The organism is Nocardioides luteus (assembly GCF_000960475.2).
GTDB classification, from domain to species: domain Bacteria; phylum Actinomycetota; class Actinomycetes; order Propionibacteriales; family Nocardioidaceae; genus Nocardioides; species Nocardioides luteus_A.
Window position 1 is genome coordinate 1 of sequence record NZ_JZDQ02000023.1, and the last position, 57,671, is coordinate 57,671.

At 69.6% G+C, this 57,671-nt stretch carries 49 protein-coding genes (1 of these 49 running past the window's edge); 38 read left to right on the plus strand and 11 right to left on the minus strand.

Features of this window, described 5'->3' with window-relative positions; all coding sequences use genetic code 11:
* Window positions 1-102: 102 nt before the first annotated feature.
* Entirely contained in the window at window positions 103-453 is a 351-nt protein-coding gene (locus tag UG56_RS16465) for a MarR family winged helix-turn-helix transcriptional regulator (protein WP_256206682.1), read from the minus strand.
* A 150-nt stretch (window positions 454-603) separates the two neighbouring features.
* On the opposite strand from UG56_RS16465, the gene UG56_RS16470 reads away from it, so the two are divergent.
* A complete protein-coding gene (locus UG56_RS16470) occupies window positions 604-1,134 on the plus strand; it encodes a hypothetical protein (RefSeq protein WP_045548918.1) in 531 nt (176 codons plus the stop codon).
* Here UG56_RS16470 and UG56_RS16475 read toward each other — a convergent pair.
* A complete protein-coding gene (locus tag UG56_RS16475) occupies window positions 1,131-2,573 on the minus strand; it encodes an amidase (protein ID WP_045548917.1) in 1,443 nt (480 codons plus the stop codon). The genes UG56_RS16470 and UG56_RS16475 overlap by 4 nt on opposite strands.
* A 188-nt stretch (window positions 2,574-2,761) precedes the next feature.
* On the opposite strand from UG56_RS16475, the gene UG56_RS16480 reads away from it, so the two are divergent.
* On the plus strand, window positions 2,762-4,309 hold the full coding sequence (locus UG56_RS16480) for an AbgT family transporter (RefSeq protein WP_045548916.1): 1,548 nt from the start codon (window positions 2,762-2,764) through the stop codon (window positions 4,307-4,309).
* Window positions 4,310-4,323: 14 nt separating this feature from the next.
* On the opposite strand, the gene UG56_RS16485 is transcribed toward UG56_RS16480, so the two are convergent.
* Complete coding sequence (locus UG56_RS16485; protein WP_084101158.1) at window positions 4,324-5,307, minus strand: Lrp/AsnC family transcriptional regulator; 984 nt, start codon at window positions 5,305-5,307, stop codon at window positions 4,324-4,326.
* Between the two features lie 71 nt (window positions 5,308-5,378).
* On the opposite strand from UG56_RS16485, the gene UG56_RS16490 reads away from it, so the two are divergent.
* On the plus strand, window positions 5,379-6,386 hold the full coding sequence (locus UG56_RS16490; RefSeq protein ID WP_045548915.1) for a 1-aminocyclopropane-1-carboxylate deaminase: 1,008 nt from the start codon (window positions 5,379-5,381) through the stop codon (window positions 6,384-6,386).
* Window positions 6,387-6,426: 40 nt separating this feature from the next.
* Window positions 6,427-8,775 (plus strand): transketolase-like TK C-terminal-containing protein, encoded by a 2,349-nt coding sequence (locus UG56_RS16495; protein ID WP_045548914.1) that lies wholly within the window; start codon window positions 6,427-6,429, stop codon window positions 8,773-8,775.
* A gap of 25 nt (window positions 8,776-8,800) precedes the next feature.
* On the opposite strand, the gene mftR is transcribed toward UG56_RS16495, so the two are convergent.
* Window positions 8,801-9,412 (minus strand): mycofactocin system transcriptional regulator, encoded by a 612-nt coding sequence (gene mftR / locus UG56_RS16500; RefSeq protein WP_045548913.1) that lies wholly within the window; start codon window positions 9,410-9,412, stop codon window positions 8,801-8,803.
* A gap of 127 nt (window positions 9,413-9,539) precedes the next feature.
* Here mftR and mftA point away from each other — a divergent pair, with 127 nt between their 5' ends.
* The 11 genes from mftA (at window position 9,540) to UG56_RS16555 (ending at window position 23,592) form a co-directional block, all read left to right on the plus strand.
* Window positions 9,540-9,638 carry a mycofactocin precursor MftA gene (gene mftA / locus UG56_RS16505; RefSeq protein ID WP_071327139.1) on the plus strand — a complete coding sequence of 33 codons (99 nt, stop codon included), beginning with the start codon at window positions 9,540-9,542 and terminating at the stop codon, window positions 9,636-9,638.
* 10 nt (window positions 9,639-9,648) lie between these two features.
* Window positions 9,649-9,927: a mycofactocin biosynthesis chaperone MftB gene (mftB, locus tag UG56_RS16510; protein ID WP_256206683.1), complete on the plus strand. Its 279-nt coding sequence runs from the start codon at window positions 9,649-9,651 to the stop codon at window positions 9,925-9,927.
* The gene (mftC, locus tag UG56_RS16515; RefSeq protein ID WP_045548911.1) at window positions 9,924-11,135 is read left to right on the plus strand and encodes a mycofactocin radical SAM maturase; all 1,212 of its coding nucleotides are present in this window, start codon (window positions 9,924-9,926) and stop codon (window positions 11,133-11,135) included. The genes mftB and mftC overlap by 4 nt, the downstream gene beginning before the upstream one ends.
* A 29-nt stretch (window positions 11,136-11,164) precedes the next feature.
* Window positions 11,165-12,391, plus strand: a complete 1,227-nt coding sequence (mftD, locus tag UG56_RS16520; protein ID WP_045548910.1) for a pre-mycofactocin synthase MftD — start codon at window positions 11,165-11,167, stop codon at window positions 12,389-12,391.
* Window positions 12,388-13,059: a mycofactocin biosynthesis peptidyl-dipeptidase MftE gene (gene mftE, locus UG56_RS16525; RefSeq protein WP_045548909.1), complete on the plus strand. Its 672-nt coding sequence runs from the start codon at window positions 12,388-12,390 to the stop codon at window positions 13,057-13,059. Before mftD ends, mftE begins: the two co-directional genes overlap by 4 nt.
* The gene (locus UG56_RS16530) at window positions 13,056-13,850 is read left to right on the plus strand and encodes a mycofactocin-coupled SDR family oxidoreductase (RefSeq protein ID WP_071327140.1); all 795 of its coding nucleotides are present in this window, start codon (window positions 13,056-13,058) and stop codon (window positions 13,848-13,850) included. The genes mftE and UG56_RS16530 overlap by 4 nt, the downstream gene beginning before the upstream one ends.
* Window positions 13,847-15,247: a mycofactocin biosynthesis glycosyltransferase MftF gene (gene mftF / locus UG56_RS16535; RefSeq protein WP_071327141.1), complete on the plus strand. Its 1,401-nt coding sequence runs from the start codon at window positions 13,847-13,849 to the stop codon at window positions 15,245-15,247. Before UG56_RS16530 ends, mftF begins: the two co-directional genes overlap by 4 nt.
* A 149-nt stretch (window positions 15,248-15,396) precedes the next feature.
* The gene (locus UG56_RS16540) at window positions 15,397-16,524 is read left to right on the plus strand and encodes a sugar phosphate isomerase/epimerase family protein (protein ID WP_045550073.1); all 1,128 of its coding nucleotides are present in this window, start codon (window positions 15,397-15,399) and stop codon (window positions 16,522-16,524) included.
* Between the two features lie 186 nt (window positions 16,525-16,710).
* Window positions 16,711-20,016: a PQQ-dependent sugar dehydrogenase gene (locus tag UG56_RS16545; protein ID WP_045550072.1), complete on the plus strand. Its 3,306-nt coding sequence runs from the start codon at window positions 16,711-16,713 to the stop codon at window positions 20,014-20,016.
* Window positions 20,017-20,168: 152 nt separating this feature from the next.
* Window positions 20,169-21,071 (plus strand): formyltetrahydrofolate deformylase, encoded by a 903-nt coding sequence (purU, locus tag UG56_RS16550; protein ID WP_143055072.1) that lies wholly within the window; start codon window positions 20,169-20,171, stop codon window positions 21,069-21,071.
* Window positions 21,072-21,102: 31 nt separating this feature from the next.
* On the plus strand, window positions 21,103-23,592 hold the full coding sequence (locus tag UG56_RS16555; protein WP_045550071.1) for a GcvT family protein: 2,490 nt from the start codon (window positions 21,103-21,105) through the stop codon (window positions 23,590-23,592).
* Between the two features lie 70 nt (window positions 23,593-23,662).
* On the opposite strand, the gene UG56_RS16560 is transcribed toward UG56_RS16555, so the two are convergent.
* Window positions 23,663-24,340, minus strand: a complete 678-nt coding sequence (locus UG56_RS16560) for a GntR family transcriptional regulator (RefSeq protein ID WP_045550070.1) — start codon at window positions 24,338-24,340, stop codon at window positions 23,663-23,665.
* A 127-nt stretch (window positions 24,341-24,467) separates the two neighbouring features.
* On the opposite strand from UG56_RS16560, the gene glyA reads away from it, so the two are divergent.
* The 10 genes from glyA to UG56_RS16610 are packed head-to-tail and all read left to right on the plus strand — an operon-like array spanning window position 24,468 to window position 36,145.
* Complete coding sequence (glyA, locus tag UG56_RS16565) at window positions 24,468-25,763, plus strand: serine hydroxymethyltransferase (protein WP_045550069.1); 1,296 nt, start codon at window positions 24,468-24,470, stop codon at window positions 25,761-25,763.
* A complete protein-coding gene (locus tag UG56_RS16570; RefSeq protein WP_045550068.1) occupies window positions 25,763-26,980 on the plus strand; it encodes a sarcosine oxidase subunit beta family protein in 1,218 nt (405 codons plus the stop codon). Before glyA ends, UG56_RS16570 begins: the two co-directional genes overlap by 1 nt.
* Window positions 26,981-26,992: 12 nt before the next feature.
* A complete protein-coding gene (locus UG56_RS16575) occupies window positions 26,993-27,283 on the plus strand; it encodes a sarcosine oxidase subunit delta (protein WP_045550067.1) in 291 nt (96 codons plus the stop codon).
* Entirely contained in the window at window positions 27,280-30,183 is a 2,904-nt protein-coding gene (locus tag UG56_RS16580; protein ID WP_071327142.1) for a sarcosine oxidase subunit alpha family protein, read from the plus strand. The genes UG56_RS16575 and UG56_RS16580 overlap by 4 nt, the downstream gene beginning before the upstream one ends.
* Window positions 30,176-30,808: a sarcosine oxidase subunit gamma gene (locus UG56_RS16585; RefSeq protein ID WP_045550065.1), complete on the plus strand. Its 633-nt coding sequence runs from the start codon at window positions 30,176-30,178 to the stop codon at window positions 30,806-30,808. Before UG56_RS16580 ends, UG56_RS16585 begins: the two co-directional genes overlap by 8 nt.
* The gene (locus tag UG56_RS16590) at window positions 30,808-32,181 is read left to right on the plus strand and encodes an L-serine ammonia-lyase (protein ID WP_045550064.1); all 1,374 of its coding nucleotides are present in this window, start codon (window positions 30,808-30,810) and stop codon (window positions 32,179-32,181) included. Before UG56_RS16585 ends, UG56_RS16590 begins: the two co-directional genes overlap by 1 nt.
* Window positions 32,182-32,206: 25 nt before the next feature.
* Window positions 32,207-33,094, plus strand: a complete 888-nt coding sequence (locus UG56_RS16595; protein WP_045550063.1) for a bifunctional methylenetetrahydrofolate dehydrogenase/methenyltetrahydrofolate cyclohydrolase — start codon at window positions 32,207-32,209, stop codon at window positions 33,092-33,094.
* Window positions 33,091-33,972 (plus strand): dihydropteroate synthase, encoded by an 882-nt coding sequence (gene folP, locus UG56_RS16600; protein WP_071327143.1) that lies wholly within the window; start codon window positions 33,091-33,093, stop codon window positions 33,970-33,972. Before UG56_RS16595 ends, folP begins: the two co-directional genes overlap by 4 nt.
* Entirely contained in the window at window positions 33,969-34,823 is an 855-nt protein-coding gene (locus UG56_RS16605; RefSeq protein ID WP_045548241.1) for a methylenetetrahydrofolate reductase, read from the plus strand. Before folP ends, UG56_RS16605 begins: the two co-directional genes overlap by 4 nt.
* The gene (locus UG56_RS16610) at window positions 34,820-36,145 is read left to right on the plus strand and encodes a bifunctional folylpolyglutamate synthase/dihydrofolate synthase (protein ID WP_045548240.1); all 1,326 of its coding nucleotides are present in this window, start codon (window positions 34,820-34,822) and stop codon (window positions 36,143-36,145) included. Before UG56_RS16605 ends, UG56_RS16610 begins: the two co-directional genes overlap by 4 nt.
* 86 nt (window positions 36,146-36,231) lie before the next feature.
* Here the strand turns inward: UG56_RS16610 and fdhA are convergent, their stop codons facing one another.
* Window positions 36,232-37,443, minus strand: a complete 1,212-nt coding sequence (gene fdhA, locus UG56_RS16615; protein WP_045548239.1) for a formaldehyde dehydrogenase, glutathione-independent — start codon at window positions 37,441-37,443, stop codon at window positions 36,232-36,234.
* Between the two features lie 270 nt (window positions 37,444-37,713).
* Between fdhA and UG56_RS16620 the strand changes: the two genes are divergently transcribed.
* The 3 genes from UG56_RS16620 to UG56_RS16630 all read left to right on the plus strand — a co-directional run bounded on the left by UG56_RS16620 (window position 37,714) and on the right by UG56_RS16630 (window position 41,155).
* Window positions 37,714-38,454, plus strand: a complete 741-nt coding sequence (locus tag UG56_RS16620) for an IclR family transcriptional regulator (RefSeq protein ID WP_218145230.1) — start codon at window positions 37,714-37,716, stop codon at window positions 38,452-38,454.
* A gap of 264 nt (window positions 38,455-38,718) precedes the next feature.
* Entirely contained in the window at window positions 38,719-39,969 is a 1,251-nt protein-coding gene (locus UG56_RS16625) for an aromatic ring-hydroxylating oxygenase subunit alpha (RefSeq protein WP_045548237.1), read from the plus strand.
* Window positions 39,970-39,988: 19 nt separating this feature from the next.
* Window positions 39,989-41,155: a hybrid-cluster NAD(P)-dependent oxidoreductase gene (locus UG56_RS16630; RefSeq protein WP_084101169.1), complete on the plus strand. Its 1,167-nt coding sequence runs from the start codon at window positions 39,989-39,991 to the stop codon at window positions 41,153-41,155.
* 60 nt (window positions 41,156-41,215) lie between these two features.
* Here UG56_RS16630 and UG56_RS16635 read toward each other — a convergent pair whose 3' ends face one another.
* Window positions 41,216-41,890 carry a GntR family transcriptional regulator gene (locus UG56_RS16635; RefSeq protein WP_084101171.1) on the minus strand — a complete coding sequence of 225 codons (675 nt, stop codon included), beginning with the start codon at window positions 41,888-41,890 and terminating at the stop codon, window positions 41,216-41,218.
* Between the two features lie 97 nt (window positions 41,891-41,987).
* Window positions 41,988-42,578 carry an anthranilate synthase component II gene (locus UG56_RS16640; protein ID WP_045548236.1) on the minus strand — a complete coding sequence of 197 codons (591 nt, stop codon included), beginning with the start codon at window positions 42,576-42,578 and terminating at the stop codon, window positions 41,988-41,990.
* Window positions 42,579-42,635: 57 nt separating this feature from the next.
* Between UG56_RS16640 and UG56_RS16645 the strand changes: the two genes are divergently transcribed.
* From UG56_RS16645 to UG56_RS16660, 4 genes are all read left to right on the plus strand, one after another.
* Window positions 42,636-43,154: a RidA family protein gene (locus UG56_RS16645; RefSeq protein ID WP_084101172.1), complete on the plus strand. Its 519-nt coding sequence runs from the start codon at window positions 42,636-42,638 to the stop codon at window positions 43,152-43,154.
* Between the two features lie 146 nt (window positions 43,155-43,300).
* Window positions 43,301-45,091, plus strand: coding sequence for a BCCT family transporter (locus UG56_RS16650; RefSeq protein WP_256206688.1), 1,791 nt, complete (start codon window positions 43,301-43,303; stop codon window positions 45,089-45,091).
* Window positions 45,092-45,134: 43 nt separating this feature from the next.
* Window positions 45,135-47,444, plus strand: a complete 2,310-nt coding sequence (locus UG56_RS16655) for an FdhF/YdeP family oxidoreductase (RefSeq protein ID WP_045548243.1) — start codon at window positions 45,135-45,137, stop codon at window positions 47,442-47,444.
* 90 nt (window positions 47,445-47,534) lie between these two features.
* Window positions 47,535-48,827, plus strand: coding sequence for a hemolysin family protein (locus UG56_RS16660; RefSeq protein WP_045548235.1), 1,293 nt, complete (start codon window positions 47,535-47,537; stop codon window positions 48,825-48,827).
* Here the strand turns inward: UG56_RS16660 and UG56_RS16665 are convergent.
* Together UG56_RS16665 and kdgD are read right to left on the minus strand one after the other, a co-directional pair.
* Window positions 48,778-49,752, minus strand: coding sequence for a 2-hydroxyacid dehydrogenase (locus UG56_RS16665; RefSeq protein WP_084101176.1), 975 nt, complete (start codon window positions 49,750-49,752; stop codon window positions 48,778-48,780). The two genes, UG56_RS16660 and UG56_RS16665, sit on opposite strands and share 50 nt — an antisense overlap.
* Before the next feature lie 26 nt (window positions 49,753-49,778).
* Window positions 49,779-50,693 carry a 5-dehydro-4-deoxyglucarate dehydratase gene (kdgD, locus tag UG56_RS16670; RefSeq protein ID WP_045548233.1) on the minus strand — a complete coding sequence of 305 codons (915 nt, stop codon included), beginning with the start codon at window positions 50,691-50,693 and terminating at the stop codon, window positions 49,779-49,781.
* Between the two features lie 265 nt (window positions 50,694-50,958).
* Between kdgD and UG56_RS16675 the strand changes: the two genes are divergently transcribed.
* From UG56_RS16675 to UG56_RS16700, 6 genes are read left to right on the plus strand one after another with little or no spacing between them, the layout of a single operon-like run.
* Complete coding sequence (locus UG56_RS16675; RefSeq protein WP_218145231.1) at window positions 50,959-52,458, plus strand: ABC transporter substrate-binding protein; 1,500 nt, start codon at window positions 50,959-50,961, stop codon at window positions 52,456-52,458.
* 31 nt (window positions 52,459-52,489) lie between these two features.
* On the plus strand, window positions 52,490-53,419 hold the full coding sequence (locus UG56_RS16680; RefSeq protein WP_045548232.1) for an ABC transporter permease: 930 nt from the start codon (window positions 52,490-52,492) through the stop codon (window positions 53,417-53,419).
* A 13-nt stretch (window positions 53,420-53,432) separates the two neighbouring features.
* On the plus strand, window positions 53,433-54,353 hold the full coding sequence (locus tag UG56_RS16685; protein WP_084101178.1) for an ABC transporter permease: 921 nt from the start codon (window positions 53,433-53,435) through the stop codon (window positions 54,351-54,353).
* 41 nt (window positions 54,354-54,394) lie between these two features.
* Window positions 54,395-55,354: an ABC transporter ATP-binding protein gene (locus UG56_RS16690; RefSeq protein WP_084101182.1), complete on the plus strand. Its 960-nt coding sequence runs from the start codon at window positions 54,395-54,397 to the stop codon at window positions 55,352-55,354.
* Entirely contained in the window at window positions 55,351-56,364 is a 1,014-nt protein-coding gene (locus UG56_RS16695; RefSeq protein ID WP_045548229.1) for an ABC transporter ATP-binding protein, read from the plus strand. Before UG56_RS16690 ends, UG56_RS16695 begins: the two co-directional genes overlap by 4 nt.
* Window positions 56,364-57,089, plus strand: coding sequence for a TSUP family transporter (locus UG56_RS16700; RefSeq protein ID WP_045548228.1), 726 nt, complete (start codon window positions 56,364-56,366; stop codon window positions 57,087-57,089). Before UG56_RS16695 ends, UG56_RS16700 begins: the two co-directional genes overlap by 1 nt.
* Here UG56_RS16700 and UG56_RS16705 read toward each other — a convergent pair.
* A protein-coding gene (locus UG56_RS16705; RefSeq protein WP_218145232.1) for a 2-hydroxyacid dehydrogenase crosses the window boundary here: on the minus strand, window positions 57,086-57,671 show its 3' portion. It continues 431 nt past the right edge of the window; only the last 586 of its 1,017 coding nucleotides appear in the window; its start codon lies beyond the right edge, outside the window — the gene reads right to left on this strand; it ends in the stop codon at window positions 57,086-57,088. The genes UG56_RS16700 and UG56_RS16705 overlap by 4 nt on opposite strands.

The window sequence follows — 57,671 nt, forward strand, 5'->3', positions numbered from 1 at the left end:
GAAACACCGCCCTGATCCTATTTGCGCAGCCCCTTGGTCGAGCCACCACGCGCCTAGCCGTTCTCCGAAATCAGGTGTCTCCGAGGCGGACCTGGTGGGCGTTCAGCGACTGCTGTCACTGGACAGCAAACGCTCGACGATCGCCTTGAGCGCTGCCGCGTCGTCAGGCCCGAGCCGGTCCAGCAGGTGTCGACGGGTCGAGGCGTCCAGGGACGGCCCTGCCGCCTCGATCGTGCGTCGGCCCTCCGGTCGCAACGCGACTTCGACGCCGTTGGCGACCTTGTCCCGCGTCACGTAGTCACGTTTCTCCATCCTGGTCAGCTGGTGCGAGAGCCGGGTCCGATCCCAGCCCAGATCGGCGGCGATGGCGTTCTGCCGGAGGACGCCACCAGATTCGTACAGGCACACCAGGACGCTCAGTTCGGCCTCCGAGAGACCGGACGCTGCGGTCATGTCAGCGACGACCGCGGAGCGAACCGTCTCGTGCGCGCGCTTCCACAGCAGCCACAGCTCGGTCGCCTCACTCGAGTCCTCTGTTGACATATCAACACCGCCCTTCTAGGTTTGCCCGTACAACCCGACCTGCGAGTAAGGACTTCCGCAATGCTCGATTCCCGACGGCCTTACCTCAGCCTGCGCGCTGTGGCGCTTCTTCCCCTCGTGCTGTTCTTCCCGATCGCCATCGCCTTCTTCGTGAATCCGGACGTGGCGTGGGGAGAATACCTGGGGGTCTTCTTCCACCTTTCCATCCTCTTCCTCGTCGCGCGCCTGGAGGCGGCACCGTGGGCCAAGGCCGCCGGCTACGGATGGGTGGCCCTGGACGTGCTCGCCGGCATTCTGATGATCAACAACGTCCCGTACGACACGGCCTGGGCGGTCCGGCTCGGCGGCCATGTGCTCGCCGGTGTGTGGATCGTGTCGAGTTCGCTGGTCAGCAGGGCTTGGCCGGTCACCGTGATCGGCACGGTCACGGGGCTCTGGCTCGCCGCGTACTCCTTCGTGGGGGGCGTGCTTCCCGAGTCGTACCTGAGCCCGGCCGGCATCTGCATCTTGATCTGGTTCGCCCTCGTGGCGATCTTTCACCGGCCGACGGAGGAGCGATCGGCGGCGTCGGTGAGCCCGGCAGTGGTCTAGAGGGCGCTCGCTGGCCGCGTAGCTCTTCGGTCCGGACGGATGTGGTGCTGCGGGTTGACCTGCTCGAAGGCTTCGGCCACCGCCATCAGGAGATCGTCGGATCCGTCCGCGCCCACCATCTGAAGACCTACGGGCAAACCATCGATGTCGAAGCCGGCCGGCACCGACATGGCGGGCAGGCCCGTCGCCGAGATGAGCGTTGCCGCCCGCATCCAGTCCAGGTAGGTCTCCATGCGGACACCGTCGATCTCGGTCGGGTACTCCAGCGAGGCATCGAAGGGCTGTACCTGGGTCGCCGGGGCGAGCAGCACGTCATAGCGGTCGAAGAACGCCGTCGTGGACCGATGCAGGCGGGAACGGGCACGGGTCGCGGAGCGGAGATCGTCGGAGGTCAGCGCCAAGCCACGCTCGATGTTCCACTGCAACGCAGGCTTCAGCTCGTCGCGATGCTCGAGGTAGATCTGTTCGTAGGTGGTGGAGAAGTCGAGGGCGCGTGTGGTGAAGAAGACCTCGTCGGCGTCCCGGAGATCCGGAGCGGCGACCTCGACCCGGGCGCCCAGCGTCTCGAAGTGACGAACCTGCTCGGCGAGCACGGAGAGCACCGGACCCGAGACCGGGATACCGAGGCCGAGGTCGGGGGTCCACGCCACGCGTAGGCCGGAGAGGTCGCCGGCCCGCACTCGGTCGCTCACCGGGTGCTGGCCCGGCGGGTGAATCGCGGAAGACGGGTGCGAGCGCCCGATGACCGACATCATCAACCGCAGGTCGGCGACGGTGCGGGCCAGTGCGCCCTTGCGGGATATCCAGGCCCACGGGTCGTTCGCGTTGCCGAGCGGAACCAGGCCGGCCGAAGGGCGGAGGCCGATCAGGTTGCAGAACGAAGCCGGCGTACGGATCGAGCCGCCCATGTCACTGGCATCACCGGCCGGCTGGATGCCCGCGGCCACCGCGGCGGCGACGCCACCGCTCGACCCTCCCGCGCTGCGGGTGGGGTCGTAGGGATTGGTCGTCGTCCCGAAGACCGGGTTGAAGGTGTGGGAACCCGCGGCGAGCTCGGGGACATTCGTCTTGCCTGTCGTGATCACGCCGGCAGCACGGAGCATCGCGACGATCGGTGCGTCGGTGGACGGGACCCTGTCGGCGTAGACCGCAGACCCGAGAGTGGTACGCATCCCCGCGGTGTCGTGGGTGTCCTTGTGGGTCATCGGGACACCGTGCAGCACCGGGAGCGGTTGGCCGGCCGCGGCCCTGCGGTCGGCCTCGGCGGCGGCCTCGAGTGCGCGGTCGGCATCGAGCGTGCACACCGCGTTGATGGCTCCGTTGACCTGGTCGATGCGTTCGAGATGGGCGGTCACCGCCTCCCGTGCGGACAACCGGCGTGCGCGAAGGAGACCGGTCATCTCGAGAAGGCCGAGGTCGCAGAGTTCGGTGCTTTCCATGGCCACATCGTCGGCGATGTTTGCGATCTCCGTCAGCAGGGGCGGTCGTGTACTGCTCAAGTGATGCAGATTCGCCACGGTTGTGGCCGATTCCGCCAAAGGACGGCAAGGCTGTCTGAGGTGATGTGACTGACATCCGACGTTGCTAGCGTCCCGGCCACTACCTGACCCGGCTGAGGGAGTCCATCATGAGCACGACCAGCCCAGACGAGATCAACGCCATGTCTCCTGCGATGCGACGGATCTTCTCTGTCCTCGCAGCAGTCGAACGAATCGGCAACAAGCTGCCGCACCCATTCTGGCTGTTCTGGATCCTCAGTGGAGTCCTCGCGGTGGCCAGCGCCGTCATGGCGGCCGCGAACGTGTCCGTGACCCTTCCCGGCACCGACGAGACCCAGCGAGTGCAGAACCTGCTGTCGCTGGACGGCCTCACCTACGCGCTCGACTCCGCGCTGGAGAACTTCGCCGGATTTCCACCGCTGCCCGTCGTGGTCACCGTGCTCATGGGCGTGGCGGTCGCCGAACGTAGCGGTCTGACCGAAGCGGTGCTGCGGGCAACCATCGTGCGGCTGCCGGCTCGATGGGTGACATTCGCCGTCGCGTTCGCCGGGACCGTGGCTCACGTGACGTTCGACGCCGCGTTCGTCATCTTGATCCCCATGGCGGCGCTGGCATTCAAGGCGGCGGGACGGAACCCGGTCATCGGGGTGGTCACGGCGTACGTATCGATCTCCGCCGGATACAACGCCAGCCCACTGGTCACCCCCTCGGACGCGATCATCGGATCCCTGACCACCAGCGCCGCCCAGATCGTCGACCCGAACTATGTGGTCACCCCGACGGCGAGCTACTTCTGGAACGCCGCCTCCTCCGTCCTGGTCGCGGTGGTGGTCACCGTGATGATCGAGTTCGTCCTCAACCGGCGCCCGGAGGCGGAGTCCGACGAACTGGCGGACGGCGAGCCGATGGATCTGACGCTGTCGTCCCGGGACCGGCGCGCGATGTGGCAGGCGCTCGCCGTCGGTGCCGCCATGCTGGCGGTCGCCTTCGCCATCACGTTGCCGCCCGGCTCGCCGCTGCGCGGGGAGTCCGGCACACTCTCGGAGTCGATCATCCTGCTCAACATGGCGGTCGTCGTCTCCCTGCTCTTCGCCACCATGGGGTTCGTCTACGGGCGGCAGACCGGATCGATCGCGTCGCTGGGTGACCTGCCGGGGCTGATGGCCGAAGGCGTACGTCTGATCGCGCCGATCGTCGTCCTGTTCTTCTCCATCTCCCAGTTCCTCGCCTACTTCTCCTGGACCGGTATCGGCTCGGTGGTCGCGGTCGACGGCGCAGCGCTGCTCGAGCGGCTGGATGCGCCGACGCTGGTGATCCTCGCGATCCTGGTGGTGGTGGTCAGTGCCGTGAACCTGATGGTCACGAGTGGATCGGCGATGTGGTCGCTGATCGCCCCGGTCGTGGTGCCGATGCTGATGTACGTCGACATCTCGCCGGAGGTGGCTCAGACGGTTTACCGCATCGGCGACTCGTGCACGAACGCCGTCACCCCGATGAGCGCCTACTTCATCCTCGCGCTGGGATACATGCAGCAGTACCGGCGCAGCGCGGGCATCGGCACCCTGGCTTCCTACACGTTGCCGATCGCGTTGGTGCTGCTGGTGGTCTGGACGCTCTTCTTCGCGCTCTGGTACGCAGCTGGGATCCCGCTGGGACCCGGAGTCCCGGTTCGATGACTCGGGTGACGGGATCAGGTCGCATGGGCGCCGAGAGGCAGACGCACCCCGGAGCGCTTCATCGCCTCGAGGATGACCGAGATCTGCCGACTCTGCACCATCTGACGCCATGGCGCGGTGTCGATCAGCTCGTAGAGGGAGGCCTGGTCCGCTACCGCGACGTTGATGGCCAGGTCGTACTCACCCGCCAGCGCACTCATCTGCCGCACTCGTGGCTCAGCGAGAACGTGCTTGACGAACGTGTCGAGGCGCCCCGGAAGGACACGTACCCAGATCATCGCCTCGAACGGGAAGCCCAGCAGGGCTGGTTCGACCACGGCCCGCGACCACACGCGACGGTTGACCAGGAGCCACTCCAGCCGTCGCCGGGCGGTCGACTCACTGATCCCGGCGCCTCGAGCGATCTCGGTGGTGCTCGCCCGACCATCTCGGCGCAGCACCTGGGTGATGGCGCGGTCGGTGGGCGTGAGGGGCTCCGGCTCGCTCCCATCGGGCTGCTGCAGACCGAAGGGTGGCGCCTCGAGCGCAGCGATCTGTGCCGGGGTCAGGATCGGCGGGCGCCATTGACGTACGGACCGGAGGATGCGCAGAACGGGGTCGGCGTGTGCCCTTGCCAGACCGACCGTGGCGGGCAGTTCGTCGAGTACGAGCCGGGGCAGGTTCGCAGTGCTCACCCTGATCTCGGCGACACAGTCGACCCGGCCGGTGAGGGCGTATGCGAACACGCAGTCGGGGCGCTGCGCCAACGCCGTCGCCGTGCTCCGCACGGCGCCGACCGCGCACTCGGCTCGCACCATCACGGCGGCGTTGTGACCATCGAGGCTGGATATCTGGATCACCCGCTTGGCGAGGAGGTCGGTGCCACGCCTCGTGATGGTCCGCTCGGGTTCGTCCAGCACCTCGGCGATCCGTCTCCAGCTCACCCGCCCGTCGACCTGCATCGCCGCCACGATCTTGCGATCCAGCTCATCGAGCGGGGTCGCAAAGGGCGCAGGCACAGGCCCATTGTTCCCCAAGAGTTATTTCCTTCGTATGACCTCAGCTCAATCACTCACCGAGAGGAACCATCATGTCGCTCGACGACTTCGACCGCTATCCGCTGCTGTTCGGCCCCAGCCCGATCCACCGGCTCGACCGGCTGACCAAGCACCTGGGCGGCGCACAGATCTGGGCCAAGCGCGAGGACTGCAACTCCGGGCTCGCCTACGGCGGTAACAAGACCCGCAAGCTGGAGTACATCGTCCCGGATGCTCTCGCCAGTGGGGCGGACACGCTGGTGTCGATCGGCGGGTACCAGTCCAACCACACCCGCCAGGTGGCCGCGGTAGCCGCGAAACTCGGGCTCAAGGCCCGGCTGGTTCAGGAGAAGTGGGTGGACTGGCCCGACGTCACGAACGACCGGGTCGGCAACATCATGCTCTCCCGGATCATGGGAGCCGACGTACGACTGGACGCGAGCGGCTTCGACATCGGCATCAGGGACTCCTGGGAACAGGCGATGAAGGACGTACGCGACGCCGGCGGTACGCCGTACGGCATCCCCGCCGGCGCCTCCGAGCACCCGCTCGGCGGTCTCGGCTTCGCCAACTGGGCACGCGAGGTCGAGGAGCAGGAGGCCGAGCTCGGCGTCTTCTTCGACACCATCGTCGTCTGCACCGTCACCGGGTCGACCCATGCCGGGATGATCGCCGGGTTCGCCGGGCAGGATCGCCCGCGGCGGATCATCGGCATCGACGCCTCGGCCACGCTCGAGAAGACCCGCGCCCAGGTCGAGCGGATCGCACGGCACACGGCCGAGCTGATCGGCCTCGGCCGCGACCTGCGCGACGACGAGATCACCGTCCTCGATGGCTGGGCCGGCGACCTCTACGGGATCCCGGTCGAGTCGACCATCGACGCGATCCGGCTCTCGGGGGAACTCGAGGGCATGATCATCGACCCCGTGTACGAGGGCAAGTCGATGGCCGGACTGATCGACCTCGTCACCCAGGGTGAGATCGGGTCCGATTCGACGGTGCTCTACGCCCACCTCGGTGGGCAGCCGGCCCTCAACGCCTACGCTGGACTCTTCTCGTGATCAGGCGGGGTAAACGCCAGGCCAGGCCCAGGGAGATCGCATGACCGATGCCGATGTCGTCCGCACGACCGTCCCGACGAGCTCGCCGGAGACGATCGCCGCGCTCCGAGCAGTGGCACAACGCGTCCGCTGGCTCGCCACCGCGATCGTGGACGCGGCGAACCGTGGCCGTCCCAACCGGACCGGCGTCAAGGTCGGCGGACACCCGGCCTCCTGTGCCTCGATCGTCGAGATCATGGTCGCGCTCTGGTTCCACGAGCTCACCCGTCACGATCGGGTGTCGGTCAAGCCTCATGCTTCTCCGGTGCTGCACGCGATCAACTATCTGCTGGGAGACCTCGACGAGACCTACCTGCCGACCCTGCGGGCCAAAGGCGGCTTGCAGAGCTACCCCAGCCGGCTGAAGGACCCGGACACCGTGGACTTCTCCACCGGCTCCGTGGGCATCGGCGCGACCGCAGCGCTGTGGGCGGCGATGTCGCATCGCTACCTTCGGTCGCACGTCGACACCGCGCCCGAGGCCGGTCGTTTCATCAGCCTGCTCGGTGACGCCGAGCTCGACGAGGGAGCGGTCTGGGAAGCGATCGCCGACCCCGCGGTCTCCCGCCTGGGCGAGCTGATGTGGGTGGTCGACCTGAACCGCCAGTCCCTCGACCGAGTGATCCCCGACATCCAGATCGAACGACTCCAGGGGATGTTCGCGGCTGCGGGATGGCAGGTCGTCACCCTCAAATGGGGACAGTCGATCTCGCGGCTGTTCGAGCAACCGGGCGGCGCCGACCTGCGTGCTCGTCTCGAACAGATGCCGAACGAGGAGTATCAGCGCATGCTGCGTGTGGACGGCTCCGAGGTCGGCGCACGCATCGTCGCCTCCGGGGCGAGCAGAGAGCTCCAGGACCTCGTCGATCGAACCGCTCCCGACGAACTCGCCGAGGCTGTTCGCGACCTGGGTGGCCACGACCTTCCGCAGCTGATCGAGACCTTCGGCTCCCTCGACACTCATCGGCCGAGCGTGGTGTTCGCGTACACGATCAAGGGGCGAGGGCTCCCGACGGAGGGACATCCCAACAACCACTCGGCGCTCCTCACCGAGTCCCAGATGTCTACGCTCGCGGAGAGCACGGGCAGCAGCGTCGAGGATCCGTGGCGACGCCTGGCGCCCGGATCAGAGGCAGCGGAGCTCTGTGCCCGGCGCGCCGCCGCGCTTCGCCGCAGCCCGCACCAGGCAGCGCCGGCCCTACCGGTCCCACCCTCGCTGGGTCACCCCTACCGCAAGCCGATCTCCACCCAGGCGGCGTTGGGAAGGTTGCTGGCCGATCTCCCACGCGATGCTCCTCTGGCGGCAGCACGGGTCGTGACCTGCAGCCCCGACGTCGCCTCCTCGACGAACCTCGGTGGATGGATCAACAAGACCGGCGTCTGGTCGGTCGAGGACCGGCGCGACTGGTTCGCCGATGATGCGGAGCGAGTCCTCAAATGGTCGGAGGTGACCAGCGGCCGCCACATCGAGCTCGGGATCGCGGAGGTCAATCTGGTCGGCCTCCTGGGTGAGCTCGGGACGACCTGGAGCCGTTGGGGCGAGCGCCTCATCCCGATCGCCACTCTCTACGACCCCTTCGTCTCCCGGGCCCTCGAACCCTGGTCCTACGGCATCTACGCCGGGGCGCAATCCATCCTGGTGGGTACGCCCTCGGGGGTCACGCTCGCTCCCGAAGGCGGAGCTCATCAGTCCATCACCACCCCGTCGATCGGCCTGGAGCAGCCTGGTTGTGTCGCCTGGGAGCCATGCTTTCCCCAGGATCTGGAGTGGACGTTCCTGCACGCAATGAGCCAGGTCGGCATCGCCGGCGGAACCTCAGCGTACTTCCGTCTCTCCACGCGTCCCATCGATCCGGCTGCAGCGTCGCTTCCTGACGACCCCGATCTGCTCGAACGCCGCCGCCGTCAGGCGATCGCCGGAGGCTACCGACTCTCCGGCCATGATCCCCGAATCGAGGACGTCACGCTCGTCGGTGTCGGGGCGATCATGCCTGAGGTCGTGCGCGCCGCTGAGATCCTGGCCGATCAGGGTGTGGTGGCAGGAGTCGTCTGCCTGACGAGTCCCGACCTGGTGTTCCGTTCTCTCCAGCAGCGCGCGCGTCGAAACCCTGGAGAGGGCGGCAACATCATCGACGACCTGTTTCCCGCGGCGGCGCCAGCGCCCTTGGTCACTGTCATGGACGGGCATCCCCACACGCTGTCGTTCTTGGCGGGAGCCCGCGGTGACCAGATCCGATGCCTGGGCGTCACCGAGTTCGGGCAGTCCTCCGACCTCGACGACGCCTATCGAATCCACGGGATCGACACAGCCTCGATCTTGGACGCGGCACTGTCGTTGGCGGGTCGATAGCGGCAGATGACGCCTCGAGCGGGCGTCAGGCCGAGACGTACGAGCGCAGGTGCGCCATCGTGGCGTCGAGCAGGTGGGGGAGCGAGGCGTCCTCGTCGGCGAGCCATGCCTGGTAGGAGGTCAGCGCCAGGGCCAGGGCGACCTGGCCGACGGTCTGGGGGAGCAGGTCGTCGGGCCGCGTGCCGGTGCGCTCGGCGACGTACTCGGCGATGACCTCGCGCCAGCTCGCGTAGCGGAGCACGGAGTGGGCCTGGAGTGCCGGCGTGGTCAGGATCAGCCGCATCCGGTCGCGGTGGCTGGGGCTGGCGTCGGCGGGGAAGTCGTTGAAGGCGAGTACGCCGCGGTGGACCGCCTCGTGGAGCGGGAGGCCTTCGGGCATGGCGCGCAGGATCTCGCGGAAGCCGTCGAGGGTGCGGTCGAACTGTCCCCAGGGGATGTCGTTCTTGGACGGGTAGTAGCGGGTGATGGTGCGTCGGCCCACCCCGATCGCCTCGCCGATGTCGTCGAGGGTGGTGGCCTCGAAGCCTTTGGTCACGAAGAGCCGGAAGGCCGCCTGCTCGATCTCCGCGTGGGATGTCACCGCCGGGCGGCCGCGGAGCGAGCTGCGCGGCTTCGCATGGGCGGGCGTGGTCGGCATCCGTCGCAATCTATCAGGAGCCGCTTCGGCAAAGAGTGCATTGTTTCTGACGTCCTTCTATCTTTTTGACCCCGAGTGTCATTAATGTGGTGTGAGTCACTTCGGAGCGGAATGAAGGAGAGCTGTCATGAACCCTGACGAGAACACCCAGGTCGTGGACGAGGCCCTGACCGAGGAGTCGCTGATCGAGGAGGTCTCGATCGACGGCATGTGCGGCGTCTACTGAGATGACTGCCGTGAGCCTGGACAGCGCGTGGGCGCTGTCGCCGTCGGTGGCGCTGCGTCCCGAGCCGTTCGGGGCGCTGGCCTACCACTTCGGGAACCGGAAGCTGACCTTCCTCAAGCGTCCCGAGCTGGTGGCGGTCGTGCGTGCTCTGGAGTCGCACCCGGACGTACGCGGTGCGCTCGTGGCATCGGGGGTGCCGGAGGGCCAGCACGCTGCGTACGTCGCTGCGCTCTCCGGCCTCGCCCGGACCGACATGATCCGACCCGTCGGGCAGGGAGCGAGACGATGAAGCTGGTGGAGCACTTCGAGCTCGGCCTGGATGCGCCGATCTGCCTGACCTGGGAGCTGACGTACGCGTGCAACCTGGAGTGTGCGCACTGCCTGTCGAGCAGCGGCCGGCGCGACCCGCGTGAGCTGAGCACCGAGCAGTGCGAGGCGGTGATCGACGAGCTGCAGCGGATGCAGGTCTTCTACGTGAACATCGGCGGTGGCGAGCCGACGGTGCGCCCCGACTTCTGGCACCTGGTCGAGTACGCCGTGGCCCACGACGTGGGGGTGAAGTTCTCCACCAACGGTGTCCGGCTGACTCCGGAGCGGGCGCGGTGGCTGGCCGCGAGCGACTACGTCGACGTCCAGATCTCCCTCGACGGTGCCACCGCCGAGGTCAACGACCGGGTGCGGGGGACCGGGTCGTACGACACCGCGATCACCGCGCTGCGCAACCTGCACGAGGCGGGGTTCCGCGACGCCAAGCTCAGCGTGGTCTGCACCCGGGAGAACATCGGGCAGCTGGATGAGTTCAAGGCGATCGCGGACCGGTTCGGGGCGACGCTGCGGTTGACCCGGCTGCGTCCCTCGGGCCGCGGTGCGGATGTGTGGGACGAGCTGCACCCGTTGCCGGAGCAGCAGCGGGAGCTCTACGACTGGCTGGTCGCGAACGGCGACAACGTGCTCACCGGGGACTCCTTCTTCCATCTGGCTGCCTTCGGTCCTGAGGACGGCAGCGGGGCGCTGCCCGGGCTGAATCTGTGTGGCGCTGGTCGGGTGGTGTGCCTGATCGACCCGGTCGGCGACGTCTACGCCTGTCCGTTCGCGATCCACGACCAGTTCCTGGCGGGCAACGTGCTCACCGACGGCGGCTTCGACAACGTCTGGAAGACCTCGAGCCTCTTCCAGGAGCTGCGCGAGCCGCAGACCGGTGGCGCCTGCTCGGGCTGTGCCCACTACGACTCCTGCCGGGGCGGCTGCATGGCGGCGAAGTTCTTCACCGGCCTGCCGCTGGACGGGCCCGACCCGGAGTGTGTCCAGGGCTACGGCGAGACCGCGCTGGCGGGTGCCCGGACCATCCCCGCGGTCGGCCAGGACCACTCGCGCAGCGCGCCGAGCCGCAACGCACCGGTGCTGCTCACCCTCTCCCGGCGCCGGCCCGATGCCGAGCTGGTCCCTCCGGTGAGTGCATGCGCCGAGTCGCCCCTGGCCGGCTTCGCCCCGAACTGAACGAACCCCTGACAGAAGCGAGAACGAAGATGCCCTGGAAGAACCCGTGGAAGCAGAATCCGTGGTTCGAGTCCGTCGCGGTGGCGCAGGAGCGTGCCCGCAAGCGACTCCCGAAGCCTGTGTACGCAGCGTTGCTGGCCGGCTCCGAGCGCGGCCAGACGATCGCGGACAACCAGCAGGCCTTCGCCGACCTCGGGCTCGCGCCGCATGTGGCCGGCCATCACGACAAGCGTGAGCTGTCGACCACGGTGCTGGGCCAGGAGATCGGGTTCCCGGTGATCATCTCGCCCACCGGCGTACAGGCCGTGCATCCGGACGGCGAGGTCGCGGTCGCGCGGGCGGCGGCGGCCCGGGGGACCGTGATGGGGTTGTCGAACTTCGCCTCGAAGCCGGTCGAGGAGGTCGTGGCGGCCAACCCGGCGACCTTCTTCCAGATGTACTGGACCGGTGACCGGGAGGTGATGATCCGCCGGATGCGCCGCGCGCACGCCGCCGGCGCGAAGGCGCTGATCGCGACCCTGGACTGGTCCTTCTCGATGGGTCGTGACTGGGGCAGCCCGGAGATCCCGGAGAAGGTCGATCTCTCCGCGATGCTCAGGTTCGCGCCGCAGGTGATGAGCCGGGGGAGATGGCTGGCGGCGTACGCCCGCAGCGGCGGCATCCCGGACCTGACCGCGCCCAACCTGGCCCCGATCGCCGACGACGGCAGCCTGGGGGAGCCGCCCACGTTCTTCGGCGCCTACTACGAGTGGATGACCACGCCGCCGCCGTCGTGGGACGACGTGGCCTGGATGGCGGCGACCTGGAAGGAGCTGAGCGGCGGTAAGCCGTTCATGCTCAAGGGCGTCTGTCGGGTCGACGACGCGCTGCGGGCGGTCGACGCGGGCGTGGACGCGATCTCGGTCTCCAACCACGGCGGCAACAACCTCGACGGCACCCCGGCCACGATCCGGGTGCTGCCCCCGATCGCCACCGCCGTGGGCGACCAGATCGAGGTCCTCCTCGACGGTGGCGTACGCCGCGGCTCCGACGTCGCCAAGGCACTCGCCCTGGGCGCCCGTGCCGTGATGATCGGCCGGGCCTACCTGTGGGGCCTGGGCGCCAACGGCCAGGCCGGCGTCGAGAACGTCCTCGACATCCTCCGCAACGGCCTCGACTCCGCCGTGCTCGGCATGGGCAAGGCCTCCGTCCACGAGCTCAGCCCCGAGGACCTGGTGATCCCAGACGGTTTCGAGCTGACCTTGGGCCGGCCGTGAGCCTCGTCGACCGTCCCTGGCCGGAGATCGTGCCGGGCGGCACGGTCCTGGTGCCGGTGGGCTCCACCGAGCAGCACGGCCCCCACCTGCCTCTCGACGTCGACACGGTGATCGCGACCGCGGTGGCCGACGAGCTCGCCCCGCTCATCGGCGCCTCCGTCGCACCGGCCGTGCCGATCGGCGCCAGCGGCGAGCATCAGTCGTTCCCCGGGACCATCTCGATCGGGACCGACGCCCTGACGACCGTGCTCGTCGAGCTCGGCCGCTCGCTGACCACCTGGGCCTCCCGGGTCGTCCTCGTCAACGGTCACGGCGGCAACCTGGACGCGCTGACCGCCGCCGTCACGATCCTCCGCGCCGAGGGTCGCGACGTCACTTGGGTGCCCTGCCAGGCTCCCGGCGCCGACCCGCACGCCGGCCGCACCGAGACCTCGCTCATGCTGCACCTGGCCCCCGAACGGGTACGCCTGCGGCGGGCCATCCCGGGCAACACCCGCCCGATCGCCGAGCTGCTGCCGCGGATGCGGGCCGGCGGCGTCGAGGCCGTCTCGGCCAACGGTGTGCTCGGTGACCCGACCGGCGCGAGCGCCGAGCACGGCAAGCACGTCCTCGAGGCGATGGTCGGCGGCGCCTACGACCGGCTCCGGATCGGCGCGGTGGCGCCATGAGTGCGGAGGCAGCGACCCGGGTCGCACTGGTGACCGGCGCGGCTCGCGGGATCGGCGCGGCCACCGTGCGCGGCCTGGTGGCCGAGGGCGTACGCGTCGTCGCGCTGGACTGGTGCGCCGGCGAGGACTCACTGGCGGGCTACGCCCAGGCCACGAAGGCCGACCTGGACACCCTGGTCGCCTCGCTCCCGGCCGGGTGGGTGGAACCGGTCGTGGGTGACGTACGCGACCCGGCGGCGCTGGCCACCGCGGTCGGTGCCGCGACCAACAGGTGGGGCCGGCTCGACATCGCCGTCGCCGCCGCCGCGGTGATCGCCGGAGGCCGCCCGCTGTGGGAGGACACCTCGCTCGACCTGCAGTGGCAGATCGACGTCGCCGGGGTCTGGAACACCGCCGCGGCCGTCGTCCCCGTGATGCTCGCCGGACCGGATCCCAGCGGCTGCCGGTTCGTCGCGCTGGCCTCCGCCGCGGGGTCACGCGGGCTGTTCCATCTCGCCGCCTACAACGCCGCCAAGCATGCCGTGGTCGGCCTGGTGAAGGGCCTGGCCGCCGACCTCGCCGGGACCGGGGTCACCGCCTGCGCCGTCTCACCGGGCTCCACCGACACCGCGATGCTGGCCGCGACCGCCGGCCTCTACGACGTCACCCCCGACGACCTCGCCGCCCACCAGCTCCTGCGTCGCCCGCTCACCCCCGAGGAGGTCGCCGCCACCGTCGTCCACGCCTGCTCCCGGGCGGGCGCCGTGCTCAACGGCTCGGACGTCGCCGCCGACGGAGGCTTCGGCGGATGACCGTGCTGCCCGACGGGTTCACGGTGCGGGTACGCGACGACGTACGCCTCCTCCCGACGCCCGACGGCGGCCTGTCGCTGATCGGCGGCTCCCCGCTGCGATCCATGCGCCTCACGCCGGCCGCCGCCGGCCACGTCAACGACCGGGAGGTGCGGGTCGGCGATGCGACCACCGACCTCATCGCCCGCCGCCTGCTCGACGGCAACCTCGCCGACCCCGTGGATCTGGCGCCGGTCGACCCGGCCGAGCTCACCGCCGTCGTCCCGGCCCACGACCGCCCCGAACACCTCGACCGCTGCCTGGCCGCCCTCGACGGCCTCAGCGTCATCGTCGTCGACGACGCCTCCCGCGACCCGGCCGCCATCACAGAGGTCGTACGCCGCCACCGCGCCACCCTCCTCACGCTGTCCGACAACCGCGGACCCGCCGGCGCCCGCAACGCCGGCCTCGCCAAGGTCACCACCCCCTACGTCGCCTTCGTCGACTCCGACGTCGCCGCCGACCCCACGATGCTCGCGCAGCTGGCCGGCCAGCTCGCCGACCCTCGGGTCGCGCTGGCGGGGCCGCTGGTCCGAGGACACACCGACAAGGCTCGACCGGCCTGGTTCGAGCGCCACGACGTGGCCGCCTCCTCGCTCTCGCTCGGCGCGAGGGCCTGCTCGGTCCGCCCCGGCGCAGCCGTCGGCTGGCTCCCGTCTGCCTGCCTCGTCGCCCGCAGCGCCACGCTGAGACAGGTCGGCGGCTTCGCCGACGACCTGCGCGTCGGCGAGGACGTCGACCTGGTCTGGCGACTGGTCGAGGCCGGACACGTGGTCCGCTACGAACCCGAGCTGGAGGCCGGACACGAGGTCCGCGGCACCGTCCGCGGCTGGCTCGGCCGCAAGCTCGTCTACGGCACCGGCGGCGCCGAGCTCGGCCGCCGCCACGGCGACGCGATCGCCCCGGCCGTACTCTCCCCGGCCATGGCCGCCGCCGGGGCCGCGATCCTCGCCGGCCGCTGGTGGTCGGCGCCCGCGGCGCTCGCCTCGCTGGTCTGGGGGAGTCGTGCCGTCGAGACGGCGCTCCCGGACGTACCCGGCCGCACCGGCCTCGCCCTCCGGCTCGCCACCCGAGGACTCGGCTGGTCACTGCGCCAGGAGTCAGCCCTCCTGCTGCGCCACTGGTGGCCGGTCACGCTGGTGGCCTGCATGCTCAGCCGCACCGTACGCCGCATGACCCTCGGCGCCCTCGTCGTCGACACGGCCGTCGCGTTCCAGGAGACCGAGGTCCGGCCCGCCACCCTGCTCGGCCGCCGCCTGGACGACCTCGCCTACGGAACCGGCCTCTGGCTCGGCGCCACGAGAAGCCGTTCCGGGCGATGTCTCGCCCCGCGGCTCGTGCGCCGGATACCCCGATAGACGACTTTCGAAAATTACTTTCAAACTTTCGCATAGTGAATGTGGACTATTGACGCGCGCTGAGATGAAACCGTAGGTTGACGTTCGCACAACGTGACACACGTCACAGTTGCGGCTCACTTGTGGCTTCACCCTCCGAAGGAGCACTGATGCGCAACCGTCCCACCCCTGCCGCGAACCACGAGGTTCCGGCTATCGCACGCAAGCTCGGGCTCAACCGTCGGCAACTGCTGGCGGCTACGACAGGCATGGCCGCGGCGGGAATCGCCCTCGGCGGTGTCCCTCTCGCCGGATCCGCTGCCGCCGACAACGCGCTGCTGATCCCCCGGCCGCGGCGCGGCATCATCCTCTACACGGTGCGGGACGCGATCAGCCGCGACCCCGCCACCAGTCCTTATGCCTCGGGGTTCAAGGCGGTCCTGGAAGAGCTCTCGACGATCGGCTACCGGCAGATCGAGTTCGCGGGCTTCAGCCAGCACGCCAACGCGCCCGGCGGCAACGTCAACACCGTCGAGGGCGCACACCTGCTGCGGATGTGGCTCGATGACAACGGCCTCGAGGCCGAGGGCAACCATGGGTCGGTCCCCACCACGATCACCGATGCTTCCCTGGCTGCGTTCGACGCGGCGTGCGAGGTCGCGAACATCTTGGGGATGAGGCACATCGGGACCGGAAGCGATCCCACCGGGTCGGCCTACCTGGCCGACTGGCAGGCCGCAGCCGATCGCTGGAACATCCTCGGAGAGCGCGCGGCCGGACACGGGCTCAAGCTCTACACGCACAACCACGACGTGGCGTACAGCTTCCTCCTGGACAGCGGACCGGCCGACGCGCTGGGCCGTCCCACCCGGTCGTCCGGGGTGCGCCGGCTGGAGTGGTTCCTGGCGAACACCGACCCGCGCTACGTCTCGCTGGAGATGGACATCTACTGGGCGCACGTCGCGCAGTTCAAGCACCACACCTACACCGCCCCCGACGGCAGCCTCGTCGAGGACCGCTTCGACCCGCTCGAGGTCGTCAAGTCCGCGCCGATGCGCTTCCCGCTCTTCCACGCCAAGGACGGCAAGAAGGACGAGACGCAGGCCAACGGCTATGTGATGGCCCCGTTCGGGGAGGGCGACATCGACTACCAGGCCTTCTTCGGCGACATGCCCGCACGGGGCTACCACAACCCGATGTGGGAGCAGGACACCGCGCCCGGCGGTGCCCTGAACCCCGGTCAGTCCCTCGCCTTCGCGAAGCTGAGCTACCAGAACATGGACGAGCTGCGCGGCTGACCGGCCGCCACCTCTCCCACCGCGTTCTGCCGGAGCGCGCCCTCACCGGGGCGTGCTCCGGCCACCGGCGTGCTCGGGCGCCCGCCTCTGGCTTCTTCCGCCCTCGTTCTCCAAGGAATCGTCATGCCCAGATACAGCTCAGCCGGCGGGGTACCCCGCCGTCGTGCCCGGCGATCACTCCTCGCAGTGACCTCCGGATTCGCCCTCGTTCTCGCCTCGGGGCTCGCCCTCGCGACGCCTGCTGCCGCCCATGACGGGGTCGACCACGGCACCGAGCCCGGGGCCGGTCTCGCCCTGGACTGGTCCAACTACGAGAAGGTCACGCTCACCAAGGACACCGGTGAGCCGATCGACATGGCCGTCCTGCCGGACCGCCGCGTGCTCACCACCGCGCGCAACGGCGACATCCGGCTCGTCGACCCCGATGCCGGTACGACCCGTGTGGTCAACACGATCGCGACGTACAACAACTCCGAGGACGGTCTGCAGACGATCACCCTCGCGCCCGACTTCGAGGAGTCGGGCTGGGTCTACCTCTACTACGCGCCGCGCACCATGACCGGCCCGTACCCGACGACCACGCCGTCGGGCTCGGCGCCCAACACGCTGCCCGCCGGCCAGACCGAGTCCTACTGGGACCAGTGGAAGGGCTACAACCAGCTCACCCGCGTGAAGTGGGACGAGGCCGCCGACAAGCTGGATCTCGCGACCGAGCAGGTGATCCTCAAGGTCGAGGTCCAGCGCGGTCAGTGCTGCCACGTCGCCGGTGACGTCGACTTCGACGACCAGGGCAACCTCTACCTGGCCACGGGCGACAACACCCCGGCAGGTACGCCGGGCGCGAACGGCTACGCGCCCAACAACGACGCCCCGGGCTACAACCCAGGCTTCGACTCCCGCCGTGGCGCGGGCAACACGAACGACCTGCGCGGCAAGATCCTGCGGATCGCGGTCCAGGAGGACGGCAGCTACACCATCCCCGACGGCAACCTCTTCGCCCCCGGGACGGAGAAGACGCGGCCGGAGATCTTCGCGATGGGTGTGCGCAACCCGTTCCGGATCGATGTCGACCCCGCCACGAACTCGGTGAGCTGGGGCGACTACGGCCCGGACGCAGGTGCTCCGAACCCGGATCGTGGCCCGATGGGGTACGTCGAGTGGCAGACGACCTCGATCGACAAGCCGATCAACGGCGGCTGGCCGTACTGCACCGGTGACCACTTCAACTACAACGAGTGGAACTTCGAGACCGCGACGCCGCGGGAGTTCTTCGACTGCGCCGCCGGTGCGAAGAACAACTCGCGCTGGAACACGGGACTCTCGACGCTTCCGCCGGCCACCTCTGCGACCCTCTACTACGGCGACAACAACACCCACCAGCCGTGGCCCGAGCTGACCGACTTCAGCCCGGCCGGCGGTCAGGGACCGATGGGCGGTCCGGTCTACCACTACGACGCGGACAACCCCTCGCCGACGAAGTTCCCCGAGTACTGGGACGGCAAGGCGTTCTTCGCCGAGTTCTCCCAGGACTACCTGGCCGCGTTCACCGTGGACTGGCCCAGCGGTCCGGTCTCGCACATCGAGCAGTTCCTGCCCAACACCGACCTCGAGACGAACCGGCAGCCGATCACCGACAGCCCGATCGACATCGAGTTCGGGCCGGACGGGTCGCTCTACGTCCTCGACTACGGTGACGGCTTCTTCCGTGCCAACCCGGACGCCGGGCTCTACCGGATCGACTACAGCGTCGGCAACAAGGCACCGCGCGCGGACATCGTCGCCGACCCCATCTCCAGCAGCTCGGCGCCGCTGACCGTCGAGTTCGACGGTTCGGGCTCGGTCGACCCCGAGGGCGGTGCGCTCACCTACGACTGGGACCTGGACGGCGACGGCACCTTCGACGCCACCGGGGCGACCACGTCGTACACCTACGACGAGCTCGGCCGCTACACCGCCCGGCTCCGGGTCACCGACGCCGAGGGGCGTCGTGGCATCACCTCGACCTCGATCAGCGTAGGCAACGTGGCGCCGACGATCGAGGTGTCCACGCCGGCCGAGGGTGGCTTCTTCGACTGGGGTCAGGCGGTGCCGTTCAAGGTGGCGACCGATGACGCCGAGGACGGGGACGCGACGGTGTGCTCCCGGGTGACCTGGACGTTCGGCCTCGGGCACGACGTCCACGCCCACCCGCTCAGCCAGGGGACCGGCTGCCAGTTCGCGATCCCGACTCCTGCCGACGCCACCGAGCACGGCGAGACGGAGAACATCTACGGCGTCGTCGTCATCGGCTACACCGACAACGGAGCCAACGGTGTGCCGGCGGCCCGTTCCGAGGTGTCGATGATCCTCAACCCGAAGTCGCAGGAGGTCGAGTGGGCCGACGCCTCCGAGGGTGTCGCCATCGCCCCGGACGAGACGGCGAGCGGCCTGCGGAAGGTCACCTCGCTCGATGCGGGTGACTGGCTCTCCTGGAAGCCCGTCAACCTCGCCGGCATCACCTCGGCGAAGCTGCGGGCCAGCGGCACCGGCACCGTGCAGCTGCGATGGGGATCGGCCGACGCGACGCCGTTCGCCTCGTTCGACGTCGACAGCCAGGACTGGTCCGAGACGACGTCCGACCTGACCGGAGCGCCGACGGGCAGCGGCGAGCTGTTCGTGACCTCCACCGGGGGCGTCACCCTGGACCGGATCAAGTTCGTCGGCGACGGCTTCGCCGACGTCACGCCTCCCACGGTCTCCGCGACGCTCGACCCGGCTCAGCCGACCGGGCAGAACGGCTGGTGGACGGGGAACGTGTCGGTGACGGTCACCGCGACCGACAACGGCACGGTCGCCTCGCGGCAGCGTTCGACCGACGGCGGCCAGACCTGGGAGAACGCGGCCAACCCGCTCACGGTCTCCGCGGAGGGCGTCACGACCGTGCACTACCGCGCGACCGACAACGGCGGCAACGTCTCCGAGGCCGGAAAGGTCGTGGTGCGGATCGACAAGACCGCGCCGCAGGTCGCGGTCGCCGGTGTCTCCGACGGCGCCGACGTCGGCAACTCCGGGGATGCGTCGTGGTCGGCCACCGACGCCACCTCCGGTGTCGGGTCCGTGGCCGCGACGCTGGACGGTGCCGCGGTCGCCGGCGACAAGCTCGCCCTGTGGCGGCTCTCGCTCGGCTCGCACACCCTCGAGGTCACCGCGACCGACAGGGCGGGACGTACGACGACGAAGAAGGTGACGTTCACGACCACCACCTCGCTGACCGAGCTCACCGCCCTGACCGAGCGGCTCGCCCGCTCCGGTGAGATCACGCCGGCCGGGGAGAGCGTCCTCGAGAAGCGTCTCAGCCAGGCCGCCAAGCACGTCGCCGCCGGACGGTACGCCTCGGCCCGGTCGCAGCTGCAGGAGTACGTCGACCTGGCGGCCAGCCCGGTCAACGTGACCGACGCCGACGCTCGTGCCGCGCTGCAGCGCGACGCCCGGGCGGTGATCAGCCAACTCTGAGGTGACTCTCCTGTGCGGGTCCAAGGGCGAAGGCCCTTGGGCCCGCACGGCCGTTCCGGGCGTACCGAAACCCTTGACGGAGCTCTGAGAGCCGTTCTACGATCATTCTGATATATGAGTTGTGTATCATTACCGGCATTCAGGAGCCCAGCATGACCATCAGTCCGCCAAGCTCGACCGCTGTTGCGTCCGTGGCGACCGTTCCGACAGCGACGACCAACGTGCTCACGCTCTCCTGTCAGGAGCGCCCGGGGATCATGCAGGCGGTCACCAGCTTCCTGTACGACCGCGGGTTCGACATCCTCGAGCACCAGCAGCACGACGACCGGATGGGGGAGCTGTTCTTCCTCCGGACCGAGTTCGCCGCTGTCGACGGGACGGATGTCGATGAGCTCACGGCCGCGTTCGGGCCGATCGCGGACCGGTTCGACATGTCGTTCACCTTCCACGACGAGCGCAAGCCGCGGCTGCTGGTGATGGTCTCCAAGTTCGGCCACTGCCTCAACGACCTCATCTTCCGGTGGCGCGGCGGGACCCTGGGTGCCGAGATCGCCGTCGTCGCCTCCAATCACGAGGACCTCCGGCCGATGGCCGAGGCGGCGGGGCTGGAGTTCATCCACATCCCGATCACGCCGGAGACGAAGCCGCAGGCCGAGCAGCGCATGCTCGACCTGGTCGAGCAGTACGACATCGACCTGGTCGTGCTCGCCCGCTACATGCAGATCCTCTCCGACGACCTCTGCCGTCAGCTCGAGGGCCGCGCGATCAACATCCACCACTCGTTCCTGCCCGGCTTCAAGGGGGCCAAGCCCTACCACCAGGCGCACGCACGGGGCGTGAAGCTCGTCGGGGCCACCGCTCACTACGTCACCGCCGACCTCGATGAGGGCCCGATCATCGAGCAGGAGGTCAACCGGGTCGACCACACCTACACCCCGCAGGCCCTGGCCCATGTCGGGCAGGACGCCGAGTGCCTCGCGCTCTCGCGCGCGGTTCGCTGGCACTGCGAGCACCGCGTCCTCATGCACGGCTCCAGCACTGTCGTGTTCCGCTGACCACCGACCCCCAGATCTCACGGAGAAGCTCATGACGTCCTCGCCCCGCACAGTCATCATCGGCGCCGGCATCGTCGGCACGAACCTCGCGGACGAACTCGTGTCCCGCGGGTGGTCCGACATCACGGTCATCGAACAGGGCCCGCTCGACCTGCCGGGTGGCTCGACCTCCCACGCGCCCGGTCTGGTCTTCCAGATCAACCCGTCCAAGACGATGACCTTGTTCGCCAAGTACACGGTCGAGAAGTTCCTGTCCCTGGAGAAGGACGGCGTGAGCTGCTTCAACCAGGTCGGTGGCCTCGAGGTCGCGACCACCGAGGCCCGCGTCGCCGAGCTCTACCGCAAGCTCGGCTACGCGAAGTCCTGGGGGATCGACGCCCGGGTCATCGGCCCCGCCGAGGTCAAGGACCTCTACCCGCACATCGACGAGTCGCAGGTCCTCGCGGGCCTGCACATCCCCACCGACGGCCTGGCCCGGGCGGCGCGTGCCGTCGACCTGCTCATCGAGCGTACGCGCGAGGCCGGGGTCACCTACCTCGAGCACACGGCGGTGACCGGGGTCCTCCAGGAGAACGGCCACGTCACCGGTGTGGAGACGACGAACGGTGTCGTCGAGGCCGACATCGTGGTCTCCTGCGCCGGGTTCTGGGGTGTCGAGGTGGGTGCGATGGCGGGCACCGCCGTGCCCCTCCTCCCGCTGGCCCACCAGTTCGTCAAGACCACGCCCGTCCCCGCCCTGGCCGGCAAGTACGAGGCGCCCGACGGTGCGGCCCTGCCGATCCTGCGCCACCAGGACCAGGACCTCTACTTCCGCGAGTGGGGCGAGGTCTACGGGATCGGCTCCTACGCCCACAAGCCGATGCCGTACGTCGCCTCCGATCTCGGCCCGACCCCGGAGCACGTCGACCACGACAACATGCCCTCCCGGCTCGACTTCACGCCCGAGGACTTCGAGGGCCCGTGGGACGAGTGCCGCAAGCTGCTCCCGTGCCTGCAGGAGGCGGAGATCGCGGAGTCGTCGTTCAACGGCATCTTCTCCTTCACCCCGGACGGCGGCTCGCTCGTCGGCGAGTCCCGTGACCTCGACGGCTTCTGGGTGGCCGAGGCCGTCTGGGTCACCCACTCCGCCGGTGTCGCCCGCGCGGTCGCCGAGGTGCTGACCACCGGACGCTCCGAGTACGACCTCGCCGACCTCGAGCTCAACCGCTTCGAGGAGACGCAGCTGGCCCCGGCGTACGTCAGCGAGACCTCGCAGCAGAACTTCGTCGAGATCTACGACATCCTGCACCCGCTGCAGCCCAAGGAGTCGCCGCGCAACATCCGGGTCAGCCCGTTCCACGCCCGCCAGGTCGAGCTCGGCGCCTTCTTCCTCGAGGCCGGGACCTGGGAGCGACCGCACTGGTACGAGGCCAACGCCGCCCTGCTGGACGAGCTGCCCGAGGAGTGGAAGTCGCCGACGCGCGACGACTGGTCGGCCCGCTACTACTCGCCGATCGCGGCCGTCGAGGCGTGGAAGACCCGCACCGCGGTCGCCATGTACGACATGACGCCGCTGCGCCGCCTGGAGGTCTCCGGCCCGGGCGCGGAGACGCTGCTGCAGCGGCTCACCACCGGTGACGTGAGCAAGAAGCCCGGCGCGGTGACCTACACCCTGCTCCTCGACGAGCAGGGCGGGATCAAGAGCGACATCACCGTCGCCCGTCTCGAGGACGAGCTCTACCAGGTCGGTGCCAACGGCACGGTCGACCTGGCCTACCTCCGCCGGGAGGCGCGCAGGCTGCGCGCCGAGAACCCCTCGCTCGCCGCCCACGTCCGCGACATCACCGGCGGCACCTGCTGCATCGGGCTGTGGGGTCCGCTGGCCCGGGACCTGATCGGCAAGGTCAGCGAGGACGACTTCACCAACGATGGTCTGAAGTACTTCCGCGGCAAGAGGGCCACCATCGGCGGGATCCCCGTCACGGCCCTGCGCCTGTCCTACGTCGGTGAGCTCGGCTGGGAGATCTACGCCTCCGCCGAGAACGGCCAGAAGCTGTGGGACGTGCTGTGGGAGGCCGGCCAGGAGCACGGTGTCGTCGCCGCCGGCCGGGCTGCCTTCGGTGCGCTCCGCCTGGAGAAGGGCTATCGGTCCTGGGGTGCCGACATGACCACCGAGCACGACCCGTACGAGGCGGGTGTCGGCTTCGCGGTGAAGACCGCCAAGGAGGACTTCGTCGGCAAGGCCGCGCTCGAGGGCCGCTCGGTGGAGACCTCGGCCCGCCGGCTCCGCTGCCTCACCATCGACGACGGCAAGTCCATGGTGCTGGGCAAGGAGCCCGTGCTGTCGGGGGAGACCGCGGTCGGCTACGTCACCAGCGCGGCGTACGGGTTCACGATCGGCAAGCCGATCGCCTACGCCTACCTGCCGGCCGAGATCGGCGAGGGCGACCAGGTCGAGATCGAGTACTTCGGTCAGCGGATCCCGGCCACGGTCACCCCGGAGCCGCTCTTCGACCCGAGCATGAGCCGCCTGCGCGGCTGACCGACGGGTCAGGATCGGGCGTCGGCCGCGGGTGGGCCGGCGCCCGATCCGTGTTTTCAGCAGGGCGCGGTCAGAGGACGCGCCGGACCGCCGTGGCGAAGCCGTCGATGTGCTCGCGGGTCAGCCGCTCGGCGCGCTCGGCGTCGCCGTCGGCGATGGCGTCCAGGAGCTCGGCGTGCTCGGCGATGTGGGAGGCCAGGTCGGGGAGCTTGTCGACGACCAGGCACCAGATCCGGGTCGCCAGGTTGTCGTAGCGGATCAGCACGTCCTCGAGGTGCTTGTTGCCGGTCGCGCGGTAGATCAGCCGGTGCACCGACATGTCCAGACGCATCAGCGTGGCCCGGTCCTCGCCCGACCCGTCGAGGGTGCGAACCCTCGCGGCCATCATGCGCAGCTCGGCCCGCATCGGCTCGGTGGCGGCCGTCGCCGCCCGGTGGGCCGCGAACGGCTCGAGCTGTTCGCGCAGGTCGGAGATCGCGCCCAGCTCGGTGACGTCGACGGCCGTCGCGAACGTGCCCCGCCGCGGGTAGGAGACGACGAGGTGATCGGTCTCCAGGCGCTTGAGGGCCTCGCGCACCGGGGTGCGGCCGAAGCCGAGGGACTCCGCGAGCCTGCCGTCGTTGATCGGCTCGCCCGGCCGGATGTCGAGCATGATCAGCAGGTCCCGGATGCGCTCGTAGGCGGCGTACGCCAGGGAGGTTGGCGGCGCGCCGACCGTCGGCCGGACGGGCGTCTGAAGGTCGGTCATCCGATGTCACCGCTTTCTTTGATCTGAACCGTCTGGTCTGGACCGTTGACAGGTGTCTTCGCCACCAAGCATACTGGTGATCCGGAACTGATATATCAATCGTACTTCAAGAGTTTGGGAGTTCATCGTGGTTGACGTCTTGACCGCCTCGCTCGCGGACCTCGACCCCGAGGTCCGTGCGCAGATCGACGCCGAGCTGAGCCGCCAGCAGAACACGCTGGAGATGATCGCCTCGGAGAACTTCGCTCCCGCTGCCGTCATGGAGGCTCAGGGATCGGTCCTCACCAACAAGTACGCGGAGGGCTACCCCGGCCGTCGCTACTACGGTGGCTGCGAGCACGTCGACGTCATCGAGCAGCTCGCCATCGACCGGCTCAAGGCGCTCTTCTCCGCGGAGTACGCCAACGTGCAGCCGCACTCGGGCGCCCAGGCCAACGCCGCCGCGATGTTCGCCCTCCTCGAGCCGGGTGACACCATCCTCGGCCTCTCGCTGGCCCACGGCGGCCACCTCACCCACGGGATGAAGATCAACTTCTCCGGCCGCCTCTACCAGGTCGTGCCGTACGAGGTCAGCCGCGAGGACTTCCTCATCGACATGGCCGAGGTCGAGCGCCTCACCCTCGAGCACCGGCCCAAGCTGATCGTCGCCGGCTGGTCCGCCTACCCCCGCCAGCTCGACTTCGCGGAGTTCCGCCGCATCGCCGACCTGGTCGGCGCCCGGCTCATGGTCGACATGGCCCACTTCGCCGGCCTGGTCGCGACCGGCCTCCACCCGAACCCGGTGCCCTTCGCCGACGTCGTCACCTCGACGACCCACAAGACCCTCGGCGGCCCGCGCGGCGGCGTGATCCTCACCAACGACCCCGCCATCGCCAAGAAGATCAACTCCTCGGTCTTCCCCGGCCAGCAGGGCGGGCCGCTCGAGCACGTCATCGCCGGCAAGGCCGTCGCCTTCAAGGTCGCCGCGGAGCCCGAGTTCCGCGAGCGCCAGGAGCGTACGCTGCGGGGTGCCCGCATCATCGCCGAGCGGCTGCTCGCCGACGACGTCGCGGCCGCCGGTGTCTCGGTGGTCAGCGGCGGCACCGACGTCCACCTCGTGCTGGTCGATCTGCGTGACTCCGAGCTCAACGGCCAGGACGGCGAGGACCGGCTGCACCGCATCGGCATCACCGTCAACCGCAACGCGGTCCCGTTCGACCCGCGCCCGCCGATGGTCTCCTCCGGCCTGCGGATCGGCACGCCCGCGCTGGCCACCCGCGGGTTCGGCGACACCGACTTCCATGAGGTCGCCGAGATCATCGCGGCCGCGCTGAAGGACGACTTCACCGAGGAGACGGCCGACGCGCTGCGTGCGCGGGTCACGAACCTCGCCGAGAAGCACCCGCTCTACCCCCACCTCCTCGAGTCGAACGGAGCCGAGTGATGGCAGACCTGCTGCCCGAGCACCCCGACTTCCTCTGGCGAAACCCGGAGCCGAAGTCGTCCTACGACGTCGTCATCATCGGCGGCGGCGGGCACGGCCTGGCGACGGCCTACTACCTGGCGAAGAACCACGGCATCGCGAACGTGGCTGTCCTGGAGCGCGGCTGGCTCGCCGGCGGCAACATGGCGCGCAACACGACGATCATCCGGTCCAACTACCTGTGGGACGAGTCGGCGGCGATCTACGAGCACTCCCTCAAGCAGTGGGAGGTGCTCCCCGACGAGCTCGACTACGACTTCCTCTTCAGCCAGCGTGGCGTGCTCAACCTCGCCCACACGCTGCAGGACGTACGCGACTCGGTGCGGCGCTGCGAGGCCAACCGCCTCAACGGGATCGACGCCGAGTGGCTCGACGCGGACCAGGTGAAGGAGGTCTGCCCGATCATCAACACCAGCGACAACATCCGCTACCCGGTCCTCGGCGCGACCTACCAGCCCCGCGCGGGCATCGCCAAGCACGACCACGTCGCCTGGGCGTTCGCCCGCAAGGCCGACGAGCTCGGTGTCGACCTGATCCAGGACTGCGAGGTGACCGGGATCCTCAAGGAGGGCAACCGAGTGGTCGGCGTGCAGACCAGCCGCGGCACGATCGCGGCCGGGAAGGTCGCGCTGTGCGCGGCCGGGCACTCCAGCGTCCTCGCCGAGATGGCCGGCTTCGACCTGCCGATCCAGTCGCACCCGCTCCAGGCGCTCGTCTCCGAGCTCCACCAGCCGGTCCACCCGACCGTGGTGATGTCGAACCACGTCCACGTCTACGTCTCCCAGGCCCACAAGGGCGAGCTCGTCATGGGTGCGGGTGTCGATGCGTACAACGGCTACGGGCAGCGCGGCGGGTTCCATGTCATCGAGGAGCAGATGGCGGCCGCCGTCGAGCTGTTCCCGATCTTCGCCCGCGCACACCTGCTCCGGACCTGGGGCGGCATCGTCGACGTCACCCCCGACGCCTCCCCGGTGGTGGGCAAGACGCCGATCGACCAGCTCTACGTGAACTGCGGCTGGGGCACCGGCGGCTTCAAGGGCACCCCCGGAGCCGGCTGGACGATGGCGCACACGATCGCCCATGACGAGCCGCACGAGTACAACGCACCGTTCGCACTGGAGCGATTCAGCACCGGTGCCCTCATCGACGAGCACGGCGCAGCGGCCGTGGCCCACTGAAAGGAGCCGACGATGATCCTCATCAGCTGCCCCGACTGCGGGCCCCGCGACGAGACCGAGTTCCACTACGGCGGTCAGGCGCACGTCCCCTACCCGGAGGACCCGAACGCCCTCAGCGACGAGGAGTGGGGTCGCTACCTCTTCTACCGCGAGAACACCAAGGGCATCTTCGCCGAGCGCTGGGTCCACAGCTCCGGCTGCCGCAAGTGGTTCAACGTCCTGCGCGACACCGTCACCTATCGCATCGCCGCCGTCTACCGCGCCGGCGAACCGCGTCCCACCCTGGAAGGAGGCCCGCAGTGAGCACGACGTCGCACCGCCTCACCGACGGTGGCCGCATCGACCGATCGACCCGTCTGACCTTCAGCGTCGACGGCCAGGAGTACGCCGGCCACGCCGGTGACACCCTCGCCTCCGCCCTGATCGCCAACGGCGTGCTCGAGTGCGGCCCCTCGCTCTACCGGCAGCGCCCGCGTGGCGTACTCGCCGCCGGGCTGGAGGAGTCCAACGCGCTGGTCAAGCTGAGGCGCCCCGGCGACTCGGTGACCGAGTCGATGCTCCCGGCCACGACGGTCGAGCTCGTCGACGGCCTCGAGGCCGACTACCTCAGCGGTCTCGGCGAGCTCGACCCCGCCGACGACACCGCGGTCTACGACAAGAAGTACGTCCACACCGACGTGCTGATCATCGGCGCCGGCCCCACGGGGCTCGCCGCGGCGCGCACCGCCGCCGCGTCCGGCGCCCGGGTGATCCTGATCGACGACCAGCCCGAGCTCGGTGGGTCGCTGCTCTCCGCCCGCGGCCTGAGCGTCGACGGCGTGGACAGCGACACCTGGTTGCGCGACGTCGCCGAGGAGCTCGCCGCCGCTCCGGAGGTCACGGTCCTGACCCGGACCAACGCCTTCGGCAGCTACGACGCCAACTACGTGATCGCGCTCGAGAGCCGGCTCGACCACCTCGACGCCTCCGCCAAGAAGGCCCTCGCGGGCGTGTCCCGGCAGCGGCTGTGGCACATCCGCGCCCAGCAGGTCGTGGTCGCGACCGGTGCCCACGAGCGTCCCCTCGTCTTCGGCAACAACGACCGCCCCGGCGTGATGCTCGCCTCCGCGGTCCGCACCTACCTGAACCGCTACGGCGTGGCTGCCGGCTCGAACGTGCTGCTCGCGACGACCAACGACAGCGCCTACGAGGTCGCCGCCGACCTGGCCGCCGCCGGAGTCTCCGTGGCGGCCGTCGTCGACGCCCGCGCCGAGCGGTCCGAGGCCGCACGCCGCGCCGAGGAGGCCGGCATCGAGGTCGTCCTCGGCTCCGCCGTCCTCGACACCGCCGGTGACCCGCGGGTCACCTCGGCGACCGTGTCGGCCATCGACGCCGACGGCGCCGCGGTCGGCGAGCGGCGAGAGATCGCCTGCGACGTCGTCGCGGTCGCCGGCGGCTGGAGCCCCGTGGTCCACCTGCACAGCCAGCGGCAGGGCAAGGTGCGCTGGGACGAGGACCTGGCCGGGTTCGTCCCCGACGGCGAGGTCGCCGGCCAGCAGATCGTCGGGTCGGCCCGCGGCAGCTACACCCTCGACGCGTGCCTCGCCGAGGGCCGGTACGCAGCGGCGACGGCCCTCTTCGCCACCGGCTTCGCCGGCGAGGCCCCGGAGGGCCCGCTCCCGGCGGCGACGGGCGACGGTACGACCCGTGCCCTGTGGCTGACCGCCGAGGAGGGCGTCGCGCTGGACGAGCTGGTCGACCACTTCGTCGACTTCCAGCGCGACCAGACGGTGCACGACGTACTGCGGGCGACCGGCGCCGGCATGCGCAGCGTCGAGCACATCAAGCGCTACACCTCCATCAGCACCGCCAACGACCAGGGCAAGACCTCCGGCGTCAACGCCATCGGGGTCATCGCGGCCGCGCTCAACGACGGTCGCAGCCCCGGCGAGATCGGCACGACGACGTACCGGGCGCCGTACGCTCCGATCCCGTTCGTCGCGCTCGCCGGTCGCGAGCGGGGCGACCTGTTCGACCCGGCCCGGCTGACCTCGATCCACCCCTGGCACGTCGCGCAGGGAGCCGAGATGGAGATCGTGGGGCAGTGGCTGCGGCCGTGGTACTACCCGCAGGACGGCGAGTCGCTCGACGAGGCCGTGCTCCGCGAGTGTGCCGCGGTCCGCGAGTCCGTCGGCATGATGGACGCGACCACCCTGGGCAAGATCGAGGTGTGGGGGAGCGACGCCGGCGAGTTCCTCAACCGGATCTACACCAACGCCTTCAAGAAGCTCGCTCCCGGCTCCGCCCGCTACGGCGTCATGTGCACGCCCGACGGGATGATCTTCGACGACGGCGTCACCCTGCGCATCGACGAGGGCCGCTACTTCATGACGACGACCACCGGCGGCGCCGCCAAGGTCCTCGACTGGCTCGAGGAGTGGCACCAGACCGAGTGGCCGACCCTGGACGTCAGCTTCACCTCGGTCACCGAGCAGTGGGCCACCGTCGCCGTCGTCGGCCCGAGGTCGCGCGAGGTGATCGCCAAGATCGCCCCGGACCTCGACGTCAGCAACGACGCGTTCCCGTTCATGACCTTCCGGGAGACGACGCTCGCATCGGGCATCCCGGCGCGGGTGTGCCGGATCTCCTTCTCCGGAGAGCTCGCCTTCGAGGTCAACGTCGAGACCTGGTTCGGCCAGCGGGTGTGGGAGGAGATCCACGCCGCCGGCCAGGAATGGGCGATCACCCCGTACGGCACCGAGACCATGCACGTGCTCCGTGCCGAGAAGGGCTACCCGATCGTCGGCCAGGACACCGACGGCACGGTCACGCCGCAGGACGCCGGGATGGAGTGGATCGTCTCCAAGGCGAAGGACTTCGTCGGCAAGCGCTCCTACAGCCGGGCCGACACCTCCCGCACCGACCGCAAGCACCTCGTCTCGGTGCTGCCCGTCGACAGGTCCTTCCGGCTGCCCGAGGGCACCCAGCTGGTCGAGGCCGGTACGCCGATCACCCCTGCCGAGGGACCGGTGCCGATGCTCGGCCACGTGACCTCGAGCTACCACAGTGCCGCGCTCGGACGTTCGTTCGCGCTGGCGCTCATCAAGGATGGCCGCAACCGCATCGGCCAGACCCTCGTCGCGCCGGTCGGGGACCGACTGGTCGACGTCGTCGTCGCTGACACCGTCCTCTACGACCCGGAAGGAAGCCGCCGCGATGGTTGAGACCACGATCGAGCCGCTCGACAAGTTGATCGGAGGGCTGCGCGTCAGCCCGGCCCAGCATCTCCACGGTGCCTTCGTCGACGCCGGCGTCACCGGTGCCTTCGGGGTGCGGGTGCGCGAGGAGCAGTTCCTGACCATGGTCGGTCTGCGGGTGACGGCCGGCTCGCCCGACCGGGCCCGGCTGGCCAAGATCCTCGGCGCCGAGCTCCCCGGCGGATGCGGCGAGGTCGCCACGGGCCACGACGTGGTCGTCCTGTGGCTCTCGCCCGACGAGTACCTGGTCATCTCGCAGAGCGTGGCCGGCTCCACCCTGGTGTCCTACCTGCGCGCGGGGGTCTCCGAGGGTGGTGCCGCGGTCGTCGACCTGTCGGCCAACCGCACCACCCTCCGGCTGGAGGGTCCCTCGGCGCAGGCGGTCCTGGAGAAGGGCTGCCCGCTCGACCTCCACCCTCGATCCTTCGCGACGGGCACCGCGGTCGTCACCAACATCGGCCGGGTCCCGGTGATCCTGTGGAAGGTCGAGGCCGACTCCTACCGGATCCTGCCGCGGGCCTCGTTCGCCGACTTCCTGGGCCGCTGGCTGGTCGACGCCATGGCCGAGTTCAAGGTATTGGGATCCGGCTGATGGCACTCAGCGTCTTCGACATGTTCTCGGTCGGCATCGGGCCGTCGTCGTCCCACACGGTCGGCCCGATGCGCGCGGCGGTGCAGTTCACCGACGCCCTGAAGGCGGGGTCGCTGCTCGACGCCGTCACCCGGGTGCAGGTCGAGCTGTTCGGCTCGCTCGGCGCCACCGGCCACGGCCACGGCTCCGACAAGGCGGTCGTCCTCGGTCTCGAGGGCAACCGTCCCGAGACGGTCGACACCGACAACGCCGACGCCCGGGTGGCCGAGGTCCGGGCCGCCCGGCGGCTGCGGCTCGCCGGTGCCCGGGACATCGAGTTCGACGCCGACGACGTCGTCATGCACCGCACCCGCACCCTGCCCGCGCACCCGAACGGGATGATCTTCCGGGCCCTCGGTGCGACAGCCGAGGTGCTCCAGGAGAGCACGTACTACTCGGTCGGCGGCGGCTTCGTCGTGGACGAGGACGCGGCCGGCGCCGACCGGATCGTCGAGGACGCGACCCCCATCCCGTATCCGTTCACCACCGGTGCGGAGCTGCTCGCGGTCTGTGCCGAGTCGGGCAAGCGGATCAGCGACGTCATGCTGGCCAACGAGCTGGCGTGGCGTACGGAGGAGGAGGTGCGCGCCGAGCTGCTGCACATCTGGTCGGTCATGCAGGAGTGCGTGCACAACGGCTGCACCCGCGTGGAGCCCACGCTCCCCGGCGGGCTGAAGGTGCCGCGGCGCGCCCCCGGCCTGTACGCCCACCTGCACGCCTCCACCGACGAGACCGACCCGCTCCGGGCGATGGACTGGGTCAACCTCTTCGCGCTGGCCGTCAACGAGGAGAACGCCTCGGGTGGCCGGATCGTCACCGCCCCGACCAACGGCGCCGCGGGCATCGTCCCGGCCGTGCTCCACTACTACGAGAAGTTCGTGCCGAGCGCCGACGAGGACGGGATCGTCAGGTTCCTCCTCGCCGCCGCCGCTATCGGGATCCTATTCAAGATCAACGCGTCGATCTCCGGTGCCGAGGTCGGCTGCCAGGGCGAGGTCGGCTCCGCCTGCGCGATGGCGGCCGGCGCCCTGTGCGAGGTGCTCGGTGGCACCCCGGAGCAGGTGGAGAACGCCGCCGAGATCGGCATCGAGCACAACCTCGGCCTCACCTGCGACCCCGTCGGGGGACTGGTGCAGATCCCGTGCATCGAGCGCAACGCCATCGCCAGCAACAAGGCCATCAACGCGGCCCGCATCGCCGCTCGCGGCGACGGCAGCCATCGGGTCTCCCTCGACGCCGCGATCAAGACCATGCGCGAGACGGGGGCCGACATGAAGATCAAGTACAAGGAGACCTCCCGCGGAGGCCTTGCCGTCAACGTCATCGAGTGCTGATGTCCCGGGCGAGAAGGAGAAGTGCATGACCACCACCGCTGCAAGGATCGACGGCAAGCGCGTCGCCGCCGATCTCAAGGCCGGGCTCGCCGTGCGGGTGAAGGCACTGAACGAGGCCGGGATCGAGCCGGGTCTCGGCACCATCCTCGTCGGCGACGACCCCGGCTCCCACTCCTACGTCGCGGGCAAGCACCGCGACTGCGCCGAGGTCGGCATCGCCTCGATCCGGATCGAGCTCCCCGCCAGCGCCTCGCAGGCCGAGATCGAGGCGGCCGTGCAGCGGCTCAACGACGACCCGGCCTGCACCGGCTTCATCGTCCAGCTGCCGCTGCCGCCGCACGTCGACACCCACCGCGTCCTGGAGCTCATCGACCCGGACAAGGACGCCGACGGTCTCCATCCCACCAACCTCGGCAAGCTGGTGCTCGGCACCCCGGCCCCGCTGCCGTGCACGCCCCGCGGGATCATCGAGCTGCTGCGGCAGCACGACGTGCCGATCACCGGCCAGCGGTTCTGCGTCATCGGCTGCGGTCTCACCGTCGGCAGGCCCCTCGGCCTCATGCTCACCCGCCCGACCGAGCACGCCACCGTCACCCTGTGCAACATCGAGACCCGTGACGTCGCCGCCCATGCCCGGGCCTCGGACGTCATCGTCGCGGCAGCCGGCGTCGCCCACCTGGTCAAGCCCGACTGGGTCAGCCCCGGCGCCACCGTCCTCTCCGTCGGGATCACCCGCACCATCGAGGGCATCCTGGGCGACGTCGACCCCAACGTGGACGTCGTCGCCGGCAAGATGACCGGCGCCACCGGCGGTGTCGGGCCGATGACCCGCGCGATGCTGCTGACCAACATCGTCGAGATCGCCGAGCAGCAGCTGGCTGCCAGGGAGGCGATCGTCGGGGCGCCGGCATGACCGCCGTGCTCTCCACCGACGTCGCTGAGCGCTGTCAGGTGATGGGCATCATCAACGTCACGCCCGACTCCTTCTCCGACGGCGGCAGGTTCCTCGAGGTCGACGCCGCCGTACGCCGCGGGCTCGAGCTCGTCCGCGACGGCGCCGACATCCTCGACGTCGGCGGCGAGTCCACCCGGCCGGGCGCGCAGCGGGTCAGCGAGCGCGAGGAGCTCGCCCGGGTGATCCCGGTCGTCGACGCCCTGGCCCGGAGCGGGGTGCCGGTCTCGGTCGACACGATGCGCGCCTCGGTCGCCCGGCAGGCGGTCGAGGCCGGCGCGGTCATCGTCAACGACGTCTCCGGCGGGCTCGCCGACCCCGAGATGCTGCCGTTCCTGGCCGAGGCGGACGTCACCTGCGTACTCATGCACTGGCGGGCGCACTCCACCCGGATGGACGACTTCTGCTTCTACGACTCGCTCGTCGACGACGTCCGTGCCGAGCTCCGTGGCCGGGTCGAGTCGGCACTCGATGCAGGCGTACGTCCCGAGCGCATCATCCTCGACCCCGGCCTGGGGTTCGCGAAGACCGCCGCCCAGTCCTGGGAGCTGCTCGCGGCCCTCCCGGCGCTGCGAGAGCTCGGCTTCCCCCTCCTCGTCGGAGCCTCCCGCAAGCGGTTCCTCGCCGAGGCGGCGGCGTACGGACGACGTCAGCCGGACGTCCCGGCCGACCGGGACGAGGCGTCGGACGCCGTCGCGGCGATCGCCGCGACGGAGGGCGCCTGGGGAGTGCGCGTGCACTCGGTCTCCGGCGCCGCGGCGGCCTCCCGGGTGGCCGCGCGCCTGCGCGGGACCGCGGTCGCGGCCGAGCTGGTCGGTGTCCCGGCAGGGCGGCGATGAGTCGCCGCTCGGCCGCCGCGACCGTACGTCGCCTGCTGCTCGAGACTCGCTACGAGGTCCTGCCCACCGCGTCGATCGAGGAGGTCGTCACCACCGCCCTCCCCGCCGGCCGAACCGTCACGGTGACGGCGTCGCCGGCCAAGGGCCTGGAGCGAACCGTGGACCTGGCCGTCCGGCTCGCCGGCCACGGCTACGACGTCGTGCCCCACCTCGCTGCGCGCATGGTCTCGAGCCGGGCCGAGCTCGCCGAGATCACCGGCCGGCTGACGGCGGCCGGGGTCACCAAGGTCTTCGTGCCCGCCGGTGACGCGGAGCAGCCGGGGGAGTTCCCCGGCGCGCTGGAGCTCCTCGAGGCCCTCGTCGACCTCGGCGACCCGTTCAGCCACGTGGGCGTGGCCGGTTATCCCGAGGACCATCCGACGATCATCCACGACCGTCTGGTCCAGGCGATGTGGGACAAGCGCCGCCACGCCACCGAGATCGTCAGCAACCTCACCTTCGACCCGGCCGCCCTCACCGACTGGGTACGCCGCGTGCGCGCCCGGGGCGTCACGACCCCGATCATCGTCGGGCTGCCCGGCCCGGTCGAGCGCGCGAAGCTCCTCGCGATGGCGACCAGGATCGGGGTGGGGGAGTCGACGCGGTTCCTCGCCAAGAACAAGGGGATGTTCGCCCGCATCGCCGCCCCGGGCGGCTACTCGCCGGAGCGATTCCTCATGCGTGCCGCCCCGGGCCTGGAAGGAGCAGAGGCCGTGGTCACCGGCCTGCATCTGTTCACGTTCAACCAGGTCGCCGAGACCGAGAGCTGGCGCCGCGACCTGCTGGCACGACTGGGTGGTGACCCCCTGTGACGGACACCGCCATCGACCTGGACGTCACCGAGGTGGAGCGCCGGCTCCTCGCCCGCTGGCCGGAGACCAGGATCGCCCCGTCCCTGGAGCGCATCCGGGCGGTGATGGAGGCGCTCGGCCAGCCGCAACGCGGCTACCGGTCGATCCACATCACCGGCACGAACGGCAAGACGAGCACCGCGCGGATGGTGGAGGCCATCCTGCTCGAGCTGGGCTCGAGCGTCGGCAGGTTCACCAGTCCCCATCTGGCCGACATCCGGGAGCGCATCAGCATCGGCGGCCGGCTGATCTCGCGCGACGCGTTCGTCCGGGCCTACCGTGACGTCCTGCCCGCGGCCGAGGCCGTGGACCGTGAGGGTCCCATTCCGCTGTCGTTCTTCGAGATGACCGTCGCGATGGCCTACCAGGCGTTCGCGGCCGCCGACATCGACGTGGCGACGGTCGAGGTCGGCATGGGCGGCATGTGGGACGCGACCAACGTCATCGATGCCCAGGTCGCCGCGATCCTTCCCGTCGGCCTCGACCACGTCGACCAGCTGGGTCCGACCAGGCTCGACATCGCCGCGGAGAAGGCCGGGATCATCAAGCCCGGCTCGGTGGCCGTGACGGCTCGCCAGACCCCGGAGGTCGAGCAGCTCCTCCGGGCCCACGCCGACGCGCATCTGGCGAGGATCGTGGTCGAGGGGCGCGACTTCGGTCTGCGCGGCCGCCGGGCCTCCGCCGACGGTCAGGTCATCTCGGTCGACGGCCTCGCGGGTCACTATCCCGAGGTCCCGCTCTCCCTGCACGGGCGCCACCAGGCGCACAACGCGGCGGTCGCGGTCGCGAGCGTCGAGGCGCTCCTGGAGGACACGATCCCGCTGGACGTACTGCGCCGGGCGCTGGGGTCGGTCAGGTCGCCCGGACGGCTGGAGGTGCTGCCCGGGTCTCCGGCCGTCGTCCTCGACGCCGCCCATAACCCCGACGGCGCTCGGGCCCTGGCGGCCGGCCTCGCCGACCTGGGCCGGCGACCGACCGTCGCCGTGGTCGCCGCGATGGGCGACAAGGACCTGGCCGGCATGCTCGCCGAGCTCGAACCCGTCGTGACCACGATGATCTGCACCCGCAACAGCAGCCCGCGGTCGCTGCCGGCCGGCGACACCGCTGCCGCGGCGCGAGACGTCCTGGGCGCGGACCGGGTCGTGGAGATCGGGCATCTCGGCCATGCCCTCCTCGAGGCGGTCCGGACGGCCTCGGCACTCTCCGGCGACGGTGGCGCTCAGGTGCTGGTCACCGGCTCCGTGGTCACCGTGGGAGAGGCGCGCAGCCTGCTGGGCCTGTGACGACGGCCGCGTGAAAACGGCCCCGTGAAGAGGTGCTGCCCCTGACCATCGTGGCCAGGGGCAGCACCGTCGTGCCGTCCGGTGCGTCAGCGCACCATGCCGTGCGGGTCGATGACGTACTTGGTGGCCGCACCCTGGTCGAACGCCGCGTAGCTCTCCGGAGCCTCGTCGAGGCTGATCGCCTTCGCGTTGACCGCGTCGGCGATGTGAGCCTTGTCCGCGAGGATCAGGTTCATCAGCTGGCGGTTGTACTGCTTCACCGGGCACTGGCCGGTCACGAACGTGTGCGACTTGGCCCAACCGAGGCCGAGACGTACGCCGATCTGCCCCTGCTTCGCGGCGTCGTCGACCGCGCCCGGGTCGCCGGTGACGTACAGGCCGGGGATGCCGAGGGAGGCACCGGCCCGGGCGACGTCCATGATGTCGTTGAGGACGGTCGCGGGCTGCTCGGCGGCGTCACGGCCGTGGCCGCGCGCCTCGAAACCGACGGCGTCGATCGCCGCATCCACCTCCGGCTCGCCGACGATGTCCGCGATGATGTCGGCCAGCGCGTCACCCGTGGACAGGTCGGCGGTCGCGCAGCCGAAGCTGGCGGCCTGCTCGAGCCGGTCCGCGTTCATGTCGCCGACGATGACGGTCGCGGCGCCGAGCAGCTGAGCCGAGTACGCCGCGGCGAGCCCGACCGGGCCCGCGCCCGCCACGTAGACGGTCGAGCCGGTGGTCACGCCCGCGGTGTAGGCACCGTGGTAGCCGGTGGGGAAGATGTCGGAGAGCATCGTCAGGTCGAGGATCTTCTCCAGCGCCTGGTCCCGGTCGGGGAACTTCAGCAGGTTGAAGTCGGCGAACGGCACCATGACGTACTCCGCCTGGCCGCCGATCCAGCCGCCCATGTCCACGTAGCCGTACGCCGCGCCCGCCCGGGCCGGGTTCACGTTGAGGCAGATGCCGGTCTTGCCCTCGTTGCACATGCGGCAACGGCCGCAGGCGATGTTGAACGGCACCGAGCAGATGTCGCCCACCTCGTGGAAGAGGACGTCGTCGCCGATCTCGACGATCTCGCCGGTGATCTCGTGACCGAGCGTCTGACCGATGGCGGCGGTCGTACGGCCGCGGACCATGTGCTGGTCGCTGCCGCAGATGTTGCTGGTCACGAGCTTGAGGATCACCGCGTGCGGCGCGGCGCGCTTGATGCCCAGACCGCTGGCGACCTCCGCGGGGAGCTCCAGCTTCGGGTATTCGATGGACTCGACGGCCACCTCGCCCGGCCCCTTGTAGACGACGACTCTGTTGTCTGCCATGGCGTCTCTTCTTCCTGCCCCGGAGGGCTTCCGACGGTTGCGGGGATGTTTCTCATAGCGAAACAGAAGCGCTATATGAAACAAACTAGACCGTCGACAGCGCCGGCATCAAGACCCTGATCCGATCGATTTCGGAGGCTCGAGCGGCGGTGCCTGCGCCGTGTGCGGCGCCCGCTCGGCGGTGGGCGGCCGAAAGCAAAATCTTCAAGGGAGGCATACTGTTTCGGCATGAGCAACACGAGCGAAACACGGAGCACGACCGTTCACTCAGTGGACCGAGCCATCTCCATCCTCCAGGTGCTCGCCCGTCGGGGGGCTGTCGGCGTCACACCGATCTCCGAGGAGCTGGGGGTGCACAAGTCCACGGTCTTCCGTTTGCTGGCGACGCTCGAGGCCCGCGGTCTCGTGGAGCAGAGCGCCAGTCGCGGTGACTATCAGCTCGGTTATGGGGTCATCCAGCTGGCTGCCGGCGCGACCCGCAAGCACGACATCTCGGTCACCAGCCGGCCGATCTGCATGGCGCTGGCGGATGCGGTCGGCGAGACCGTCAACATCGTCATCAACGACGGTGCGGAGGCGATCACGATCGACCAGGTGATCGGGAGCGCGGAGATCACGTCGGTGAACTGGGTCGGACAGCGGAGCCCCCTGCACACGACCGCGTCCGGCAAGGTCTTCCTGGCGAACATGCCGCCCGAGGAGCGTCGGAAGATCCTCGAGGACGGCCTCGAGCGCTACACCGAGAAGACCGTCGTCGACCCAGCGCTGCTCGAGGAGCAGCTCGCCGAGGTCAGGGAGCTGGGATACGCCTTCTCCGTCGACGAGCACGAGATCGGGCTGACCGGGGTGGCTGCGCCGATCCGTTCGCTGGGCGGCGGGGTGATCGCGGCCGTGGTGGCCTCCGGTCCGTCCTTCCGGATCACCGCCGAGAAGGCGCCCGAGCTGGCCGAGCACGTCCTGACGGCCGCCGCGGCGATCTCCGAGCGGAACGGCTTCCCGAAGGCCGAATGATCGCACCTGTCCATGCCGCGGAGTGGCACGTCGAAGGGCCCGCATGCCTCGTGCATGCGGGCCCTTCGCGTACGTCGTGAAGCGCATGTAAATCCTGCGAGCGAATCCAGATGGATTCGTTGACACCGTCTGGAATCTCCCGGCAGAATCGTTTCGCGCTACGCAGTAGTTGTGCAGAGTGAAACAACCGCCGTCTGGCGGACCGCCGTATCTGAACCCGGAAACCTGCCCGGTTTGAGCGTGGGAGACATCAACGTGACGCGAATGAGCACCGAATCGACGCCCGTGGAGCTGGCGTCCTTGGCGGACAAGCGTGCAGCCGGTTTCGGCCTGGAGGCGCCTTTCTACACGAGCCCGGAGATCTACGAGCAGGACCTCGATCTCATCTTCGGGCAGCACTGGATCTTCGCCGTCGCCGAGGCGGAGATCCCGGATCCCGGTGACTACGTCACCGTCGACCTGGGACCCCACTCCGTGATCGTCGTCCGCGACGACGACGAGAACGTCCGCGCCTTCCGCAACGTCTGCCGTCACCGCGGATCTCGACTGCTCGGGTCGGGCTGCGGCTCGATCGGCAACATCGTGTGCCCCTACCACCAGTGGACCTACCGGGTCGACGGCAGCCTGATCTTCGCGGAGTCGCAGGCCGACACCTTCGAGTACGACAAGTTCGGGCTCAAGCCGGTGAACGTGCGCGCGGTCGGCGGCCTGGTGTTCCTCTGCCTCGCCGACGAGCCGCCGGCCGACTTCGACGAGGTCAGCCAGCTCATCGAGCCCTACCTGAAGCCCTACGGCCTCGCGTCGGCCAAGATCGCCCACCAGACCGACATCGTCGAGGAGGGCAACTGGAAGCTGGTGATGGAGAACAACCGCGAGTGCCACCACTGCGACGCCTCCCACCCCGAGCTGCTCACGGCGTACTTCCCGATCAGCCGCTACGAGGCCGAGGACGTGCCGCCGCGCCTGCAGCAGGTCTACGAGCGCTACCTGGAGGCGCAGACCGACCTGGAGAAGGCCCGCGAGGTGATCGGTTTCCCGAACGGGGACATCTGTCAGCTGGAGGGCAAGGCGACGGGGTTCCAGATCTCCCACCTGCCGCTGGACGGCGCGGGCGCCTCCTTCGGCCCCGACGGTCAGCAGCTCTGCGCGAAGCTGATGGGCTCCATCGAGGACCCGCGGTTCGGCGACCTGTCGCTGCACATGCAGCCCAACTCGTGGTTCCACTTCCTCGCCGACCATGCCGTGGTCTTCTCGGTGATCCCGCTCGCGGTCGACCGGACGCTGGTCCGGACGACCTGGCTGGTCAACCCGGAGGCCGTCGAAGGCGTCGACTACTCGGTCGAGTCGCTCACCTCCGTCTGGCGTGCCACCAACGACCAGGACCGGGTCCTGGTCGAGGGCACCCAGCGAGGCGTGACGGACCCCGGCTACGTACCTGGTCCGTACTCAGAGGTCGAGGGTGAGGTCGATGCATTCGTCACCTGGTACGTCCAGCGCGTCCAAGCCAACGCCTAGCCGGAGCTCGGGAGGAGACATGACCATCATGGAGACCGACATCCCCGAGGTGTCGGAGCCCAACTCGTTCGGTCTGCAGAACGGCCGCCCGGCGGCCGTCCGCAGCCGGCGGAACCTGGAGCCCTGCTGGGCCGAGAGCGACGTGATGGACCTGGTGTGCAGCCAGGTGCTCGCGGTGACCCATGACGTGAAGACCTTCGTCTTCACGACCCCCGACCGGCGTCCCTTCGACTTCGAGGCGGGCCAGTTCATCACCATCCGCGTCGAGATCGACGGCGAGCTGATGACCCGCTGCTACACGATCGCCTCGCCGCCGACCCGGCCCGACCGGCTGGCCATCACGGTCAAGCGGGTCCCCGACGGCATCGTGTCGAACTGGCTCCACGACAACCTCGAGCCCGGGAACTGGATCTCCATGCACGCCCCGGCGGGTGCGTTCGTCCTGCCGGAGGAGGACGCGCCGAAGTACCTCTTCCTCTCGGCGGGGAGCGGGATCACCCCGGTGCTGTCGATGACGCGGACGCTCTACGACCTCGGGTCCGAGGCGGACATCCTCTTCGTCCACAGCGCGCGTACGCCGGCCGACATCATCTACCGCGGTGAGCTCGAGGCGATGGCGCGTCTGATGCCCAACCTGCGCGTGGCCGAGATCTGTGAGGGCGATGCCCCCACGGAGCGCTGGATGGGGCTGCAGGGACGCATCTCCAAGCCGGTCCTCGAGATCCTGGCACCCGACCTCGACGAGCGCGAGACCTACATCTGCGGTCCGGCGGGCTACATGGCGGCCGCGAAGTCGCTGCTCGAAGAGCTCGGCTACGACATGGAGAAGTACCACGAGGAGAGCTTCGACTTCGGTGCTCCCGCGGTGCCTGCCCCGACGGCCGCGCCGCCGGTCGAGCAGGACGCCGAGGTGGAGGCCGCTGCCGGGTTCTCGATCGAGTTCGCGCGCAGCGGGAAGATGATCACCTGCGGTCCGGACGAGACCATCCTGGAGGCGGCGATCGCCGCCGGCATGCGGCCGATGTCCGCCTGCGGCCAGGGCATGTGCGGCACCTGCAAGGTGTCGATGCTCTCCGGCGAGGTCGACATGAAGCACAACGGCGGCATCCGGCCCAAGGAGATCGCCAACCAGAAGGTGCTGATCTGCTGCTCCAAGCCGCTGGGTGACATCCAGCTGGACTGCTGAGCCGGAGCCGTACGCAGCGCCGGTGGCTGTCAGGTCGACGACCTGGCAGCCACCCGGGTCTCAGAGGACCTGACGGATCTCGCGCTCGAAGCTGCCGATGTGCTCGAGGGTGAGCTTCTCGGCCCGGTCGGCGTCGCCGTCGGCCACGACGGTGAGGAGCTGGGCCTGCTCGACCACGTGGTGGGCCAGGTCGGGGAGCCGGTCGATCACCATCCACCAGATCCTGATGGCCAGGTTGTCGTACCGGATCAGGATGTCCTCGAGGTGGGGGTTGCCGCTCGAGCGGTAGATCAGGCCGTGCGCGGCCTTGTCGACCTGCATCAGGGAGGTGCGGTCGCCGTCGCCGAGCTTGCCCTCGCCGATCTGGGCCGCGAGGGCACGCATCTGCTCGCGCTGCTCGGCCGTCGCGCGCTCCGCGGCCGCACGCGACGCGTACGGTGCGAGCTGGCGCCGGATCTCGGCGATCGCGCTGAGCTCGGTGGCGTCGATCGTCGTCGCGAAGGTGCCGCGGCGCGGGAAGGAGTGGACCAGGTGGTCGGCCTCGAGCCGCTTGATCGCCTCGCGGACAGGAGTGCGGCCCATGCCGATGGCCGCGGCGATCTGGCCGTCGTTGATCGGCGCCCCGGGCCGGATGTCGAGCATCACCAGGCGCTCGCGGATGTAGAGGTAGGCCTGCTCGGCGAGCGAGCCGGCGGGGGGAGCCGCCGTCGTTGCCAGGATCTCGTCAACCGTCATTGAGTCGTGCCCCACTTGTCCGTTCCGGCGGGTGTGCTTTTTACCATCCTAGACTGATACATCAGTTTCCGGGCAATGGCGCGTTGGGCATGGCGGGTCATGGCGTCGAGAGGAAGTTCGCGATCAGAGCGGCCCCGTGCTCGCTCAGGATCGACTCGGGATGGAACTGCACGCCGACCTGGGGCAGTGACGTGTGGCGTACGGCCATCACCACCGGCTCGCCGTGGTCGTCATCGGTCTCGGCGATGACCTGGAGCTCGGGCGGGATGCTCGTCGCGGCGAGCGAGTGATAGCGCACCGCCGAGAACGAGGACGGTACGCCGGCGAACAGCCTGTCCCCGCGGTGCCGGACCCGCGCCACGTCGCCGTGCGCGGGCGGGATCCGGTCGACGCGGCCTCCGTAGGTGGTCACCACGCCCTGCATGCCGAGACAGACGCCGAGCACCGGGACCGTCCCCGCGCGCAGCACCTCGCCGCCGACGGCGAAGTCGACGGGATCGGCCGGATGCCCCGGGCCGGGGGAGAGGACGACGTGGTCGAACCCGAGAACGTGGGCCGCTGTCGTCGCGTCGTGCTGGACCACGGTCGGGAGCGTCCCGGCGACGCCGGCGATCAGGTGCACGAGGTTCCAGGTGTAGGAGTCGTGGTGATCGACGACGACGATCCGAGGATGAACGGTGCCTGTCATGCGCCACCTTCTCGAGCCTGTTGTCGACAACTAGTATATCAGTGGTAGGGTTCCGGCATGACCGAGCGTGCGAACCGGGTGGTGCGGCTGCTGAGCCCCCGCAGATCGAGCACTGCGGTGCCGACGCCGGACGTCGTGCTGGCCGAGCTCGGCCTGCCCGTGCGCGAGGTCGCGCCGCCGGCTGTGGCCCAGGTGCCCGCTGTTCGGGCGGGATCGTTCGTCTTCACCTCGGGGCAGCTGCCCATCCGGCACGGCGAGCTCCTCGCCGCGGGCAGGGTGGGCGACACGCTCGGCGTCGCCGACGGTCAGGCCTGCGCGCAATGGTGCGTGCTCAACGCGCTGGCTGCGATCAGGTCCGAGATCGGTGATCTCGGCCGGGTGAGGCGCGTCGTCAAGGTCGTGGTCTATGTCGCCTCGGGGGCGCTCTTCACCGATCAGGCCCTCGTTGCCAACGGCGCCTCGGAGCTCCTCGGCAGGGTGTTCGGCGACGCGGGGCAGCACGCGCGCTCCGCGGTGGGGGTCTCTGCCCTGCCTCTGGATGCGCCCGTCGAGCTCGAGCTCGTCGTCGAGATCTGACCCTTGCCGGTGTGATGCATCACATATAAGGTAACTAGTATATCAGCGTCTGAACGGGTAGCGCCCCACTGAAGTGCCGCCGCCCGGAGCCCCATGTGGCACCGACAGATGCTGCACATCCCAAGAGCCCTCGATCGGAGTGCGTCATGAGATCATCTGTAGGTAGCGGAGACCTGTCACCAGTGGGTTCGCCGCGCCACAAATCCGTCAGCCAGAGCGGCGGTCCGACCCATCCCGCCCTCGACTGTCCGCCGGAGGAGACGGCCGCGCACGCCGGGGGCCTGGACCGGGTCGTCTTCGGCGTCACCGCGCTCATCGCGATCGGCTTCCTGGTCTGGGGCTTCGTCAGCACGGACTCGCTGGCCTCGGTCTCGGGGAAGTCCCTGTCCTGGGTGATGTCCAACCTGGGGTGGCTCTTCGTCACCGCTGCCTCGACCTTCGTCGGCTTCGTGCTCTGGCTCGCCTTCGGCAAGTTCGGCAACATCCCGCTCGGCCGCGACGGCGAGGAGCCCGAGTTCCGTACGGTCTCCTGGATCACGATGATGTTCAGCGCCGGCATGGGGATCGGCCTGATCTTCTACGGCGTCAGCGAGCCGGTCAGCCACTACGTCTCGCCCCCGCCGGGCTCGGTCGGCGACGGTGAGTCCGAGAAGATCCAGACGGCCATGGCCACGACCCTCTTCCACTGGGGGATCCACCCGTGGGCGATCTACGCCCTGGTCGGACTCGCGATCGCGTACAGCGTCTTCCGCAAGGGCCGCGGCCTGCTGATCAGCTCGGTGTTCGCACCCATCCTCGGGCGCCACGCTCACGGCACGGGCGGGAAGGTCATCGACATGCTGGCGATCTTCGCGACCCTCTTCGGGTCGGCGGCGTCGCTCGGCCTGGGGGCGCTCCAGATTCGCAGCGGGCTCGAGATCGTCGGCGGGATCGGCAAGACGGGCAACGGCATCCTGGTCGCGATCATCGCCGTGCTCACCGTCGCGTTCGTCTTCTCGGCGGTCTCGGGCGTGGCCAAGGGGATCCAGTGGCTCTCGAACATCAACATGGTGCTCGCCGTCGGGCTGGCCCTGTTCGTCTTCGTGGCCGGTCCGACCGTGTTCATCCTCAACCTGGTCCCGACCACCGTCGGCACCTTCTTCCAGGAGGTCGCGATGATGTCGGCGCGCACCTCAGCGGAGGGGTCTGAGACCGCGTCCTGGCTGTCGAGCTGGACGATCTTCTACTGGGCCTGGTGGCTCTCCTGGACGCCGTTCGTCGGCATGTTCATCGCCCGGATCTCGCGCGGCCGGACCATCCGCCAGTTCGTGACCGGCGTGCTCCTCGTGCCGTCGCTGGTGAGCCTGGCCTGGTTCGCCATCTTCGGTGGCGCGGCCATCGACCTGCAGAAGAGCGGCGTGGACATCGCCGGCGCGGGCGGTGTGGAGTCCCAGCTGTTCAACACGCTGGAGTCCTTCCCGCTGGCCACCGTGGCGAGCGTGGTGGTCATGATCCTGGTCGCGCTCTTCTTCGTCTCCGGTGCGGACGCCGCCTCGATCGTCATGGCCACGCTCTCCGAGCGCGGCTCCATCGAGCCGAGCAAGCCGACCGTGATCTTCTGGGGTGTCGCCACGGGTGCGGTCGCGGCCGTGATGCTCCTGGTCGGCGGCTCCGACGCGTTGAGCGGCCTGCAGACGATCACCATCGTCGCGGCGGTCCCGTTCGTGCTGGTCATGCTCGCGTTGTGCGTGTCCCTGGTGAAGGACCTCCGCGAGGACCCGCTGGTCGTGCGCGCCCAGTACGCCTCCAAGGCCGTCGAGCAGGCCGTCGTCTACGGGGTCTCGGAGCACGGTGACGACTTCGTCCTCCGGGTCTCCCGCGATCCCGATGCGCCGGCCGATGAGTCGGCCGATGAATCGGCCGGCAACGGACTGGTCGACGACGAGGAGGCCAGCTAGCCGAGGTCGGCCGGCTGGCACGAGTCCCGAAGGAGCGGTTGTGGTGAAGCGAGACGCGGACGGCGCGTACTCCGTGGAGGATCCGGTCGACGCGCTCGGCGTCACCGAGCCGAAGACCTGGGCCGCCGGTGTCCCGGCGGTGCGGAAGGCGATCGAGTATTCGCTGACGCAGACCTCGGTGCGGCGTACGGCGTTGACGTTGTTGAACCTCAACCAGGCCGGCGGGATGGACTGCCCGGGGTGCGCGTGGCCGGAGCCGGGACACCGGCACCTTAACGAGTACTGCGAGAACGGCGCCAAGCACATCGCCGACGAGGCGACGTCGCGCCGGGTGACGCGGGAGTTCTTCGCCCGGCACTCGATCGAGGAGCTGGACCGGAAGTCGGACTACTGGCTCAACCAGCAGGGCCGGCTGACCGAGCCGATGGTCAAGCGGCCCGGCGCGACCCACTACGAGCCGATCAGCTGGGCGGACGCGTTCGCGACCGTCGCCGAGGAGCTCAACGGCCTGGACTCTCCCGACGAGGCGATGTTCTACGTCTCGGGCAGGCTGAACAACGAGGCCGCGTTCCTGCTGCAGCTCTTCGCCCGCGCCTTCGGCACCAACAACCTGCCCGACTGCTCGAACATGTGTCACGAGTCGAGCGGCTCGGCGCTCAACGAGACCCTGGGCATCGGCAAGGGCAGCGTCCAGCTCGAGGACATCTACAACGCGGACCTGGTGTTCGTGGTCGGGCAGAACCCGGGCACGAACCACCCGCGGATGCTCTCCGCGCTGGAGGAGACCAAGCAGCGCGGTGGCAAGGTCATCGCGGTGAACACGCTGCCCGAGGCGGGTCTGATGCGGTTCAAGAACCCGCAGAAGGCCCGCGGCGTGGTGGGCCGGGGCACCCAGATCGCGGACCGCTTCCTGCAGATCCGCCCCGGCGGCGACCTCGCGCTGTTCCAGATGCTCAACCGTCTGCTCCTGGAGGCAGACCGGTCCGCCGGTGGCGGTGTGCTCGACTGGGAGTACATCGCCGAGTACACGACCGGGTTCTACGCCTTCGCCGAGCACGCCGGCACGATCACCTGGAAGGAGGCGCTCGAGGCCACCGGGCTGACCCGCGAGGAGATCGAGGCGGTCCACGAGCAGGTGCTGGCCAGCCGCTCGGTCATCGTCTGCTGGGCGATGGGGCTGACCCAGCACAAGCACGGGGTGCCGACGATCCGCGAGGTGGTCAACTTCCTCATGCTGCGGGGCAACATCGGCAAGCCCGGGGCGGGGGTGTGCCCGGTCCGGGGCCACTCCAACGTGCAGGGCGACCGGACGATGGGCATCTGGGAGAAGATGCCCGGCTCCTTCCTCGACGCGCTCGGGGCCGAGTTCGGGTTCGACCCACCGCGCAAGCACGGCTACGACTCGGTCGACGGTGTCCGGGCGATGCGGGACGGGCGGGCGAAGGTCTTCATGGGCATCGCCGGCAACTTCGTCAGAGCGATCTCCGACAGCGACGTCGCCGAGGCCGCGCTGCGGAAGTGCCGGCTGACGGTCCAGGTCTCCACCAAGCTCAACCGCTCCCACACGGTGGTCGGCGAGACGGCTCTGATCCTGCCCACCCTGGGCCGCAGCGACGTCGACGTCCAGGCCACCGGCGAGCAGTTCGTCACCGTCGAGGACTCGATGAGCTCCGTGCACGCCACCCGCGGCAAGCTCCCGCCGGCCTCGGAGCATCTGCTGAGCGAGGTCGCGATCGTCTCCCGGCTGGCGAAGGCCACGATCGGTGACCGTTACGGCATCCGCTGGGCGGACTTCGAGGCCGACTACGACCGCGTCCGCGATCGGATCGCGCGGGTGGTGCCGGGATTCGAGGACTTCAACAGGCGGATCAAGGACCCGAACGGGTTCGTCCTCCCCAACCCGGTCAACTCGGGCGTCTACCGCACCCCGAGCGGCAAGGCGGTCTTCACGCGCAACGATCTGACCTGGCTGGAGGCCCCGCCGGGCCATCTGATCCTGCAGACGCTGCGCTCCCACGACCAGTGGAACACCATCCCGTACGCCATGGACGACCGCTACCGCGGCATCCACCACGCCCGCCGGGTGGTGATGGTCAACCCCGCCGACCTCGACGAGCTGGGGCTGGCCGACGGTGACCGCGTCGACATCGTCAGCGTTTGGGAGGACGGCGTCGAGAGGCGCGCGCCCGGGTTCACCCTGGTCGCCTATCCGGCGAGCCGGGGGTCGGCTGCTGCGTACTATCCGGAGACCAACGTCCTGGTTCCGCTCGACAGCGTCGCCGAAGGCAGCAACACCCCGACGTCGAAGGGGGTCGTGGTTCGTTTCGAGGTTGCCGGAGCGGAGGCGGGCTGACGCACGGCGTGGCTGTAGATTCGTACCTGTGAAGAGGCCTCGAAGTTCCTACCGCTCACCCGCGTTCGACACGAGGGGTGAGCGGGCCTGATGGACAGCCAGACATTCCTCGCGCTCGGGCTGGTGCTGGTCTTCGTGCTGGTCGGCGGCGTCTTCGCCGCGACCGAGCTCGCACTCGTGTCGCTGCGGGAGAGCCAGCTGGCGGCCATGGAGCGGCAGGGGCCTCGTGGGGCGCGGGTGGCGGAGGTCGCGCGCAACCCCAACCGCTTCCTGGCCGCGGTGCAGATCGGCGTGACCGTCGCGGGCTTCCTCTCCGCGGCCTACGGCGGCTCGACGATCGCTCCGGACGTCGCGCCCTACCTCGAGCGGCTCGGCCTGGGAGAGGCGCTCGCCGAGACCACGGCGCTGATCGTGCTGACCCTGTTCATCGCCTATCTGTCCCTGGTGCTGGGCGAGCTGGTGCCCAAGCGGCTGGCGCTGCAGAAGGCGGCCGGCATCTCGCTGGCCGTCGCGCCCGTGCTGGACAGGTTCGCCAGTGTGATGCGGCCGGTGATCTGGCTGCTCTCGGTCTCCACCGACGCCGTCGTACGCCTGCTCGGGGGTGACCCCAAGGCCTCGGCCGAGGAGGTCTCGGAGGAGGAGCTGCGCGAGATGGTCTCGACCAACCGGGACCTCGAGGAGGACGAGCGCCGGATCCTCCGCGACGTCTTCGCCACCACCGAGACGACGCTGAAGGAGGTGATGCGCCCACGTGGCGACGTCACCTTCATGCCGGCCTCGATGCCGCTCTCCGAGGCCGCCGAGACGGTCCGCGACCTGCCCTACTCCCGCTACCCGGTCACCGGTGAGGGCTTCGACGACATCCTCGGGTTCCTGCACGTACGCGACCTGCTCGGTGTCGACGCGACCGACCAGCGCACGATCCGCGACATCTGCCGTCCGGTGCTGGCCCTGCCGGGGAGCAAGCGGGTGATCCCGTCCGTCGCGACGATGCGCGAGGGCGGCACCCACCTGGCGATGGTCGTGGACGAGTACGGCGGCACCGACGGCATCGTGACCCTGGAGGACCTCGTCGAGGAGATGATCGGCGACATCCAGGACGAGTACGACCACGGCGAGGCGCGCATCCGTGACTACGGCGACCTCTCCCGGATCGACGGAGCGATGACTATCGAGGACTTCGCGGACACCACCGGCATCGAGCTCGAGGACGGCGGCTACGAGACCGTCGCGGGCTACCTCATCTCGCGGCTGGGCCACATCCCGCAGGTCGGTGAGGTGCTCGCTCTTCCGGGCGCCACCTTGGAGGTGGCCGCTCGGAACGGAAACCGGGTCACCGAGATCGCGCTGCACCCCGAGGTGACACCTCCGGCACCGGAGTGAGGACGGTGCCGTCGGCGAGCCAGCGGTCGAGGTTGTCGAGGGTCAGCTGCTCCATGGCGGCCCGGGTCTCGACGGTGCCGCTGGCCAGGTGGGGGAGGAGCACCACGGTGTCGAGGGTCATCAGCTCCTCGGGGACCTCGGGCTCGTCGGCGTAGACGTCGAGACCGGCGCCGGCGATGCCACCCTCGAGCAGCAGCTCGACCAGCGCGTCCTGGTCGACCACGGAGCCACGCGCGATGTTGATCAGATAGCCGTCAGGTCCCAGCGCCTCGAGCACCGTGCGGTCGACGAGATGCTGCGTACCGCTGCCGCCGGAGGTGGCCAGCACCAGGATGTCGACGTCGGCGGCGAGCTCGGCGGGGGTGGCGGCGTAGGTGTAGGGAGAACCGGGGACCTCGCGGCGGGAGTGGTAGGAGATCGGGCAGCCGAAGGCCTCGAAGCGGGTCGCGATCGCCCGGCCGATCCGGCCCAGGCCGAGGATGCCGACCCGTTTGCCGGACACCTTGCGAGCCAGCGGATAGCCGGCGGCATCGGACCAGTCGCCGCGGCGTACGAACCGGTCGGCGGCGCTGAGGTGGCGCAGGGTGTCGATGGCGAGGCCGAGCGCGGTGTCGGCCACGCAGTCGGTCAGCACGTCGGGGGTGTGGGAGACCAGTACGCCCCGCTCGGCCGCGGTCTCGACGTCGGTCGTGTCGTAGCCGACGCCGAAGTTGATGACCGCGCCCAGTGCGGGCAGCTGCGCCATCAGCTCGCCGGGTACCCCGGTGCGACCGGTGGTCACCACGGCACCGATCGAGGGGCCGTGCTCGGCGAGGAACGCGGAGCGGGTGTCGTCGTCGGGCAGCACCAGAGCGTCGTAGCGGTCGGCGATGGTGGCGGCCAGCGACGGCTTGAGCGGTCCTACCTGGAGTATGCGGCGGGTCACGGTTTCTCCTGTCGTTCGGGTGACCGTCACGCGACGGTCTTGACGAGGGTGGTCAGCTCCGCCAGCTCCGCCTCGGTGAGGTCGGTCAACGGGGGACGGACGGGCCCGGCCGGACGGCCGGTGGCGGTGAGCCCGGCCTTGACGATCGAGACGCCGTAGCCGGCGCCGCGGTCGCGGATCGCGATGTAGGGGACGACGAAGTCGCGGAGGCGGGTGAGCACCTCGTCGCGGTCGTGGTCGCATACGGCCCGGTAGAACTCGACCGCCCACTGCGGGGCGAAGTTGAAGATCGCCGAGGAGTAGGTGCTGACGCCTAGCTCCAGGTAGGGGAGCGCGTATGTCTCGGCGGTCGGCAGGCCACCGACGTAGACCAGGCGGTCGCCGAGGCGGGCGTTGAGCGTGGCCAACAGGTCGATGTCGCAGACGCCGTCCTTGAAGCCGATCAGGTTCGGGAACTCCTCGGCGAGACGGACGATCGTGTCGGCGTCGTAACGGGCGTTAGCGCGGTGGTAGACGATCACGCCGAGCGAGGTGGCCGAGCAGACGCGGGCGACATGTTCGTAGAGGCCGCGGCCCGGGAGCTCGGTGAGGTAGGGCGGCAGCAGCAGGATGCCGTCGGCGCCGTCCGCCTCTGCACGCTGAGTCATCGCGACGGCCTGGGAGGTGCCGTAGCCCGCAGCGCCCATCACGGGGGTGCCGTGCCCGACCTCTTCGACGGTGGCCCTGAGGACCCGTGACACCTCGTCGTGGGTCAGTGAGAAGAACTCGCCGGTGCCCCCGGCTGCGAAGAGACCGGCGACGTCGAAGGCGTTGAGGTGCTGCAGGTGTGCGCGATAACCGTCCTCGTCGAGGGCGTAGTCGGCGGTCGCGTGCGTCACGGGGAACGACAGCAGACCGGCGCCGAGGGCGTCGCGGAGCTCGGTGGGGGTGTAGCGGCCCATGGGGTCTCCTCAGGGGTTCGACGGCGTCGGAGATCCCGAGGCTAGGTAGCGATGTCGATACGCGTCCAACATCGTCATGGCATCGCTCGATGCTGTATGGGCATCGGCTGACGTGCTTGACGTCACACAAATCCCGCTCGTACGGTTCATCCACGAATGACAACGATGTCCACATATGTAGATGTCGCCGATCGACTGGAGGAACAGTCGCATGAACTTTCGTCCCTCGTTGCGCTCCCGATGCGGTCTTGCAAGCGCCGCGCTCATGGCTGTCTCGCTCACCCTCTCGGCGTGCGGTGTCGCCAACTCCGACAGCGCCGGCGACGCCGGCGACACCGTCCGGATCGTGCTCCCGCAGGAGCCACCGACCCTCGAACCGTGCGACGCCAACCTGACCTCGACGGGCGTCGTCGTGCGTTCCAACATCACCGAGCCGCTGGTCGAGCGTGACCCCGCCTCCGGTGAGCTCCAGCCGCTGCTCGCCACCGAGTGGAAGCAGACCGAGCCGACGACGTGGACCTTCACCCTTCGCGACGGGGTCAAGTTCTCCGACGGCTCCGCCTTCGACGCCGAGGCGGCGGCGCACTCCATCGACCGCGCGGTCAACGGCACCTTCGGCTGCAACGTCGAGGGGTACGTCTTCGGTGACGATGCCATCGAGGCCAAGGCCGTCGACGCGACCCACCTCGAGGTGACCACCGTCGAGCCCGACCCGATCCTTCCGTTGCGGCTGTCGTTCATCGAGGTCGTGCCGGCGTCGACGAGCGACACCGCCAAGGTGCGCGAGCCTATCGGCACCGGCCCCTACAAGATCGAGGACTGGCAGAACGGCACCAAGCTGACCCTCGCGGTCAACGACACCTACTGGGGCGAGGCTCCGGCCTACAAGAAGGCTGAGTACCAGTGGCGTGAGGAGGGCAGCGTACGCGCCGCCATGATCACGAACAACGAGGCCGACATCGCCACGGGTCTCGCGCCCGAGGACATCTCCGGCGACGCCGCGGTCCGCTACCCGAACAACGAGACGACCGCGTTGCGGTCGACCGGGACGTACGCCCCGCTCGATGACATCCGGGTGCGCCAGGCGATCAACTACGCGATCGACCGCGAGTCCATCGTCGACAGCCTCTTCGACGGCTACGCAGACGTCGCCTCGCAGCTGGTGCCCGAGGGCGTCGTGGGTCACAACCCCGACCTCGAGGCGTGGCCCTACGACCCCGAGAAGGCCAAGGCCCTCATTGCCGAGGCGAAGGCCGACGGCGTGCCGACCGACACCAAGATCCGGCTGATCTCCCGCAACGGCCTCTTCCCCAAGGTCGGCGAGACCGTCGAGGTCGTGCAGAAGGCGCTCGATGACATCGGCCTCAACGTCTCCATCGAGATGATGGACACGGCCGCGTCGATCGAGTACCAGTCGCGCCCGTTCCCGAAGAACACCGGGCCGTACATCATCCTCGTGCAGCACGGCAACCAGGCCGGCGACGCTCAGTTCTCCGTCGACCAGTACATGCTCAGCGACGGTGCCCAGTCGACCTTCGGCACGGCGGAGCTCGACGCGGAGATCAAGGCCGCTGACAAGGCCGAGGGCGAGGACCGCCAGACCGCGTTCGCGGAGATCTTCGCGGACGAGCCGGAGAAGGTCTCGCAGTTCGCCTACATCGCGCACATGACCGGGATTATCGGCGAGTCGGACAACGTCGAGTACGAGCCCAATTCGGCGACCGGCGACGAGATGCGCGTGACCGAGATGAAGCCGGCCAAGTGAGCCGGGCCGCGACGCACCCAGGAGGTCATCCATGGTGACGTTCCTCCGCAGGCGAGCCCTCACCTCGCTGCTGCCGCTCGTCGTGGTGCTGCTCGGGGTGTTCTTCCTGGCCCGCCTCACCGGCGACCCGGCCAGCCTCTACCTTCCGGAGAACGCCACCGAGGCCCAGAAGGAGACCTTTCGCGAGGTCAACGGCCTCGACCTGCCGGTCTGGCGGCAGCTGGTCGACTATCTCCAGGGCATCGTGCACCTCGACTTCGGGACGTCGCTGAGCACGGGTGAGTCCGCGGCCGCGATGGCGTTGCGGGCCTTCCCAGCAACGCTCCAGCTGGCGATCACGACGATGGTCCTCGCGGTTCTCCTCGCCGTCGTGATCGGGTCGTGGGCGGCGTACCGACCGAACTCGCTGGCCGACCGCTTCGCGTCGTTCCTCTCGATGACCGCCGCCAGTGTGCCCGACTTCTGGCTGGCCATCATGGGCGTCTGGGTGTTCGCCGTGATGCTCGGGGTGCTGCCGACCTCGGGTGTCGACGCCGGGCTGCTGTCGTGGGTCCTGCCCATCGCGACGCTGCTGCTGCGCCCCGTCGGCGTGCTCACCCAGGTGGTGCGCGGCGCGATGGTGGCGGCCCTGTCCGCGCCGTACGTCCGGCTCGCGCGGAGCAAGGGTGCCGACAGCCGTCGGGTCGTCGCCCATCACGCCCTGCGCAACGCCGCCGCCCCGGCGCTGACCGTGGCCGGTGACCTGGCGGTCGGGCTGGTCAACGGTGCCGTGGTCGTGGAATCGATCTTCGGCTGGCCGGGCATCGGCAAGCTGATGATCGACTCGATCACCGGCCGCGACTTCGCCATCCTGCAGGCGGCCGTGCTGCTCACCGCGGTGACGATCTTCCTGCTCAACATCGCCATCGACATCTGCTACGCCCTGCTCGACGCCCGTGTGCGCGACAAGGCGATGGTGTGAGGGAGGAGAACTGATGAGCACCAGCTACTGGCGGATGCTGCTGCGCGACAAGGTCGCGACGGTGGCCGCCGTGATCCTCTGCGTCGTCCTGCTCGTCGCGGTCTTCGGGCCGATGCTGATCGGCGGCGAGGCCAACGCCCAGGACCTCACCAAGGGCAACCGGGCGCCGCTCGAGCTCGACGGCTGGCTCTATGTGCTGGGCACCGACTCGCTCGGCCGCAGCATCCTGGCCCGGATCATCGTCGCGACCCGGACGACCCTCGGGGTCGCCATCCCGGCGGTGCTGATCTCGCTGGTCATCGGCTCGGTGATCGGCATGTGGGCCGGCTACCACCGCGGCTGGCGCGAGACCGTCGTGATGCGGATCGCCGACGTGATCCTGAGCTTCCCGTCGCTGCTGATGGCGGTCGTCGTGCTCTACGTCTACTCGCCCAGCCCCACCAACATCGTCATCGTGCTGGCGATCACCCGCATCCCGATCTACCTGCGCACCGCGCGGGCGGAGTCGGCCGAGCTGCAGAGCCGGGTCTTCGTCGACGCGGCCCGTACGTTCGGCGCGGGCAGCTTCAGCATCATCCGCCGCCATGTCTTCCCGATCGTGCTGCCTACGCTGCTGACGGTCGCCACGCTCGACTTCTGCTACGTCATGCTCGCCGAGTCGTCGCTGAGCTTTCTCGGCATCGGTATCCAGGCGCCGGACGTCAGCTGGGGCCTGATGGTCGCCCAGGGGCAGAACTACCTGCAGACCGCCTGGTGGCTCTCGTTCTTCCCGGGCCTGGCCATCGTGATCGCGACGGTGTCGGCCACGGTGCTCGCCGCGTGGGTGCGGCTGGCCACCGACCCTGCCCAGCGGTGGCGGCTGACTGTCCCGCGCCGGCAGCGCCGCCGGGCCGTCCCGACCGTCGCCCCGACTGCTATGGAGGAAGCCCAGTGACCACCTCTACCGACGAGACCGTCGCCCTCGACGTCGACGGCATGAGCGTCGACATCCGCACGCCGTACGGCGTCGTGCGAGCCGTCGACAAGGTGACCTTTCAGGCACGCCGGGGCGAGACACTCGCGCTCCTCGGAGAGTCGGGCTGCGGGAAGTCGATGACCGCCACCGCGGTCGTCGGTCTGCTGGAGCCGGTCGCGGACGTGACCGAGGGTGCGGTCCGCATCACGGGCGAGAGCGGCACGACCGACCTGCGCACCGCCTCGGCGAGGCGGCGGCGCGACATCGCGGGCAAGGAGCTGGCGATCGTCTTCCAGGACGCCCTCACCGCACTCAACCCCGTCTACACCGTGGGTACGCAGCTGGCCGAGCCGTTCCGGATCCACCGTGGTCTGTCCAAGAAGGCGGCCCGGGCGGAGGCGATCGAGCTGATGCGCCGGGTCGGCATCCCCGAGCCGGAGACCCGGGTCGACTCCTACCCGCACCAGTTCTCCGGCGGCATGCGACAGCGGCTGCTGATCGCGATCGGCGTCGCGTTGTCACCGGCCGTGCTGCTCGCCGACGAGCCGACCACTGCGCTCGACGTCACGGTCCAGGCCCAGATCATGAGCCTCCTCAAGGACCTGCGCGAGGAGCGCGACATGGCGGTCGTGCTGATCACCCACGACCTCGCCCTGGTCTTCGAGCAGGCCGACCGGGTCGTGGTGATGTACGCGGGCAACGTGGTCGAGCAAGGCCCGGTCGAGGACGTCTTCGGCGCTCCCAAGCACCCTTATACCGCGGGCCTGCTGGAGTCGGTGCCCGTGCACGCCGAGCGCGGCGCGGAGCTGAAGTCGATCGGCGGCTCGCCGCCCGAGCTGGCCGCGATCCCGGCCGGGTGCGTCTACCAGGACCGCTGCCCGATCGTCCGCGACCGCTGCCGCGAGGAGCGGCCCGCGGCGCGCGAGGTCGCCCCCGGCCACCTGTCCGCCTGCCACTTTCCCGCTGAGGTGAACTCATGAGTGATGCACCGCTTCTCGAGGTCCGGGACCTGACCAAGATCTTTCCGGTACGCCACGCCGGAAAGCGCAAGGAGCTGCGGGCGCTCGACGGCGTCAGCCTCGACCTGCACCGGGGCGAGACCCTCGGCCTGGTGGGGGAGTCCGGCTGCGGCAAGTCGACCCTGGCCCGCTCGCTGCTGATGCTCGAGACTCCGGACAGCGGTTCGGTGCGCTTCGACGGGGTCGACCCGACCACGACCAAGGGCGCCGACCTGCTGGCGTTCCGGCGCCGGGTGCAGATGGTGTTCCAGGACCCGTTCGCCTCGCTCAACGCCCGGATGTCGGCGGGTGACATCGTGAGCGAGCCGTGGCGCACGCACACCGGGCTGCACAAGACCTCCCGCGATCGCGCGGCCAGGATGAGCGAGTTGCTCGACCTGGTCGGGCTGCGGTCGAGCGACGCCGGGAAGTATCCACAGGAGTTCTCCGGCGGCCAGCGTCAGCGGCTGGGCATCGCCCGCGCACTCGCGCTCGAGCCCGACGTGATCGTCTGCGACGAGCCGGTCTCCGCGCTCGACCTCTCGGTGCAGGCACAGGTGCTGAACCTGCTCAACGACCTGCAGCAGCAGCTCGGGGTGGCGTACCTGTTCATCTCGCACGACCTCTCGGTCGTGCGTCACGTCGCTGACCGGGTCGTGGTGATGTACCTCGGCCGGATCATCGAGCAGGGGGAGACCGAGTCGACGTTCGAGCGGCCGCAGCATCCCTACACCGGAGCGCTGCTGTCGGCAGCGCCCTCGCTCGACCATGAACGTCGTCGCGAGCAGATCATCCTGTCCGGCGAGATCCCCTCGCCGCTCGATCCGCCGTCCGGCTGTCGGTTCCGGACCCGTTGCTGGAAGGCGACCGACGTGTGCGCCACCGCGCTCCCACCGCTCGCCGTCGACCCGGTCGACGGTGGCCACACGGCCGAGTGCTTCCATCCGTTGGGGTCGCAGGAGCAGGAGCTGGCCTCGTCGCAGGCGGGCTGATGGGGCTCTCGATCGGGTCCTTCGCGCTCATCGCAGTCGCCGTCGTCCTGGCCTCGGCGCTCCAGGCGTCCATCGGTTTCGGCATGGGCATGCTCGCCGCGCCGGTGGTCGCGCTGGTCGATCCTGGTCTGCTGCCCGGCACGCTGGTCATGCTTGCCTTCGTGGTGACGGTCATGGTCGTCGTCACCGAACGACAGCACATCGATCTCGGCGGCACCGGCTGGGCTCTGTTCGGCCGGGTGCCGGGGACGATCGTGGGGGCGCTGCTCGTCGCCGCGCTGCCCGAACGGGGGCTCGCGCTGCTGCTGGCCGGCGTGGTGCTGGTCGGCGTCGCGCTCAACTCGCTGGGCTGGCGGCCGAGCCCGGTGCGCCGCAACCTCGTCGCCGCGGGCGCGGCATCGGGGCTGCTTGGCACCGCCACCTCGATCGGCGGACCGCCGATGGCGCTGGTGTGGCAGCAGAAGCACGGCGCGGTGCTGCGCAGCTCGATGAGCTCGTTCTTCCTCGTCGGCTCGATGCTGTCGTTCCTCGCCCTGGCCGCCTCCGGCTCCGTCGACCAGCGCACCCTGCTGGTCACTGCGGCGCTGGTGCCCGCTCCGTTCGCCGGGTGGGGGCTGTCGCTGCTTCTCAACAAGGTGATGGCGCCGGTGCGGTTGCGGCGTACGGCGATCGCGGTGTCGATCTTCGGTGCCGTCGTGCTGGTGGTCGACCAGCTCCTGGGCTAGCTTCTGGTCACCGGGTTGCGCAGCGGCCGGCCCTCGGCCAGCGCGTCGACGTTGTCGGTGATGTCCTGCGCACGCTGGGCAAACACCTCGGCGGTGTGACCAGACTGGTGCGGGGTCAGCACGACGTTGGGCAGACCGGTGAAGTCGAGGTGCGAGGGCGGGGGAGCGTCCGGGTCGCGAGGGTTGCGCCACCACACGTCGATCCCGGCGCCGGCGATCGTGCCGGCGGTGAGCGCGTCGTGCAGCGCATGTTCGTCGACCACCGGACCTCGGGCGACGTTGACCAGCACCGCGCTCGGCAGCATCGCGGCCAGGGCCGCGGCGTCGATGAGCCCACGTGTCTCCTCGCTCATCGGAACGGTCACGACGACGACGTCGGAGGCGGCCAGCAGCTCGTGCAGGGCGGTGTCGGGGCCGACCCAGTCCAGCTCGACGCCCTCGGGCACAGGCGCGTCGGGGTTGCGGCGTACGGTTCGGATCCTCATGCCCAGGGCGGAGCCGAGGCGGGCGACGCTTGAGCCGATCTCGCCGAAACCCACGACACCGAGGGTGCGGCCCGCGAGCACGCCACCGAAGGGATAG

What these genes read in the sequence shown, in the direction of transcription:
- fdhA (WP_045548239.1), bottom strand. Translation starts at nt 37,443, where the DNA reads ATGGCAGACAACAGAGTCGTCGTCTACAAGGGGCCGGGCGAGGTGGCC.
- mftD (WP_045548910.1), top strand. Translation starts at nt 11,165, where the DNA reads ATGCCCTGGAAGAACCCGTGGAAGCAGAATCCGTGGTTCGAGTCCGTC.
- folP (WP_071327143.1), top strand. Translation starts at nt 33,091, where the DNA reads ATGACCGCCGTGCTCTCCACCGACGTCGCTGAGCGCTGTCAGGTGATG.
- UG56_RS16635 (WP_084101171.1), bottom strand. Translation starts at nt 41,890, where the DNA reads ATGACGGTTGACGAGATCCTGGCAACGACGGCGGCTCCCCCCGCCGGC.
- UG56_RS16640 (WP_045548236.1), bottom strand. Translation starts at nt 42,578, where the DNA reads ATGACAGGCACCGTTCATCCTCGGATCGTCGTCGTCGATCACCACGAC.
- mftC (WP_045548911.1), top strand. Translation starts at nt 9,924, where the DNA reads ATGAAGCTGGTGGAGCACTTCGAGCTCGGCCTGGATGCGCCGATCTGC.
- mftA (WP_071327139.1), top strand. Translation starts at nt 9,540, where the DNA reads ATGAACCCTGACGAGAACACCCAGGTCGTGGACGAGGCCCTGACCGAG.
- UG56_RS16560 (WP_045550070.1), bottom strand. Translation starts at nt 24,340, where the DNA reads ATGACCGACCTTCAGACGCCCGTCCGGCCGACGGTCGGCGCGCCGCCA.
- UG56_RS16575 (WP_045550067.1), top strand. Translation starts at nt 26,993, where the DNA reads ATGATCCTCATCAGCTGCCCCGACTGCGGGCCCCGCGACGAGACCGAG.
- UG56_RS16625 (WP_045548237.1), top strand. Translation starts at nt 38,719, where the DNA reads ATGAGCACCGAATCGACGCCCGTGGAGCTGGCGTCCTTGGCGGACAAG.
- kdgD (WP_045548233.1), bottom strand. Translation starts at nt 50,693, where the DNA reads ATGGGCCGCTACACCCCCACCGAGCTCCGCGACGCCCTCGGCGCCGGT.
- UG56_RS16645 (WP_084101172.1), top strand. Translation starts at nt 42,636, where the DNA reads ATGACCGAGCGTGCGAACCGGGTGGTGCGGCTGCTGAGCCCCCGCAGA.
- UG56_RS16660 (WP_045548235.1), top strand. Translation starts at nt 47,535, where the DNA reads ATGGACAGCCAGACATTCCTCGCGCTCGGGCTGGTGCTGGTCTTCGTG.
- UG56_RS16675 (WP_218145231.1), top strand. Translation starts at nt 50,959, where the DNA reads ATGGCTGTCTCGCTCACCCTCTCGGCGTGCGGTGTCGCCAACTCCGAC.
- mftF (WP_071327141.1), top strand. Translation starts at nt 13,847, where the DNA reads ATGACCGTGCTGCCCGACGGGTTCACGGTGCGGGTACGCGACGACGTA.
- UG56_RS16475 (WP_045548917.1), bottom strand. Translation starts at nt 2,573, where the DNA reads ATGGAAAGCACCGAACTCTGCGACCTCGGCCTTCTCGAGATGACCGGT.
- UG56_RS16555 (WP_045550071.1), top strand. Translation starts at nt 21,103, where the DNA reads ATGACGTCCTCGCCCCGCACAGTCATCATCGGCGCCGGCATCGTCGGC.
- UG56_RS16630 (WP_084101169.1), top strand. Translation starts at nt 39,989, where the DNA reads ATGACCATCATGGAGACCGACATCCCCGAGGTGTCGGAGCCCAACTCG.
- UG56_RS16685 (WP_084101178.1), top strand. Translation starts at nt 53,433, where the DNA reads ATGAGCACCAGCTACTGGCGGATGCTGCTGCGCGACAAGGTCGCGACG.
- purU (WP_143055072.1), top strand. Translation starts at nt 20,169, where the DNA reads ATGACCATCAGTCCGCCAAGCTCGACCGCTGTTGCGTCCGTGGCGACC.
- UG56_RS16465 (WP_256206682.1), bottom strand. Translation starts at nt 453, where the DNA reads ATGACCGCAGCGTCCGGTCTCTCGGAGGCCGAACTGAGCGTCCTGGTG.
- UG56_RS16530 (WP_071327140.1), top strand. Translation starts at nt 13,056, where the DNA reads ATGAGTGCGGAGGCAGCGACCCGGGTCGCACTGGTGACCGGCGCGGCT.
- UG56_RS16595 (WP_045550063.1), top strand. Translation starts at nt 32,207, where the DNA reads ATGACCACCACCGCTGCAAGGATCGACGGCAAGCGCGTCGCCGCCGAT.
- UG56_RS16690 (WP_084101182.1), top strand. Translation starts at nt 54,395, where the DNA reads ATGAGCGTCGACATCCGCACGCCGTACGGCGTCGTGCGAGCCGTCGAC.
- UG56_RS16585 (WP_045550065.1), top strand. Translation starts at nt 30,176, where the DNA reads ATGGTTGAGACCACGATCGAGCCGCTCGACAAGTTGATCGGAGGGCTG.
- UG56_RS16495 (WP_045548914.1), top strand. Translation starts at nt 6,427, where the DNA reads ATGACCGATGCCGATGTCGTCCGCACGACCGTCCCGACGAGCTCGCCG.
- UG56_RS16570 (WP_045550068.1), top strand. Translation starts at nt 25,763, where the DNA reads ATGGCAGACCTGCTGCCCGAGCACCCCGACTTCCTCTGGCGAAACCCG.
- mftR (WP_045548913.1), bottom strand. Translation starts at nt 9,412, where the DNA reads ATGCCGACCACGCCCGCCCATGCGAAGCCGCGCAGCTCGCTCCGCGGC.
- UG56_RS16695 (WP_045548229.1), top strand. Translation starts at nt 55,351, where the DNA reads ATGAGTGATGCACCGCTTCTCGAGGTCCGGGACCTGACCAAGATCTTT.
- UG56_RS16470 (WP_045548918.1), top strand. Translation starts at nt 604, where the DNA reads ATGCTCGATTCCCGACGGCCTTACCTCAGCCTGCGCGCTGTGGCGCTT.
- UG56_RS16650 (WP_256206688.1), top strand. Translation starts at nt 43,301, where the DNA reads ATGAGATCATCTGTAGGTAGCGGAGACCTGTCACCAGTGGGTTCGCCG.
- UG56_RS16490 (WP_045548915.1), top strand. Translation starts at nt 5,379, where the DNA reads ATGTCGCTCGACGACTTCGACCGCTATCCGCTGCTGTTCGGCCCCAGC.
- UG56_RS16700 (WP_045548228.1), top strand. Translation starts at nt 56,364, where the DNA reads ATGGGGCTCTCGATCGGGTCCTTCGCGCTCATCGCAGTCGCCGTCGTC.
- UG56_RS16590 (WP_045550064.1), top strand. Translation starts at nt 30,808, where the DNA reads ATGGCACTCAGCGTCTTCGACATGTTCTCGGTCGGCATCGGGCCGTCG.
- UG56_RS16605 (WP_045548241.1), top strand. Translation starts at nt 33,969, where the DNA reads ATGAGTCGCCGCTCGGCCGCCGCGACCGTACGTCGCCTGCTGCTCGAG.
- UG56_RS16480 (WP_045548916.1), top strand. Translation starts at nt 2,762, where the DNA reads ATGAGCACGACCAGCCCAGACGAGATCAACGCCATGTCTCCTGCGATG.
- UG56_RS16680 (WP_045548232.1), top strand. Translation starts at nt 52,490, where the DNA reads ATGGTGACGTTCCTCCGCAGGCGAGCCCTCACCTCGCTGCTGCCGCTC.
- UG56_RS16540 (WP_045550073.1), top strand. Translation starts at nt 15,397, where the DNA reads ATGCGCAACCGTCCCACCCCTGCCGCGAACCACGAGGTTCCGGCTATC.